This window comes from Allobosea sp. NPDC003192, assembly GCF_050275675.1.
Lineage (GTDB): Bacteria > Pseudomonadota > Alphaproteobacteria > Rhizobiales > Beijerinckiaceae > Allobosea.
Genome location: NZ_JBNNPK010000011.1, coordinates 1 through 56797, shown reverse-complemented (window position 1 = coordinate 56797; position 56797 = coordinate 1). Strand labels below are relative to the sequence as shown.

Here is a 56797-nt window from a genome sequence, read left to right as displayed (position 1 = left end):
CGATCTCCGCCGCAGCCTTGTCGAGTGCGGCCTGGGAGCGGCCAGCGATCACCACCTGCGCCCCCTCTTCGACGAACATCCTGGCGATCGCCAGGCCGATGCCGGTGCCGCCGCCGGTGATGATCGCGACCTTGCCGGAGAGGACTGGAGCACGGGACGATTGCGATGCCATGGTGCAGCCTTCTCCTCATTATGTCGACGAGCTAATGTTTGACCTACAATAACTCGTTTTGCATATCAACATACCGCTTTTGATCGCAAACCGGCTCCGAGCCGATTTTAGCCACCGAAAGCCTCCGGGACCGCGACGCCAAGACGACGAGCCTGGTTGCGCAGAGCCTGGAGCGTCTCCGCCGCCAATGCGCAGTTCCCGTCGAAACGCTTTCGGGCTTCGGCGGCGCGGTCGCCGGGCATACGGATCGGAGCTGCGCCGGGAGCCGGCTTCGACTGGCGGATGCGGCCGGCGAAGCGAGCGGCGACGGCCTCATAGTCTGCGATGGGCCGCAGTCCCTCGATCTCGATCGCTATGACCAGATTGGCGCTGCCATAGGGCCGGGAGAGATCGCCATAGAGCGGCTGCACCTCGCTGCCGACGCCGCCTGCCGACAGGCCGCCGGCGAGCAGATCGACCATCACGGCGAGGCCAAAACCCTTCGCTCCCGCGGCCGGCAGGAGCACGCCCTTGATCGCCTCGGCGGCGTCTCGGGTCGGCACCCCCTCGGCGGTCTGGGCCCAGCCCTCGGGAATGGGCTCGGCCTTGCTCGCCGCCAACCGGACCTTGCCCATCGCGCCGGCGCTCATGGCGAGGTCGAGGACGATGGGCTCGCCGCCGGCCGGCACGGCGATCGCGAGCGGGTTGTTGCCGACCACCGCCTCGGCCCCGCCCGGCGCCGGCAGCATCGGGCGGGTATTGGCCATGACGATGCCGATCTTGCCGGCGAGCGCGATCTTGCAGGCGAAGCGCCCGGCCGCGCCGAAATGGAAGGCGTTGCGGACGGCGACGATGGCGACGCCATGCTCGGCGGCGCGGGCGATCGCGATCTCGCAGGCGCGCTCGGCCGTGACCTGGCCGAGCCCATTGCCGGCGTCGATCGTCAGGCGCGAGCCCTTGTCGACGACGATCTCGCCCTCGGCCGCAGGGTCGACGGAGCCTTGCGCGATCCGCTCCAGATACATCGGCAGCTGCATCAGGCCGTGCGAGGCCAAGCCCCCGATATCGGCGTCGACGAGCGCCTCGGCAGTCAGGGCGGCATTGCCGGATGGGGCGCCGGCAGCCTCCAGCAGCGCGCTCGCGAAGCGCTCAAGCAGATCCGCCGGATAGGAATTGGCCGCAGACATTGTTTCTCCCGAAGATGGCGGAGTGTCGTTCTCACGGCCCATAGCATGAGGCGGAGCGCGATCACGCTCCACCCGCACGTCCACTCCAGCGCTCAGCGCACCGGCGGGGCGTATTGCAGGCCGCCCTTGGTCCAGAGCTTGTTGAGGCCGCGCTCGATGCCGAGCTTCGAGCCCGAGCCGACATTGCGCTCATAGACCTCGCCGTAATTGCCGACCTGCTTGATGATCTGCAGCGCCCAATCCGGCTTCAGTCCCATCGACTCGCCAAGATTACCCGTAGTGCCCAGCAGGCGCTGGACTTCGGGCGAGCCGCTGCGCTTCTGCTCCTCGGCATTGGCAGCGGTGACGCCGAGTTCCTCGGCGACGAGCATGGCATAGAGCGACCAGCGCACGATGCTGCTCCAGGTCTCGTCGCCTTGGCGCACGACCGGGCCGAGCGGCTCCTTCGAGATCAGCTCGGGCAGGATCACGTATTCGGTCGGGTTGACCAGCTTCAGCCGATAGGCCGAGAGCGCCGAGACGTCGTTGCTGAAGACATCGCAACGGCCGGACTCGAAGGCCTTGGCTACCTGGTCACCGGCCTCGAAGGCGACGCCCTCGTACTTCATGTTGTTGGCGCGGAAATAGTCGGCGATGTTGAGTTCGGTCGTGGTGCCGGTCGGCACGCAGACCGAAGCGCCGTTCAGTTCCTTCGCCGTTTTGATGTTCAGCGACTTGCGGACCATGAAGCCCTGGCCATCGTAATAGCCGATGCCGACATAGCGCAGACCCATCTGCGTGTCGCGCGACAGCGTCCAGGTCGCCTGGCGCGAGAGCATGTCGATCTCGCTGCTCTGCAGGCTGACGAAACGGTCCTTCGGGCTGAGCGGGGTATAGCGGACCTTGTTGGCATCGCCGAAGACGGCGGCGGCGACAGCCCGGCAGATATCGACGTCGAAGCCACCCCAGCGTCCGGCCTCGTCGGGCACCGAGAAGCCGGCGACGCCCGGGCTGACGCCGCAGATCATCTCACCGCGGCTCCGCACGGTTTCGAGCGTGCCGGCGGCCGCCGGCATGACACAGGCGGCCATCAGGCCGGCGATGAGCAACAGGCGCGTCTTCATTCGGATACCCTTCCCCCCGAGTGTCGTATCCGACGTTTCCTCGCCGGACCCACGATGATCCTGACGGCTTTCTGACGCAGAAGGCGCGCGCCTCCCGCGATTTCGAGGTGTGAAACGCAGGGACTTCCAGCCATATCCGAGAGCGAGAGTGCCATCATCCGATCATCGACATCGGCACGGCAGACCATGCAGACATCCGCCCAGTCCAGTTTCCGTCAGCGCCTCGTCAGCGGCGCCTTCCTGGCGGGGAGCTTCGTCAAGACGCCGAGCCCGCACGCGACCGAGATCCTCGGCAATAGCGGCTTCGACTTCATCGTCGTCGACCAGGAGCACGCGCCCTTCGACCGCGGCACGACCGACCTTGTGCTGCTCGCGGCGCGAGCCGCAGGCATCGCCGGCGTCGTGCGCGTGCCGACGCTGACCAGCGACGCGATCCAGGCTTCGCTCGATTGCGGCGCCCTCGGTATCCTCGCCCCGCATGTCGCGAGCGTCACGGACGCTGAGGCGCTGGTCGCCGCCTGCCGCTATCGCGGCGGCAAGCGCGGCTTCTCCGGCGTCACCCGCGCCGGCCGCTATGGCGGCAGCAAGATGTGGGACCTCGTCGATGCGGCCGACGCGGCGGTGGCGACGATCGCGATGATCGAGGACCCGTCAGCACTCAACCAGATCGACGCGATCCTCGCCGTCGAGGGGCTCGATGCCGTCTTCATCGGCCGCGGCGACCTCACTGTCGCCTTCGGCGCCCCGACCCGCGATGCGCCTGAGGTCCGCAACGCGGTCGATACGATCCTTGCCGCCGCGAAGAAGGCCGGCAAGCCGGTCTGCGTGATGACCGATAATGGCGAGGAATCCGCCGGGTTCGCAGAGCGCGGCGCCAGCGCCTTCATCCTCTCCTCCGACCAGGGTTTTTTGCGCAAGGCGGCGAGTGAAAGCCTGGCGCAGATGCAGACAGCCAGGAGCCGGGTCGAGAACCCCGGCGCGCGATAGGAGACATCGACCCGTGAGCTATCCCTCCAGCGATCCGCGCTCGAAATTGTCAGCGCCGGCGGCAGCAAAAGCCCCCCCGGTCAAGGCCTATGCCGGCGCCGACTACGCCCGCTTCTACGCCGAAGAACCGCAGCAGGCGAACGAGAGCGAGCGCACCTGGCTGGCGCGTGGCCAGAATTTCATCGTCGCTTATTCGGATGTAAAACCGGGCGCCGCCCTGACGCGCACCTCGCAGCCGGACGAATACTGCCTGATCCTGCCGGATAAGGAACTTGGCGCGACGGTCACGGCCGGAACCGAGACGGTCGAAGTCGCCGGTAACTCGATCGCCTTCGTGCCGCCGGGCGCCTCGCGCATCACGCTCAAAGGGGCCGGGCGCGTCATCCGCATCTTCTCCAGCGTCGCGGCCGATCTGGCGGCTGCCTGCTCGAACGCCGCCTCCTATGCGCAGCCGCATGCCAATGTCGCGCTGCTGACGCCTTGGCCTGAGCCGCGAGGCGGCTTCTGGATTCGCGCCTACAGCCTCGATGCGGGCGGCGGCGAAGGCCGCTTCGGCCGCATCTTCCGCTGCACCACGCTGATGGTGAACATGCTTGATCCGCGCTTCGGGCTGCGCGACGTCAGCGCGCTCTCTCCGCACCACCATGATGATTTCGAGCAGGGCTCCCTCGTGATCGATGGCGGCTATATCCACGATATCCGCTGGCCGTGGACGCCGGACATGCGGATCTGGCGCGAGGACGAGCATGAGTTGATGGCGGCGCCGTCGCTGACGGTGATCCCGCCGCCCTCGGTCCACACCTCGCGCTCGGTCCTGCCCGGGCTGAACCAGATGATCGACATCTTCTCGCCGCCCCGCCTCGACTTCTCGCAGAAGCCCGGCTGGGTCATCAACGCCGCGGATTATCCGATGCCCGGCGAAACCGCTTGAGGGCTCCCGACATGACCGCCACCACCCAGACCACCGACGCGCGCAGCCGGCAGATCGCCGATCTCCTGGTCGGCGCCGTCGACCTGCATTGCCATAGCGGCCCGGCCGCGATGCCGCGCATCCTCGACCATCACGAGGCGATGCTGGACGCCGCCGCGGCGAAATTCCGCGCCGTCGTCTACAAGGACCATTTCTATCTCGGCACCGCCCATTCGATCCTGCTCGAGAAGCTGGTGCCGGACACCGGCGTCAGATTGTTCTCCGGCATCGCGCTCAACAACGCCTCGGGCGGCTTCAACCCGCATGCGGTCGACCACGCGATCAAGCTCGGCGGCAGGATTGTGTGGATGCCGACGCTCTCGGCCAAGAACCATATCGACGTGCTCGCTTCCGGCGCTGTGAAGACCTTCCCGAAGACCGCGCAGAAGATGCTCGATCCGATCCCGCTGACGCCGTTCGGCGCCGACGGCAAGCTCACCGACGACGTCAAGCTGATCCTCGACCTGATCGCGGCCGGCGACATCATCCTCGCCGGCGGGCATCTCTCGACTCCCGAGCTCTTCGCGGTGTTCGAGGAGGCGAAGGCGCGCGGCGTCCGGAAGCTCCTGGTCAACCACCCGACCTACATGGTCAACAATTGCAGCGATGCGGAAATCCGCCACCTCGTCTCGCTCGGCGCGGTGATGGAGCATTCGATCTGCATGTTCGTCGAGGGCAAGTCGAAGAAGTTCGAGCCGCCGGAGCTGCGCCGGGTGATCGACGTCGCCGGCGTCGAGAACACCGTGCTGTGTTCCGATCTCGGCCTCACCGGCTCGCCGCGCCCGATCGACGGCTACCGCGAGATCGTCGGCCATCTGCTCGACCTGCAGTTCACCGAGGCCGAGATCAAGCGCCTGACCGGCGGGCATGCTGCGGAGCTGCTGGGGTTGGGGGCGGCCGCCTGATACAAAAAAGACCCGCGGGACAGTCCGCTCGCGCCCCGTTGCGGACCTTGGCAAATTCAAGGTTTCACGCGATTCTGTGCCGGATAATCGCGGCAGGCCGGAACTGTGAGATTAGGTATCAACCTTCGTGGCGATCTCGCCAAGCTTAGCGCCGAAGCGCTGACTTCCCAGCTTGAGAAGAGCATTTCCGACCGCGAAGGACTTGCACCGCACGTCGGTGATACGTTGAGCCGAAATTTTTATGAAAGCGGCCTCTCGATGCCATTCGGTAGAGGACCATTTCATGCTCGTGTCTTCTATAGGGCGATTGCTAGAATTTATTTCATGCCTTTGAACGGCTACTCACTCGGTGATCTTTACCTACTGGATTGTGAGATCAAGGACATAATGGGCGAGATGCAGCGTCGAGAGCGTATCGCGCGACGGAGACGTTTGCGGCGTTGATCAACGGCAGCACCCGACCCAATCGCGACATTTGTCACGTCAGGCGACTGGATCAGTCATAGCCGAATGGAGAGCGGGAGCCTGGCCCGGGCGAACCTCAGGCCAGACTCTTGGTTCGTAACCTTCAGCTCAATCCAGCGAGATTTGTGCAGCGCGGACGACATCCGCCCATTTCGCCACTTCCTGCGTCTGCGCATTGCGCACCGCAGCGGCATCGCCGCTGAGCGAGCGCACGCCGATCGTCGCGAGCTTCTCGCGGCCCTCGGCGCTCTCGACATAGGCCCGCGTGATCGCCGCGATCCGCGTCACGATCGGCTCGGGCAGTCCCTTCGGCCCGACCAGAGCGAACCAGCCGGTCGCGTTGACGCCCGGCAGGCCAGCCTCGGACAAGGTCGGCACGTCAGGTAATTGCGGGGCGCGCTGGTCGCTGGTGACAGCGAGCGCACGGATCGCACCGCTTTTGACATGCGGGATATAGGCCGGGATGAAGTCGATCGCGACATTGACCGTTCCCGCCAGCAGATCGGTCGAGAGCGGAGCCGAGCCGCGATAGGGCACATGCGTCATCTGGAAGCCGGCCTTGTGCTGGATCAGCTCGCCGGTGACATGCCCCATCAGCCCGAAACCGGGGCTGCCGAAGGTCAGCTTGCCGGGATTGGCCTTGCCGTAGGCGACGAGCTCGGCAAAGGACTTGACCGGCAGCGAGGGATGCACCGCGACGATGCCCTGGACGTCGCCGAGCAGCGCAACCGGCGCGAAATCGGCGAGCGGATCGAAGGCCAGCTTCTTGTAGAGCAGCTTGTTGGTCGCGAGCGGCCCGGACGAGGAGAACAGCAGGGTGTAGCCGTCCGCAGCCGCCCGGACGACGCCGGTCGCAGCGATATTGCCGCCGGCGCCGGTCTTGTTCTCGACGACGAAGCCCTGGCCGAGCTCGCTGCGCAGGCGCTCCGCCAGCAGGCGGGCGACCACGTCGGTCGAGGCCCCCGCCGGGAACGGCACAACGATTGTGACGGGGCGGCTCGGCCAGGTGTCGGCAAAGGCTCGGCCCTGAGCGGCCAGCGCACCGGCGCCCGCCATGGACGCCATGAAGCCACGACGTGAGATCGGCCGCATCATTGGGGTTTCCTCCGGACAAAGTCGCTTTGAAGCTGTTGTCCGGACACTAGGCACGGGCCTCACGCCTCCCTCTGGGAAAGCGCCGCTATTTCTCGCCTTGAAACGCAACGCCCATGGATTGCGAGAGCGCCTCCAGCTGCGCCTCGATATTGGCTGCCGCCTTCTTCAGCGGATGGATGATCCTGGCCTTGTCCTCGGGATTGGGAGCCGCAGCGCGGAAGAAGGTGACGCCGAAGGTAGCGAGCACGCGCTCGCCGAGCTTGATCGGCACCGCGATCGTTGCGGAATTCCTCGGTTCGGCAGCGGGATCGCGCTCGGTATAGCCGCGCCTGCGTGCCTGCTCGATCATGCCTTCGACATCCTCGTCGCTGAGGCTGTTGTTCTCAGGCTCGGCCGAGGCGCGCATGGCGGCGCGCAATACTTCGCGCTCCTCATCGGGGCAGAAGGCGAGATAGGCGCGACCGAGCGCCCGACCGCCGAGGTTGAGCCGGTAGCCGAGCGTCGCATGGAAGGGCGAGATCGGGCTGTCGGGGATGGTCGAGAAGCGCACGACCACGGCGTCATAATCGAGCAGGCAGACGGCGCAGGGCCATTTGATCTGGCGCGTCAGCGCCGTCGCCCAGGGCCGCGCCGCCTCGATCACCATCGGCGCGCCGTGGAAGCCCGAGCTCAGATGCGCCACCTGCGAGGTCACGAGATAGCCGCGCATGCGCTCGTCGCGGACGACATAGCCGGCTTCGATCAGGGTCTCGAGCAGGCGCACGATCGTCGGCTTCGGCATGCCGGTGCGGCGATGCAGTTCGCCGACGGTCGCGACACTGCAGCGATTGACCTCGGTCAGCAGCCGCAGCGCCTTGAGAACGGACTGGACGGGCGCAAAGGAGAACACGCGGCGGATCCGGCTAAGCGAGCACGAACCGCTGTTCTAGATGAGAATTCTCCCAAGCGGATAGTTATTCGCGCAGTCCCGCCGGACTATTCCGGCATGGTCAGGACGACCTTGCCGACCTGATCGCCGGCATCCATCAGCGCATGTGCATCCCGGACATCGCGCCAGTCGAAGCTGGCGCAGACATGGCTGCGGATCGCGCCGCTCTCCAAGAGCGGCCAGACCTTCTCGACCAGCTTGGCGGCGATCCGGCCCTTATAGGCGGCATCGCGCGGCCGCAGCGTCGATCCCGTCAGGGTCAGCCGGCGGCGGACGATGTTACGGACATTGACCTCGGCCATCTGGCCGAGATGGCTGGCGATCAGCACGACGCGGCCATCCGGGGCGAGCAACTGCAGCTGCTTTTCGGTATAGGGGCCGGCCTGCGCGTCGAGGACGACATCGACCTTCTCCTTGCCGATCGCCGCCTCGATCTCCGTCACCCAGTCGGCGCGGTAGTCGACGGCGAGATCGGCGCCGATCTCCAGGCAGACCGCGCGCTTCTCAGGCGTGCCGGCGGTCGCGATCACGCGAGCGCCACGCAATTGCTTGGCGATCTGGATCGCGGCCATGCCGACGCCGCTGGTGCCGCCCTGAACCAGCAAGGTCTCGCCGTCAGCCAGCCGGCCGAGCCAGACGACATTGTTCCAGGCGGTGAAGAACACCTCCGGCAGCGCCGCCGCCTGCGCGAAGGAGAAGCCCTTCGGCAACGGCATGCATTGCAGGGCCGGCACGGCGCAGAACTCGGCATAGCCGCCGCCATTGGCGAGCGCGCAGACGGCATCGCCGACCTTCGGCCAGTCGACTTCAGCGCCGACAGCCTCGACCACGCCGGAGACGTCGAGGCCGGGCAGGTCGGTCGCGCCGGGCGGCGGCGGATAAAGCCCGCGCCGCTGCTGGATGTCGGGCCGGTTCACGCCGGCCGCACGCACGCGGATCAGCACGTCACCGGGGCCGAGCGTCGGCAGCGGGCGGTTGCAGAAGGCGAGGACTTCGGGGCCGCCCGGCCTGGTGATCTCGATCGCTTGCATCAGTCTGTCTCGTTGTTCTGTGAAGGGCGGAGCGAGCGCATGATTTCCGGCATTCGCTCGCGGGCCGAAGACATCAGGCGCTCATAGATCGAGTTGCCATGGGCATCGATCGCGACGATCACCGGTCCGAAACCGTTCAGCCTCAGCCGGTTCAGGCGGAACTGCATGATCAGGTCGCGCCAGGCGCAGTCGGTTACCGCCTCGACGCCCTCGCTCAGCAGAGCCGAGGCACCGCCGACGAAGGAGAAATAGACGCAGCCGACCTCGCGCATGGCATCGACGCTGTCCTGCGAGAGCCCGCCCTTGCCGCCGGTCGCGGTCAGGCCAAGGCCCCGGATCAGCGTCGGCATCAGATGGTTGAAGCGGCTGGAGGTCGTCGGGTTGACGTAATGGACCGCACCCGGCCGGCCGCCATCGTCCTCATAGCTAACGCCCATATGGAAGAAGGTGCCGTCGCGCAGCGAGAGCGGCAATTCGCGCCCGGCCTCGACCTCCGCGACCATGCGCTTCTGAGTGGGCATGCCGACGGTCGCGACGGCGTCACCGTCGAGCAGCACGACGTCACCGACCTTGAGCGCGCGCGCCGCCTCAGGCGTCAATGGCAGGGTCAGGCGGATAGGAGACGGGCTCGTCATTCGATCCGCTCCACCACGCCGGAATTGTAGATCCGCGCCCGCGTGCGCCGGTTGATCCAGCAATTGAACGACACTGCCACCGGGGTGAAGCCGTGACCGGAGGCGTATTCGACGTGGACGCCGAAGGTCGTGGTCGAGCCGCCGACACCCATCGGGCCGAAGCCCATCTGGTTGACCGCGCGGGTCAGGCGCTCCTCCATCTCAGCGACCATCGCCTCGGGATTGCGCTCGCCGAAGGGGCGGAGTGTCGCGTCCTTGGAAAGCTTGGCGGCATGATCGAAAGTGCCGCCAATGCCGACGCCGATCACCACCGGCGGGCAATGCTGGCCGCCGGCCCTGAGCACGATCTCCAGGATGCAGCGCTCGATCTCGTCGAGGCTCGGGCTGACCAATATCTCGACCGCGGCCCAGCGCCCGCCGCCGAGCGCCTTGGGCGCGCAGGTGATGTCGAGATAGTCGCCCTCGCCGACAAGGTCCCAGGAGACCAGCGGCATGTCCTTGCCGTGAAAGCTGCGCTCATTGGTCAGAGGATTGGTGACGAAGCGCAGCAGCGGCGGCTGGATCGTGCGGGTCAGCTCGGCGAGGCCGTCGACGATTGCCTGGCGGATATCGCCTTCCATGCGCGCGCCGGAGCCGATCTTGATCGAGTAGCTCGGCACGCCGGCATCCGAGCACAGGAACTTGCCGGTGGTCTCCGCCCGCTCGGCGCTGTCCAGCATGAAGGCGAGCGTCTGGCGGGCCTGTGGCTCCGTTTCCGTCGCCAGCGCCTTGCGGAACTCGGCCTTGGAGGTCTCAGGGATACGGCGCAGCGACCAATCATAGAGATTGGCCGTGACTTCCTTGACCAGCTCGTAGGTGATTGCCATGCGCCCCGTCCGTTCGACGGCCTGAAACTAGTCGAATGACAGAGGCCGGCCGGGCGCCCGCGCCACGTTTCGCGAGGTGAAATCAAGGCGGCGCGCCTGCGCCCCTCCAAGCTTCGCTTTATTGACGGGATCAGCGAGAAACGCGCCGACGAACAGGACGAGCGATCATGAGCCATGTCGACATCACCGGCTTCGACCTGACGATCGACGAGATCGTCCGCGTCGCCAGGGAGAAGGCACCGGTCGCCGTCACGCCGGAGGCGGTCGAGCGGATGAAGGCCGCCCGCGCCATCGTCGACGAAGCCGTGGCACGCGGCGAGAAGGTCTATGGCGTCACCACCAGCGTCGGCGCCAAGACCGGCGTGCCGCTCGCGCCCGAGCGCATCGGCGAGTTCAATCGCCGCCTGCTGCTGACCCACAACGTCGCGCATGGCCCGCTCGCCTCGCCCGAAGCCATCCGGGCGATGATGCTCGTGCTGCTCAACTCGATGGCGAGCGGACGCCTCGGCGTGCGCCCGCTGCTGGCCGAGCGGCTGACCGACGCACTCAACAGCGATAAGCGGATCGAGGTCCATGTCTGGGGATCGATGGGCCAGAGCGACATGGCGCCGATCACCGACCTCGCATTGTCACTCTATGGCGACCTCGAGCTGCAGGCTGGCGAAGCACTGGCGATGCTGAACTCCAGCGCCCTCGCCCTCGGCATTTCGGCGCTGGCCATGGCCGATCTGCGGCACAGCCTCGACCTCTGGAGCCTGATCGCCGCGCTCAGCATGGAGGGCTTTGCCGCCAATCCCTCGATCGTCTCGGAAGCCGCGCTGCGCTCGCGCCCCTTCGCCGGACTGGAACGGCATGGCCGCCGGATCCGCGGCTATCTCGGTGGCAGCTACCTCTTCGCGAAAGGCGGGCCGCGCCATCTGCAGGACCCGCTTAGCTTCCGCTCGCTACCCTTGCTGCACGGTACAGCGGCAGACAGCCTGGATTTCGCCTGGCGCCAGATCGAGACCGAGTTCCGGTCGAGCCAGAACAATCCGATCGTCTCGCTGGAGGAGCGCTCGCTGGTCTCGGTCGCCAATTTCGACACGGTCTCGCTGTCGATGGCGCTCGACATCGCCCGCCTCGCCTTCGCGCCGGTGGTGACGGCGTCAGCCGAACGCGTCGCCAAACAGGTCGATTCCTTCTGGTCGGGCCTGACGGTCGGGCTGATCGAGGAGGACGGCGTCGGCCTGCCCGGCTTCAACGGAATGGCCCAGTTCCACAAGGCGATCACCTCGGAGGCGCGACTCGCGACGGCTCCCGTCGTTCAGGAACTCGCCAGCTCCAGCCATTCGAACGGCAATCTCGACCGCGCCGGCATGGCGACCTTCGCGGCGCGCAAGACGATGGAGGTAGCGGGCCTGTGCCGGTCGATCGCCGGGGTGGAGCTGATGGTCGCGGCGCAGGCCGTCGGGTCTCGCAAGGCGACGCCGCTCGGTGTTGTCACCGGCAAGCTCTTCTCCCTGGTGCGCGAGGCGATTCCGTTCGCCGCGGCCGGCGATCGCGTGCCGCATCTCGATCCGCTGCTGCGGCATGTCGAGGAGAGGCGCAGCGAGATCGACGCCCTGGTCGGCGCGGAGAGCTAGGGCGAACTTCAATCCGCCTCATCCGTCATTGCGAGCGCAGCGAAGCAATCCAGGGGGACGTAGAGTTCCGTGGCCCCTGGATTGCTTCGTCGCTCCGCTCCTCGCAATGACGGATGCGCGCTTCAATCAGGCCAAAATCTGATCGAGGCTTCACGCCCCCGCAACGTAACTCACGCGGTCGAGCGCATTGACCGCGCGGACTTCGCCCGATGGCTCGCCGCTCGTGCCCGGGCGTCGGTGCAAGCGAACCCGGCGCGGCTCGCCCGGCGCGAGATGGAACCAGCTCCGCTCCGGCCGCCAGCCGGCATCGACGATCTCGACCGATTGCGCGAAACGCTGGGTCGAGAGCACGAGGCTCCAGCCGTCGCCTTCGCGCTCCAGCTGCGCAGCGAGCCCGCAATGATGGCGCTCATGACCGCGCCGGAGCGGGAAGTGGAAGGCTTCGGCCAGCACCACGCCGCTCGCGGTATCGCGCAGCACGGCCGAGGTCACATCATGGCCGGGTGGCCCGAAGCGATAGGCATAGGCGATGTCGAAGAAGCGGCCGATCAGGTCGAAGGCCGACAGCGTGGTCGCCGAACGTGGAGCAAGCGCGATCTCGCGCTTCGCCTGGACGACGGCGACCTCGCCGGCCCGCCAGCAGGTCAATTCGACAGTGGCGGCCAGCGACTCCGGCCGCTCGTTCAGGACATGCAGGCCGAGCCCGTTGACGCCCTCGTCGGTCAGCGCGAGCTGGACCGGACGGAAGGCACGGGCGAGCCCATGCCAGGCCGATTTCGGTTCGCCATCAACCGCGATCACGCCCCAGCCGGCGCCGGCTTGCAGATCCTGCAGCAGCCAGACCAGCGCGCCTGATGTCAGCGAGCCCGGCCGGCGCCATTCGGCAAAGGTCTCTTCCATCACCTCGGCGACGACCGCGCGCGACAGGGCGAAATAGCGCTCGGGGTCCTCGCGCCGCAAACGCGCCGGTTCGAGCCCGTAGAGCCGTTCGAGATAATGATCGCGCACATCCTCGAAATCCCAGGAGGCGCTGGCATCGCGCGGCACAGCGCGCTTCCAGTCGGGATGATGGGTGATCGCCGGCGGTTTGCCCGATCGCAGCGAGACCTCCTCCGGCATATTGGCGAAGGCGAGGCTCTCGGCGGCGAAGCGGACATTGGCGCGGCGGGCATCGTCGAGGCCGCGCATATAGGCGCCAACACCGTAATAATGCGTCACGCCCTTGTCGGCGACGAAGGGCAGCGGCCCGCCGGAGGGCGAGTTCGGGACATAGGCGATATCCGGGCGAAGGCGGGCGACGGCCTCAGGCAGCACCTCGTCGAAGACCGGGCCGGACCAGGCCTCGGGCGGGGCGCCCAGCATCGCCGATTGCTGGAAGACCTCACTGCCGCCGCAGAGCACGGCAAGGCTCGGCGAGCCTTGCGTCCGACCAAGTAGCGCTTCGACCTCCGTCGCGATGGCCGCGCGGAAGCCGGCATCGCCCTGCGGATAGTCGAAATTGGCCAGCATCATCTCCTGCCAGACCAGGATGCCGAGCTCGTCGCAGAGCGCGAAGAAGGCGTCATCCTCATAGGTCATCACGCCGGGCAGGCGGATCATGTTCATGCCGGCCTCGCGCGCCAGCCGGAGCCAGGGCTCGTAAGCCGCGCGGCCGCCGGCCAGCGTGGTGACGTCGGCATTGCTCCAGCAAGCGCCGCGGCAGAACACCGGCACACCGTTGACGATCAGGCCGAAGCCCGCGCCGTCCTCGCCGCGATCGACCTCCAGCGAGCGGAAGCCGATACGGCCGAGATCGATGGTCTCGCCGTCCAACGTCAGTGTGAGATCGTGCAGTGCCGGCTCGCCATGGGTATGCGGGAACCAGGGCGCGATACCAGACAGGGATAATGTGCCGGCTAATCGACCCTGAGCATCCGAGCGCAAGGTTGCCTCACCGCCAGCACAACGCATGATAGCGCGACCTGGTAGCGACGCGTTCGAGGCGAACCTCACGCTAAGCACAACAGTACCGGCCTGCCCGTCATAGCTCGTGCGCAGATCGACGGCTTCGATCTGCGCAGCACCCGCCTCGCTCTCGATCCGCAGCACCGGACGATACGGCCCGGTCGGCAGGCCGGGCGGGCACCAGCCCGGCATCGAGCCGAGCGCGCTGGTGCGGAACCAGCGCAGACCGTTGGGCTGGATCATCGCCGGCCGCCAGCGGGAGCGGCGTGGCGCGGCGGCAAGCTTCGGCGCCAAGGCGCGGAAACACAGCGCGATCTCGGTTCCGGCCGGGCAGTTCACGGCAAGCTCGACGACCGCGAACATCGAGACGCTGTCGGTCTGCTTGACGCCGCCGACCCAGATCTCGGTGACAGTCGCCAGCCCTTCGAAGCGCAGGCGCCCATTCAAAGGCTCGGTGAGCCTCGTGCGGTACCAGTGATCCTGCTGACCGATCGCGTTGGCGCTGATGTCATCGAGCCGACCGAGGGAGCGTAGCGTCCCGGCGATCGTGCCCGGTACCGCAGCTTCTTGCCAGCCACCGCCTTCCGGCAGATCGGCTGGCGTCGCGGCAGCATCGGCCGCAGTCGCGAGCCAGCTCCAGCCCGTGAGCGGCAGGGCCCGTTCCCCGCTACGCGCGACGATGCGGGCCATGGCTCAGCCGGGGAAGCGCTGCCCGAGCGCCTCGCTGACCTGGTCGTGCTCGGTGACGAGCCCGGCGAGCGTCGCGTCGAAGCGCTCGAAACGCTTCTGCTTCATCGCCCTGGCAAGATGGAACTGCGCCACCTTGGCGCCCTCGGCGATGCGCAGGGAGCCGTCGCGGGCAGCATCCAGTCCGTCGACGCTCTGGCCGAGCCAGGTCAGATGGCTGGCGAGCAGCTCGAAATTGGCGCCGAGCTGGCGCAGCGTGTTGAAGGCGTAGTGGTGGAAGGCGGCACCCGGCCGCTCCGCCAGCGCCTCGGCCTGCGCGGTTGCGACCGCCCGGAAGGCCGCGACCGGATTGTCGGTCGGCCGGCGCGCGACGTGGCGGGCGAGCAGCTTTAGCGCGGTGGCGCGCAGGGTCGCCTCGTCCGGCCGGCGCTGCGGCAGGCGTACCATCTCGGCATAGGGGAAGAGCGTGTCCTCGCGCATCTGCCCCGGCAGCAACCGGAACAAGCCGTCGAAGTCCTCGCCTTCGGCGCGATGCAGGCCATCATTATGGAAATAGTCGAGCTCGCGCGCGGCCCGGTCGAGCCGGTTCACCGCGATCGTCGTCTTGCCGTGGCTGTCGCGATAGGAGACGCCGCGGGTATCGGGCATGTAGAAGGAATCGAGTTCGAGCAGGACCAGCCGGCCGAGTCCGATCTGGTGCTCGATATGACCGATGAGCTCGTCATAAAGCGCGAGCTCCGTCACCTTCAGGCCGTAGAGCGCTTCGAGATCATCGAGCGGCGGCTTGAAGAAGGTGAACTGGTCGCCCTCGAAATCCTGGGTGATCGTGAAGCCGAAGGCCGCCGCCGGCTCCAGGCCGAGCGCATGCAGGATCTCGATCCATAGATCGGCATAGCAATTGGTCTGCGGCCAATGCCGCTCGCCGGCATGCATGGCATGCCTGTCATAGGCGAGCGGATCGACCGGCAGGAGCCGGCCCACCATGGCGGCGGGCGCGGCGATCTTTTGCTGAGCCGTCATCGTGCTCACGGCCAGAGCACGTTGCGGACCGAGGCCGGCCAGCGCGCGACATCGTAGCCATGGTGCTTGAACAGAGCGAGCGCCACGCGCTCCATGCCGAAGCCGACGCAGGCGGTGTGCGCGGTCTCGCCGGCAGCGGTCTGAATGCCCCAGGTCGTGCCGAAATGGTCCTGATGGTAGTTGAAGGAGAGGCAAGCGGTCGGCTTCTCCTCGCTCTCGATCGGGATCAGGAGCTCGAACTTCAGGCGCTGGTCGCGCTGGTTGTTGGCGAGCATGCGCCCGGCCCGGCCGAAGAACGGGTCGTTGGCGACGTCGAGATTCAGGGGCACGCCGAGCGAGGCCATCATCTCCTGGCCGCGTTCGAGCCAGAGCGCCCGGAACTCCGTGACCTGCTCAGGCGTGCCGAAGCGGACATATTCGCGCATCCGGAAGAGCTGCATCCGGGCCGGGTCCTTCGAGGGCTCGTGCCGGAAGCAGTAGGATTGCAGGTCGAACAGCGCGCCGTCGCTCTTGAGCGGGCCGCGCTTGGCAACGACCGGATAGAGCGGGTAGCAGGCGGCCGGGGTCAGCACGACCTCGGTCGAGATCTGTCCGTCGGTCCAGTCGACCCCATCGGCCACCTTGTGCAGCAGTTCGGCATGGGCGCGCTCGTCGCCGGCAAAGGAATGCACGGTGCCGGCGAGCTGGGGAAAGCTCTTGAGATAGCCGCTCTTCTCGAAATGCTTGCGGCTCATCGCCGGCGGGAAGCGGACGATCTCGGCGCCGTCCTGGCCACCATGGCGGGTGATCAGATCGTCGAAGCGGGCGATGACCTCCTCGAACAGGCCGCTACGGCCATAAAGGCCGTCGACACCGGTGTCGATCAGCAGACCGCTATCGATCAGTTCCGCGAGGAAGCCCTGCGGCTGGGGGCAATTCTGGCACATGCGATCACCGGGAGAGGCTGGCGTCGTGCTTGTAGACGGCCAGCAGGTTGGAGGTGTTGCCGAGGATCCGGTCGTTGTTGATCATGATCGGCGCCGAGAGCGCATCGCGCATCAGGCGCGCCAGGCTCGCCGGGCTGTCATTGCGATAGCCCTGGATGCCGCAGATCAGGAAGGCCTGCATCACGATCTCGCCGACGCTCTGCGAGGCCACGACCTTGATGCTGTTCATCGCCACGACGAAGCCCATCGAGGAGAGCTCGTCGGCATCGCCGCGGGCACGCTCATAGCGGTCGAGCCCGGCGACGACCAGCGCCTTGAACTGCTGCAGGCGGGCGAGCAGTTCGGCCAGGCGCAGCGCGCTCGGCGGGGTCGAGCCCGGGCGCTTGCGCGCCTCGCTGCGCACGAAGCCCTCGGCGCGGGCGACGGCCTCGGCCGCGATGCCGTACCAGACCGAGGCCCAGAGCAGATGCGCGTTGGGCAGCATCGACTGCGCCGCGATCTCGGCGAAGGGCACCGGGATGATCTGCTCGGCCGGAGCGCGGCCCGCGAAGGTGAAATTGTCGGAACACGTGCCGCGCATGCCCATCGTGTCCCAGGCGGCGCTGCGCTCCAGCGTGTACTGGTCCTTGGTCAGGACGGACATGACCTGGTCGGAGGGCGGCGCCTCGGGTGTGCGCCTGGAGGTGATCAGGATGGCATCGGCCTGCGCCCCGTAGGAGATCAGGCAGCCTTCCTTGTCCAGGGTGAAGTCGTCGCCCTCGCGCACCACGCCGCAGATCGACGAGCGCAGATCGCCGCCGACGCCGCCGCCCTCGGTCGTAGCCGAGGCGAGCAATAGCTGCTCGCGGGCGATGCGCGCCATGAAGGAGGCGTGCCAGGGATCGTCGCCGCAATGCACGACCAGGCTCGACGCCTTGATCTGGTGCATCGCGTAGATCATGCCGGTCGAGGCGCAGGCCTGGGCCAGCACCGAGCAGATCTCGGCGATTGTCGCATGGCTCGCTTCCTCGCCGCCATGGGCCGCCGGGATCATGATCCCGAGCAGGCGCTCGCGCTTCAGCGCCTCGAAGGCCTCGTGCGGGAAGCGCGACTTGGCATCGACGTCGCCGGCGTGCTCGGCCGCGACTTTCGCGATCTTGCGCGCCGTCGCGATCATCACCTTCTGCGCCTCGGCACTGGCGCCGGGCATCTGCGAGGTAAGCTGGTAGCCGGCTTCTGCGAGGCGAGCGAGCGTCGTCATCAGACGTGCTCGCTCTGGATGGTGCGGATCGCGCTCTCGATCGCGGCGATCGAGGCGAAGTTGCGCCGGTTCATCATATTGTCGGGGAATTCGACCTCGAAGGCCTCCTCGAGCGCCATCATCAATTCGACCGTGCCGAAGGAGGTCAGGCCGGCATTGTAGAGGTCGGCCTCGTCGGCGAGGGTGGCGACATCGACCGGCAGCTTGCCGGTGGTCTTGAGGATTTCGCGGATCCTGGTCTTCATCTCTCGTCCTGCCCTGTCGCGGCTGGACCTCGGCATGCGGCGGCATGCGTTCGCGCTGGGGGCGCTCGCGGCATCCGTCGTGAGGCTTCGGTCGGTTGGTTGGTTTGACGCCGTGTTCTTCGTTGCGTCAGAGCTAACGCATAAAATTTAAAGTTACCTTGCAGGCACCACAGAAAGGCTGGTGGATACACTCCGCGGATAGACGCCTGATGCTGTGGTAAACAGCTTATTGCCTCGAATACTCGATTTTCCGAGGATTCAACCCGCCGGCGCCGCGGAATAGTTCGCGGCCATGCTGCGCTGGTCGGCCGGTGCGGGCTCGGCGCCCGGATCTCCGTCGCTCGTCCCGGTCATGAACCAGAGCAGTGCCGCCGTCTTGATCGAATAGACGGAGTCGCTGACGATCATCAGCAGGCAGATATAGGTCGCGACGCAGACCTTGAAGCGCCAGGCCCGGGGCGAGCGCTCCGGCGCGAAGATGAACAGGCTCCAGAAGCCGATCACGCCCAGAAGGCCGATCTGGTTCAGTGAATAGGCATAGCCGGAATCCGACAGGAAGGGCTTGTCCGGCGACAGGCCGAAGACCGCGGCCGGCGAGAGCGAGGTGATGAGGCGCGCCGTCCAGAGCATGCGGCCGGCGAAGTTGTTCTCCCAGTTCACCTCGGCGCTGATGAAGCCGTAGAAGGCGAAGCCGATCAGCAGGACGAAGGGAGCGGCCAGCCAGACGAAACGCGGCGTGATCGGCGCCACGAGGTAGGCAAACGTCGCGACGATGCAGACATTGGCGCCGAAGCGAGAGTCGCTGAGCACGATCGCGGTCATGCCCGCAGCCATGGTCAGCCAGCGCTTCGCCATCGCCGGGCGGTTGAGAGCCCAGATATAGAGGATCGCGCCGAAATTGCCGGTCGAGATCGGCTCGAGGAAGACCGAGGAGGCGCGGTGCGGCCCGAGGAAGGGCAGCAAGGTGCGCGAATCCGGACGCAGGCCGCTGGCGAAGAGCGCACCGGTCTGGCTGCTGACGTCGCTCGGCGCCACGGTGCCGCGCGCGACATAGTATTTGATGATGTTGAAATAGGTCACGTAGAGGTCGAGCGCGAGGAACTCGAACAGGCCGAAGACGACGACGATGATCCCGCAGAGCAAGGCGGCGCGATCGGCCAGACGCGGGTCGTTGCAGCTCTTGCCGAGCAGATAGAAGGCGACCGGAATCAGGAAGTCGCGCACTGCCTTGGGGTCGATCAGCGGCCGCATCGCCATCAGCATGGCGGCATAGGAGAAGAAGATCGCCAGCAGCAGATAGGGCGCGGCATTGCGGCCGAGACCGAGATAGAGCGCGGTCGCGACCAGCACGACTTCGCAGCCCATCACCATGGTGTCGTTGATGCCCATCACATTGGTGTTGATGAAGCACAGCGCCATGTTGAAGGTGAGCGCGCCGATCAGCAGCGCGATCGGCAGTATCGGCATCGGGCGGGCCGGCTCGAAGCCACCCGCCATCGCCGGCGGCGCGTTCACGCGGCAGCCTGCGACGGGCGGCGCAGCCAGCGCGACGCCAGGCCGCGCGGACCGGCTCCCGCATCCTCGGGAACGACGAGCGCGACGATGTGCTCGCCGACCGGATCGATTGCAGCCGCCTGATCCACGAGGCTGCGCGGAGTTTCACCGGTCAGAGACGAGGCGAGCACGATCGCGTCCGGGCGCGCTCCCGCCTTGCCGTCCGTTGGGGAGGTACGCCGCATGATGATGAAGTTGCGCCGCCGGCCGGGCCGGGCCGTGGCCGTGGCGGGCGGCTCGATGCGGCGGATGTTCATGTCGCGGCCGGAGCCGTCCTGGCAGAGCAGCACGCTCTCGCCATGCGCCGCCAGACTGTTGGCGAGATGCTCGGCCAAAGCTTTCTGCGTGGCGTCGTCGACCGAACCGGCGATCATCACCGAAGCGGGCAGATGTGGGCCAAGCGTCTTCTGCAGCAGGCGCGTGACCGGCACGAGCGCGTCCTCGCGATGGGCGGAAACCGCGGGCAGCGAGACCACAGTGCCGACGCCGATCGCCTGGCCGGCCGCCTCCGGCGTCAACGGCTTCAGCCGTTCGGGGACGATCCGGGATTTGGGTAACCATTCCAGCAGATAGGCGATGCCTAACCCGGCGAAGGCGCCGAACATCAGGGCTGCGGCCAGCACGAGCGGAGCCGGCGGCTTGGTCGGGTTCGCCGGCGCCACCGCCTCGGAGAGCATGCGCGAATTGTTGGTCTCGATCCGCTTCTGCTGCTCCAGTTCCTTGGCGCGCTGGAGCGAGGCGTTGTAGACCACCCGCACCGCATCGGCCTCGCTTTCGAGCTGGCGCAGGCGAATCTGGGCGGCACCGCTCACCTCTTGCGACCTGGTCAACTCGGTGGCGCGCTTGCGGAGATTGGCGAGGTTGGCCTCGGCCTGGCGATAGCCCTCCTGCACCGTGGCACGCAGGCGGGCGAGCTCACCCGTCAGCAGCCGGCGCGTCTCGGCAAGCTCGGCCCGGATCTCGATCAGGCGCGGATGCTGCGGCGCGAGCGTCTGGGCAAGGCTCGCCGCCTCGCGCGCGCTCTGGGCATATTGCGCCCGCAGCGAGGTCACCACCGACGAGGTCAACGCCTCCGGCAACGTATCGGACAGCGGATCACGGTTGCTGTAGCGGGCGAGCTGGTCGCGCCGCGCCTGCTGGCGCGCGAGCTCGGCCTCGGCCAGGCTGATTTGGCCGTAGAGATCGCGCAATTGCTGGGACACGATCGGGCCTTCACTGGTGCTGACCAGGCTGTGCTGGCTGCGGAAGGCCTGGACGGCGCGCTCCGCCGTGTCGAGCTGCGATCTGAGGCCCGCGATCTGTTCGATCAGCGTGCTGTTGGCACGCTCGACCACGGCGCGGCGTCCGTCATTGCCCTGCCGGAAATAGACCTGGGCCAGCGCATTGGCGATATCGGCGGCCTTTTGCGCCTGCGGATGCGAGACGGTGATGCGGAAGACCAGCGAGTTGTCGACGCGCTGGATCACGATCGCTTTCTTCAGCGCGTCCACCGCCTGAGCCAGCCGCTGCTCCGCCGTCGGCTGCACGAGCCGGCCGAGCAAGCGCGAGACCAGCCCCGGAGGCCGGACGAAGGCAGGATCGTTCTCGAGGTCGAGCTCGTCGATCACCTGGCGCAGCACGCCGGTGGACGTCATCACCAGCGACTGGCTGTCGACATTGGCGAAGTCGATCGAGGCCGAGGTGTCGGTGCGAACGATGTCCTTGCCGACGACCTGCAACGCCTGCGGATCGACCAGCAGCTCGGCGGTGGCGCGATAGACGGGGGCCTGAACCGAGAGATAGGCGAGTGCAAAGAGCAGGCAGACGCCAGCGCTCGCGATCACCAGCTTGCGGCGGCGTTGGAGCAACTGGAGCAGTTCGGACAGACTGAAAGCGGCGGAGGCGCGGCTTTGCACCAACGCGTCCTCCCGTCCCCCTGCCCCCAACGCAGCCGACACCGCAAGCCTCCTCGATCCGGCCGGCACAGCGCGTCCGCAGCCGGCCGCGCCGACGGACTCGGCTGGAATTCCACCGCGCATCTTGCCGATGCGTGGTTAACATTTCGGTAACGGAATAATTACGATTTGTTACAAGTATTCGACCAATCACGTTTACGAAAATTAACCACCCAACCAAAGCACCGCGAAAGAACATTTCGCCTCAAGGTCGCTGGTGATAGTTCAATATTTACGACAATTGACGTGATCGGAACCGTTTTCCGCTGACCGCGCCCCAGCGCAGGCGATCCCGTTCATGCCTCGTTTACAACAGGAAGAAATCCCCCGGTCACGCCAACCTTTGCTTAGCTCGCGCCAGCTATTCCTACCCTAGGGACAGGCCGGCTCAGCAACCACGCCGTGACGAGGACAGGTCCAGACAGCATGCGTATCCTGATGGCCTGTGCAGCGTTCCCGCCCTTCATCGACGGCGGCGGGCCGATCTCGGCGATGATCGTCGCCAAGCTGCTGCTCGCGGCCGGCCATGATCTGACCGTGGTCAACGTCTCCGGCGAGGACCGGCACGAGGTCTTCGACGGCGTGCCGGTGCATCGCCTGCGCTCGCTCAATATCGACTGGAACTACCGGCTGCCGCGCCCGGGCTGGAAGAAGGCAATCTGGCACGCGCTGGAGAACTTCAATCCGCGCGCCTTCCTGGCCATGCGCCGCGAGATCAAGCGGCTCCAGCCCGACATCGTGCTGACCGACTCGATCGAGAACATCAATGTCGCGACCTGGGCGGCGGCAAAGAGCTGCGGCGTGCCGGTCGCACATATCCTGCGGAGCACCTTCCTGCTGTGCTGGAAGGGCAGCATGTGGCGCGGCGGCGACAATTGCGGGCGCGCCTGCGCGTCCTGCCAGGCGACGTCATATGGCAAGAAAGTCAATTCGCGCTTCGTCGACGCGGTGATCGGCGAGACCGGCTTCATCATCGGCCGCCACACCGAGCACGGCTATTTCCCGAACGCCACCACCCACATCATTCCCGGCGCGATCGCACCCGTTCCCGGCGCCCTGCCCCGCACCGCGCCATCTGCCGAGCGTCCGCTGCGCGTCGGCTTCATCGGCGTCCACGATCCGGTCAAGGGCCTCGACACGCTTGCCGCGGCGGCGCATCGCCTCGCGGGCGAGCCGGTCGAGTTCCTGATCGCCGGCACCGGCCAGAGCGACTACGCCAAGGCGCTGCCCGAACGTTTCCCGGCGCAGAACACCCGCTTCCTCGGCTGGACCAAGCCGGAAGAGTTCCTGCCGCAGATCGATGTCCTCGCCGTGCCCTCACTGTTCCGCGAGCCTTTCGGCCGCGTCGTGATCGAAGCCTTCGCGCAAGGCGTGCCGGTGATCGGCGCGAAATCCGGCGGCATTCCCGAGACGATCCAGCCGGACAAGAACGGTGCCCTGTTCGAACCAGGCGACGATGCCGCGCTGGTGGAGCGCATCACCGCTTTCGCCCGGGATCGTACGCTCGTCGCCGCGCAATCGGCCGGCGCGCTCGCCGCGGCGGCCCGCTATGCCCCGGACCGCATCGCCGCCGCCTATGGCGCCGTCTTCGAGCGCCTCGCCGGCAAGCCGGCCGAGGGCGCTCTCCTGCAGCCGCGGGAGGCGCGGTCATGAAGGCGCTGCTGGAACTGGCCTGGACCGGGGCTGGCCGCTTCCTGCCGGCCTTCTCCTCGCGCTTCAGCAGCACGCTGCTGAGCTTCTTCGTGCTCCTGGTCGCCAGCCATTTCCTGCCGACCCAGGAATACGGGCTCTATGTCTTCCTGTTCTCGATCGGCAGCGCGCTCGGGCTGATCGCCGTGCTCGGCCAGCAGATCCTCGTGGTGAAGCATTACCGGCGGACCGAGGCGACCAGCCACCCGCTCAACCAGGCGCTCGTCGGGGTGAATGCGCGTTGGCTCGCGCTCGGCTGCTTCTCGCTGCTGGCGGCGGCGCTACCGCTCTGGCTCTTCGCCGGAGAACTGCCGCCGACCTATCACTATCTCTGGCTGGCCTTCGTCTTCGCCGCGATCTTCGCACTCAGCGAGTACCTGCAGAACTATTTCCGGATCCACCACCGCATCAACCTGTCGCTGGTGCCGCGCGAGATCGTCTGGCGCGGCGCCTCGATCCTGTGCATCGGCGCAGCCGGCCTCGCCGGCGTGCTGATGGGCGGCGCCGGCGCCATGGCGATCGTGACAGGCCTGCTCGCCGCCACCACGCTCTACCAGAGCGCCGCCTTCCTCGGGGGCGAAGGGGTGAGCTGGTTGCGGGCGGGGCATCACGTGCCTGCCGAGACGCATGCCGAATGGCGTCGCGAAAGCGGCTATTTCATCGCCAACAACGTCCTGAACTCGGCTTCGGCCTATCTTGAGACCATTCTGATCGGTGCCCTGCTCGGCCTCAACGAAGCCGGCTTCTATTTCGTGGCGTTGCGCATCGCCATGCTGCTCACCCTGCCTGTCGCGGCGATCGACACGGTCGGCATCCCGATGATCGCCGCCCGCTTCCAGAAGTCCGACACCGAAGGCGCCCAGTTGCTGATCGGGCGCCTCTCCTTCGCAAGCTTCGGCATCTCGTTGTTGGGAGCGCTAGCGCTCGCGGTCGTCGCCCCCTTCATCCTGCATCTCTTCAACCCCGAATTCGTCCGTCACGCCGACGTGCTGACCGCGCTCTGCGTGCTCGCCGTTTCGCAGGCCTTCTTCGGGCCGGGCTCATGGCTGCTGATGATCGGTGGCGGCGAACGCTTCTTCCTGATCGCGCGTGCGGTGATGTTCGTGCTTTATCTTGGCCTGCTCTATGGGCTGGCCCGGATCGGCGGCCTGATGGGCATCGCCATCGCCGGCCTCGTCTTCAGTACCGCCTCGAACCTCGCGGCCTGGTACTGGATCAAGCGGAAATGGCGGATCGACAACATGGCGACCGCCTTCATCCGGCCCTTCCTCTTCGGCGGCACACCCGAGGCTGGAACAGCATCGCTTCCCGGCGACCGCGTTACCGAGGGAGCCAGCCGATGACACCGGCAGCCGCCTACCACACGGAGCTTGCCGATGAGACGCCGCTTGCGCCGCCCTCGCCCTTCGGCACGCCGGTGACCTTCGGCCGCAGCATGGGCATGCTCCATGCCGGCCATGCCCCGGTCGCAGTGCTGATGCTCGGCGCCGTCGGCTACGAGGAACTCTGCCTGCGCGCGACCTGGCGCAGCCTGGCGCAGGCACTTTCGGACAGGAGCATCGCGTGCCTGCGCTTCGACTATCCCGGCCAGGGCGACGCACATGAAGCTGCCGACCCGCAAGGGCTGGACGACTGGCTCGAGACGATCCGCGCCGCCGTGCAACTGCTGCGCCGGGCCAGTGGCTGCGAACGCCTCGTCCTGCTCGGTCAGGGATTGGGCGGGACGCTGGCGCTCAAGCTCGCCGAGGAGCTCGCCCCGATCGCGGCAACCGTGCTGATGGCACCGGTCGGCAACGGCAAGCGCTATCTGCGCGAGCTCTCGGCCTGGTCCCGCATCGTCTCGGACCGGATCGGCATCGGCACGGACCCTGATGACGACACGCGCTGCGCCGTTGCCGGCTTGCGCATCGCGCCCGGCCGCCTGCCCGCGATCGCGACGCTCGGAACGGCAGCGCTCCGGCATGCCCCATCCGAGCAGGCCCTGCTGCTGTCGCGGCCGGGCCATGGCGGCGACGCGGCCCTTGCCGAAGTGCTCGCCAGCCTTGGCGTCGCCGTGACGCAGCGCGACTACGAGGGCTACGAGACCCTGACCACCGACCCGACCGCGGCGCGCCCGCCCAAGACGACAATCGCAGGGATCGTCGACTGGATCTCGGAGCGGGCGGCGGCTGCCGGCACTGTTCCCGCCGACATCAGGACGCCTCAACCGCCCGGCCCAACCGAGGGGCTGCTCGGCGAAGGCTTCGTCGAGCGCCCGATCCGCTTCGGCCCGGATGGCCGCCTCTTCGGTGTGCTCTGCGAGCCGCTCGGGCCGGTGGCGCGCGATCCGATCGTCTTCGTCAATGCCGGGCGCGACTATCATATCGGCTGGGCCCGGGTCAGCGTCAGCCAGGCCCGCGCCTTCGCCGCGCGCGGCGTCGCCTCGCTGCGCTTCGACGCCAGCAGCGTCGGCGACAGCGGAACCGCTGCCGACGGGCCGGAGGAGATCCTGTATTCGCAGGCGCAGATCGACGATGTCCGCCTCGCCATCGATGCCATGCAGGCGCGCGGCTTCGACGCTCCCATCCTGATCGGCCGCTGCAGCGGCGCCTATGCCGCCTTCCATGCCGCCGTCCTGGACGACCGCATCCGCCGCCTCGTCATCGTCAACAATGAGCGCTTCGTCTGGGACCCGGACGAGAGCGTCGAGGATGCGATCCGCTATGCCCATCGCAGCGCCGGCGATCTCGGCGCGACGCTCGCCCGCAAGGACGGCTTGCGCCGCCTGCTCACCGGCAAGCTCCGGGTCGGGCCGGCCGGGCGTTATCTGATCTACCGCTACCGCAAGCGTCTCTCGGTCAAGCTCGCGCCCGTGCTCGGGCGTCTGACCAAGCATGGCCGGCTCCACCATCAATGCCATCGTCATTTTGCCACGCTCGCGGCGCGCAATGTCGAATTGTCGCTGCTCTATGCCGATGGCGATGTCGGTTTGGCCGAGCTGCAGACCTATTTCGGCGAAGCCGGCAAGGGGCTCGCCGCTTATCCGAATGCCTCGCTGACCATGCTCGCCGACGCCGACCACAACTTCACACATCTCGCCGCCGGGCGCCGGCTGCTCGATGCGCTCATCCGGATCGTCGCGCCATGAGGGCGGCTCTGCTCGCCCTGGCGCTGCTAGCCGCCTTGCCGGCGGGAGCGGAGACCTGCCTGCGCGGCGTCAATCTGTCGGGCGCCGAGTTCGGCGATACGCCCGGCAAGGTCGACACCGACTACACCTATCCGGGCGAACAGGCGATCCAGCGGCTCGGCAAGCTCGGCGCGAGCGCCATCCGCCTGCCCTTCCGCTGGGAGCGCATCCAGCCTGAGCTCAACGGCGGGCTCGACATCATGGAGCTGGCCTATCTAGACCAGACGGTCCGGCGGATCAACGAGGCCGGACTGATCGCCATCATCGACCTGCATAATTACGGCTATTACGCCAAGAAGCAGCTCGGCTCGAAGGAACTCCCGGCCGAGGCGCTTGCCGATGTCTGGAGCCGCCTCGCCGAGCACTATCGCGACCGACCCAGGCTCGTCTTCTCGCTGATGAACGAGCCCCACGACATCCACAGCGCCAGCTGGGCGAAGATCCAGAACGTCGCCATCGCCGCGATCCGCAAGGCGGGCGCCAAGCAGCTCCTGCTGGTCACCGGCACGGCCTTCGGCGGTGCCCATAGCTGGACCTCCGACCTACCGGTCGGCAACAATGGCCGCGACCTCCTCGGCGTCGTCGACCCGCTCGACCGCTACGCCTACGACTTCCATCAGTATCTCGATGCCGACTACTCCGGCCGCGCCCCGGAATGCTCGGCGGCCGCCAATGCGCTCAAGGCGATCGACGACGTCACCGCCTGGCTCAAGGCCAATGGCCGGCGCGGCTTCCTTGGCGAGTTCGCCGCCTCGAACAGACCGGAATGCTTGACTGCGCTGCGGCAGATGGCAGCGAAAGTCGATGCCAACCCGCAGCAGTGGCTCGGCTGGAGCGCCTGGGGCGCCGGCGCCTGGTGGCCGGCGGACTACGTCTTCAATCTCGAGCCGACCAAGGCCGGCGAGCGCCCGCAAATGAAGGTGCTTGTCGAACGCTTCAAGGCTAAGCGGCCGAGTGCCGTCTGCGGCCGGGAGGCCAGATCGTGACCGCCCCGTTCTCCCATCGTGCCGCCCCCGCCCTGCCGGCGGGCACGCGCATCGTCCATGTCGTGCGTCAGTTCCTGCCCAACCGCGGCGGGCTCGAGGACGTCGTCGCCAATCTCTGCCGTGCACAGCTGGCGCTCGGCCTGAAGCCTTCCGTGGTGACGCTCGATCGCCTGTTCTCGCAGCCGGAGCTCGTCCTGCCGGCGAGCGAGGCGATCGACGACATCCCCATCACCCGTATCCCCTTTCGCGGCTCGGCGCGCTATCCGCTCGCGCCTGACGTCTTCGCCCATCTGCGCGAGGCCGATCTCGTCCATGTTCATGCGATCGACTTCTTCTTCGACGCACTCGCGCTCGGCTGGCTCCTGCATCGCAAGCCGCTGGTCGCGACCACCCATGGCGGCTTCTTCCACACCGCCGATTTCGCCGGCCTGAAGAAGCTCTGGTTCAACGGCCCGACCCGGCTCTCGGCGCAGGTCTATCGCGGTATCGCCGGCTGCAGCATGAACGATGCCCGCATGTTCGAGCGTCTCGCGCCCGGCAAGGTCCGGGTGATCGAGAACGGCGTCGATCTCGACAAGTTCGCCGGCGCCTCGAGCCCCGAGCCACAGCGGCGCCTGGTCAGCATCGGCCGCTTCTCCAAGAACAAGCGGCCGGACCGGCTGATCGCGATGATGGCGACGCTGGCACGGCGCGAACCTTCCTGGCATCTCGACATGCTCGGGGTCGCCTCGGACTGGACGGAAGAGGCGCTGCGCAAGGCGGTAGCCGATGCCGGCATGGAGCAGAACGTGACGCTGCATCTCGGCCTCGACGATGCGTCCGCGCGAGCGGTAATGAGCCTGGCCTCGCTCTTCGTCTCCGCCTCCGAGTTCGAGGGTTTCGGCCTGGCCCTGGTCGAGGCAATGAGCGCCGGGCTGGTGCCGATCGTCCAGCCCAACGCCGCCTTCGCCAGCCTGGCCGGCAAGTTCCCGGTCGTCCGCACGGTCGACTTCGCCAATCCGGAGGAAGCAGCATCGGCCGTCGAGCAGGCTCATGCCGACCTCGTCCACTATCCCGGCAATACGCGCCCGCGCCTCTCCGACCTCGCATCCTATTCCTGGCACGAGGTCACCCGCCGCTATCTCGAATTCTACGCTGCGGCGCTCTGACACCACCACGATCGCCTGCCGCCGACGCAAGGCCCCTTGCGCGCAGCCGACTTCTGGCTTTGTAATAGTGGATACACTCATACAGAATAGCTGACCGAGCGCCGGAAGCGCGCAGGGGAAACGGGATGAGCTTCGCTTCGAAGGGAATGGCCGCGACGGCGCAGGACGAGGCCTATCGCGCCATTCTTCAGGATATCCGCAGCGGGCGCTATCAGCCCGGCGAGCGCCTCATCCCGGAGACGATCGCGCGCGAGCTCGCCATGAGCCGCATGCCGGTGCGCGAAGCGTTCCAGCGCCTCGCCAATGAAGGCCTCGTCCTGATCCGCCCCAATCGCGGCTGCGTCGTCTCCGGCCTGACCGTCGATGAGATCTACGAGCTCTTCGAGATCCGCTCCGTGCTGGAAGGGCTCGCCGTCCGCCTCGCCATGCCGCGCTTCGACGCCGCGGCGCTGGCTGAGCTCGACGACCATGTCGCCCGCATGCACCGCGCCGGTGCGGCCGGCGGCGGCGACTGGCTGAGCAGGCACCAGGAGTTCCACGCCTATATCTGCAGCCTGAGCCGGCGACCGAAGCTCATCGCCCAGATCGCGGCGCTGCACATCGCCGTCGAGCCCTATATGCGCGTCTGGCTCCACCATGTCGCCCAACCGGCCCATGCCACCGAGCGCCAGGACGAGGTCGTGGAAGCGATCAGGACCGGCGATGCCGAGCATGCCGAAGCGGTGATGCGCGACCATGTCCTGCGCACCGCGCCGCGCCTCGCCGAGTTCCTGCGCAAACGCGGTCAGGCTGCCGGAGCGTCTTCGACCTTACCGGCGGGCGCACAACCCTGAACGGAACGACGCAGCGGCTCATCAGAAGGCCGCGCTGCCGAGGACGCCCGAGGGCCAGCCAGAACAATGAGGGGATCAACGATGGATCGACGCCAGTTCCTGAAAGCCTCGGCCGCGGCCGCCTTCCTGCCGGCCGCGCCGCATCTCGCCAATGCGCAGGATGCCAAGACCCTGCGCTTCGTGCCCTATTCCGATGTCGCGATCATCGACCCGATCTGGACCAACGGCTATTCGACCCGCACCCATGCGCTGCTGGTCTGGGATACGCTCTACGGGCTCGACGACCAGTTCCAGCCGCAGCCGCAAATGGTCGAGGGCCATGTCGTCGAGGATGACGGCAAGCGCTGGACGCTGACATTGCGGCCCGGCCTCGTCTTCCACGATGGCAGCAAGGTGCTGGCGCGCGACGCCGTCGCCTCGATCAAGCGCTGGGGCGCCCGCGACACCTTCGGCCAGGCGCTGATGGCGGCGACCGACGAGATCTCGGCGCCTGATGACCGCACCATCGTCTTCCGGCTGAAGGCGCCCTTCCCACAGCTGCCAGCAGCGCTTGCCCGCCCGAGCGCGCTCGTCGCCGCGATCATGCCGGAGCGCCTGGCCCAGACCGACCCGTTCAAGCAGATCCCCGAGGCGATCGGCAGCGGCCCCTATCGCTATCTCACCGCCGAGCGCATCGCCGGCGCCCGCCATGTCTATGCCAGGCATGAGGGTTACGCCCCGCGCCCCAGCGGCACGCCGAGCTTCACCGCCGGCCCGCGCACGCCCTATCTCGACCGCATCGAGTTCACCGTGATGCCGGACGCCGCGACCGCGGTCGCGGCCCTACAGACCGGCGCGGTCGACTGGGTCGAGCAGCCGATCATCGACCTGCTGCCGCTGCTGCGGAAGGACCCGAACATCGTCGTCGAGGTCAAGGACCGGACCGGCATGGCCGGGCAGCTCCGCCTCAACCACCTGCAGCCACCCTTCAACAATCCGGCGATCCGCCGCGTCATCCTCCAGGCGATCGATCAGGAGGAGTGCATGAACGCCGTCTGCGGCGGCGATCCACAGGTCGAGCGCGGCAGCATCGGCTTCTTCCCGAACAACTCGCCGATGGCCTCCGACGTCGCCGCCAAGGCGCTGAAGGGGCCGAAGGATTTCGGCAAGCTCAAACAGGAGCTCGCCGCCGCCGGCTACAAGGGCGAGCGCGCCGTCTTCCTCGCGGCGCAGGACGTGCCGCGCATCGCTCTGGTCTGCGATGTCGCCGCCGATGCGCTGCGCAAGATCGGCGTCAATGTCGACTTCGTCGCCGCCGACTGGGGCACCGTCCTGCAACGCATCAGCAACCGCAACCCGGTCGAGCAAGGTGGCTGGAGCTGTTACGTCACCTATTGGGCGGGGCTCGATCTCGGCTCGCCGGCGACGAGCTCGCCCTTGCGCGGGAACGGCGCCAAGGGCAGCCCCGGCTGGCCCGACAGCCCGCAGATCGAGGCGCTGCGCGCTCGCTTCCTGACCGCGGGCGACGCCACCGAGCAGAAGGCGATTGCCCACGAGATCGAGCTGCAGGCGATGCAGGACGTGCCTTATGTCCCGGCCGGCCAGTATCTCCAGCCCGTCGCCTATCGCAAGAACCTGACCGGCATGCTCAACGGCGTCCCGGTCTTCACCAATCTGCGCAAGGGCTGAGCGCCCCTCGCTTCCTTCCCCAGAAGGGCCGGCGATCAACGCCGGCCCTGTTCCACGAAAGCCTCTTCGATGCGTGATCTCGAGCTTCCTGGCCGCTCCCTCGCCATCAGCCGCAATGCGATGGCGGCGACGTCGCATCCCGCCTCGACGCTCGCCGCGCTCGACATCATGAAGGCCGGCGGCAACGCGATCGATGCGGCGATTGCCGCCTGCGCCGTGCAATGCGTCGTCGAGGCAGGGTCGACCGGCGTCGGCGGCGACTGCTTCGTGCTCTATTCGCGCGGCGGCTCGACCGACATCCTCGCCTATAACGGCTCGGGTCGGACACCCGCCGCCGCGACGCTGGACTGGTACGCAAAGGCCGGCATCACCACTCTGGCGCGGCATTCGCCGCATGTCGTCACCGTGCCGGGCGCGATCGATGCCTGGACGCGGCTCAACAAGGATCATGGCCGCCTGCCGCTGGCGGAAGTCCTTGCGCCCGCCATCGCCTATGCCCGCGACGGCTATGCGCTGACGCCGCGCGTCGCCTATGACCTCGCCGCCCAGCACGAGACCCTGATCAAGGACGCCAACGCGACCGCGACCTTCCTGGTCGGCGGCAAGGCCCCGGCCGCCGGCACCGTCCAGCACCAGCCGGCGCTCGCCGATACGCTCGAAGCGATCGGTCGCGAGGGGCGCGACGCCTTCTATCGCGGCGAAATCGCGAAGGAGATGGTCGAGTACCTCCAGGCCGCCGGCGGCCTGCACACGGCTGACGACTTTGCTGCCGCCGAGGGCGAATACGTCACCCCGATCAGCGCAACCTTCCGCGGCCGCACCGTCTATGAGTGCCCGCCGAATGGCCAAGGCGTCATCGCGCTGCTGATCATGAAGATCCTCGAGCGCTTCCAGCCGAAGGGCGGCCCGCTCGCGGTCGAGAACCTGCATATCGAACTGGAAGCGACCCGCCTCGCCTATGCCGCCCGCGACCGCTTCCTCGCCGACCCCGTCAAGGCCGAGGTGCCGGTCGAGCATCTGCTTTCGGACGCGCTCGCCGACGAACTCGCCGGGATGATCGATCCGCAGCGCGCGCTCGATCCGCTGCCGGTCATCCCCGGCGGAGCCGAGCACAAGGACACGGTCTATATCAGCGTCGTCGACAAGGACCGCAACGCCGTCTCCTTCATCAACTCGATCTTCTCGCCCTATGGCAGCGGGCTGATGACGAAGAAGTCGGGCGTGCTCTTCCACAATCGCGGCCAGAGCTTCGTGCTGAAAGAGGGGCATCCCAACGCGATCGCCCCGCGCAAGCGCCCGATGCACACCATCATCCCCGGCATGCTCGCCGAGGGCGGCCGTGTCGTCATGCCCTTCGGCGTGATGGGCGGACACTACCAGGCGATGGGCCATGCCCATTTCCTGGCGAAGCTGTTCGACCACGGCCTCGATCTGCAGGAGGCGATCGACCTGCCGCGCCTGTTCCCGTTGCCGGGCACGAATACCGTCGAGACTGAAAGCCGCCTGCGTGAGAGCGTCGGCGCGGCCCTGACCGCACGCGGCTTCAAGGTCGAGGTCCCCAAATCGCCGATGGGCGGCGCCCAGGCGATCTGGATCGACTGGGAGAAGGGCACGCTGACCGGCGGCTCCGACCCACGCAAGGACGGCTGCGCCCTCGGCTATTGAGCCGGGCGCGAGGCCGCCCTGCATAAGGCGGCCTCGACAGCACCGGCGATCCCGGCAAGCTTCTCCTCAGAACAGATCTAGGGAGAAGCGGGCATGGCGGGCGAGGAACCGAAGGGGCGCGGCATCGCCGGCGGGCTGACCAATTATGGCGACCCCGACTTCGCCGCTTATCTGCGCCGCTCCTTCGCCCGCTCGATGGGCTATTCCGACGAGGCGCTGGCCCGGCCGATCGTCGGCATCGCCAACACCTATAGCGGCTTCAACAACTGCCACCGCCATTTCCCGGAACTGCTGGAGGCGGTGAAGCGCGGCGTGCTGATGGCTGGCGGCCTGCCCGTCGAGTTCCCGACCATCTCGCTCGGCGAGGTCTTCCTCAACCCGACCAGCCTGAAATTCCGCAACCTGATGGCAATGGGCACGGAGGAGATGATCCGGGCCCAGCCGATCGACGCCGTCGTACTGATGGGCGGCTGCGACAAGACCGTGCCGGCACAGTTGATGGCGGCGCTTTCGGCCAATGTCCCGACGGTCCAACTCGTCGCCGGCCCGATGTCGACCGGCCGCCACAAGGGCGAGCGCCTCGGCGCCTGCACCGATTGCCGCCGCTTCTGGGCCCGCTTCCGCGCCGGCGATGTCGACCAGGCCGAGATCGACGTGGTCGAGGGCCGGCTCGCCACCACCGCAGGCACCTGCGCGGTGATGGGCACGGCCTCGACCATGGCCTGCATTGCCGAGACGCTGGGCCTGTCGCTGCCGCGCTCGGCCGCGATCCCCGCCGTCCATGCCGACCGCCTGCGCTGTGCCGAGGAGAGCGGCAAGCGCGCCGTCGCGCTGATCGGCACGCAAACCCTGCTGCCACGCCAGATCGTCACCGAGCAGGCGATCGAGAACGCCTGGCGCGTGCTGCTGGCGATCTCGGGCTCGACCAATGCGGTCGTGCATCTGACCGCCATAGCCCGCCGCGCCGGCATCAGGGTCGACCTCAATCGCCTCAACCAGCTCTCCGACGAGACGCCGGTGCTGGTGAACCTCAAGCCGGTCGGCGACAACTACATGGAAGACTTCTTCGCTGGCGGCGGCGTACCCGCCGTGCTCAGGGAATTGCGCGATCTCCTGCATCTCGACTGCCTGACGATCACCGGCCAGACGCTGGGCGAGTTGATCGACTTACCCCTCGTCGATCAGGTCGACCGCACGATCATCCGGCCGCGCCAGGACCCGGTCGACCCCGATGGCGGGCTCGTCGCCGTGTTCGGCTCGCTCGCTCCGCGCGGCGCCATCGTCAAGCGCGCCGCGGCCGAGAAGCGCCTGCTGGAGCACGAAGGCCGTGCCGTCGTGTTCTCCTCGCTCGAAGACCTCTCGGCCCGCATCGACGATCCCGATCTCGATGTTGGACCTGACGATATCCTCGTGCTGCAAAATGCCGGCCCGAAGAGCGCCGCCGCCATGCCGGAAGCCGGCTACCTGCCGATCCCGCGCAAGCTCGCGGCCAAGGGCGTCAAGGACATGGTCCGCATCTCCGATGCCCGCATGTCCGGCACCGCCTATGGCGCGATCGTGCTGCATGTCGCGCCGGAAGCGGCGGTCGGCGGCCCGCTCGCGCTCGTGCGGAATGGCGACCGCATCCGTCTCAGCGTCGCCGAACGAAAGCTCGATCTGCTGGTCGACGCGGCCGAGCTCGACGCGCGCCGGGCCGCCCTGCCGCAGCCGCAGGCCCAGGAGCGCCGCGGCTATGACCGGCTCTATGACGAACACGTGCTCCAGGCCGACGAAGGCGTCGATTTCGACTTCTGCTGACCAGCCTCAGGCGAGGTGGCAGGCGATCTCCAGCTCGCCCTGGCGCCGCAGCGCCGGCGCCTCGACGCGGCAGCGCTCGACCGCCTGTACGCAGCGCGGATGGAAGGCGCAGCCCGGCGGCGGCGCGATCGGGCTCGGCACCTCGCCCGACATCGGCCGGCGCTCGCGGTTCGGCTTCTCGACATCGGGGATCGTGTCGAGCAACAGCCGCGTATAGGGGTGGCGCGGCCGGCCGAACACCTCTTCCGCCGGCCCGCTTTCGACGAAGCGGCCGAGATACATGATGGCGAGCTGGTCCGACATGTGACGGACCACCGAGAGATTATGGCTGATGAAGAGATAGGTCAGCCCGAACTCCTTCTGCAGGCGGACCATCAGATTGAGGATCTGCGCCTGGACGGAGACGTCGAGCGCCGAGGTCGGCTCGTCGCAGACCAGGAAGTCCGCCTCGGTCGCCAGCGCCCTCGCGATCGAGATGCGCTGGCGCTGGCCGCCGGAGAATTCATGCGGGAAGCGGCTCGCATCGGCCCGCGACAGGCCGACGATCTCCAGCAGGTCCCCGACGCGGGTCGCCGTCTCGGCCTCGTCCTTGCGCAGCTTCAATTCGCGGATCGGCTCGGCGATGATGTCGCCGACGCGCCAGCGCGGATTGAGCGAGGCGTAAGGGTCCTGGAAGATCATCTGCACGCGCGGCGGCCCGAACGAGCCGTCGGCGCGCTTGATGTCCTTGAAATCGAGCATGCCCTGCGTCGGTCGTTGCAGCCCGACGACCATGCGCGCCAGCGTCGACTTCCCGCAGCCGGATTCGCCGACGATGCTGAAGGTGGTGCCGCGCTGGACGCTGAACGAGACGTTTTCGACCGCGCGCAGCACACGGCGCGGCTCGTGCGAGAACAGCCGCGACAGCGCCGGCGCCGAGACATCGAAGCGGCAGGAAGCCGCAGTGACCTCGAGAATGGTGTTCGCCTCAGCCATGGGCCGCCTCCTGGAGCGGGAAATGGCAGGCGGCGGCATGGCCCGATGGCGGCAGGCCGGGCTTGGTTTGACGGCAGAGATCGGTGGCGAAGCCGCAGCGCGGATTGAAGGCGCAGCCCTTGGGAATCGCGTTCAGCCGCGGCATCGCCCCGTCGATCTGGTTGAGATGGGCGTTGCGACGATGGACGCTTGGGATCGAGGCCATCAGCCCGGCGGTGTAGGGATGGCGCGGCCGGCGCGTCACCTCCTCGACCGGGCCGATCTCGACGACGCGCCCGGCATACATCACCGCGACCCGGTCGGCGGTCTCGGCGATCACGCCCATATCGTGGGTCACCAGCATGATCGCGGTGCCGTGCTCGCGGCAGAGCCGCTTCAGCAGCGTGGTTATCTGCGCCTGGATGGAGACGTCGAGCGCCGTCGTCGGCTCGTCCGCGATGATCAGTGTCGGCTCGGCGCAGAGCGCCAGCGCGATGACGACGCGCTGGCGCATGCCGCCGGAGAACTGGTGCGGGAAATGGTCGATCCGCGTCTCCGCCGCGGGGATGCCGACCTCCTTGAGCAGATCGAGCGCACGCTTGCGCGCCTCAGCTTTGCTCACCGGCAGATGCGTGGTGATGGTCTCGACCAGCTGCTCGCCGACGGTCAGCAGCGGATGCAGCGAGGTCAGCGGGTCCTGGAAGATCGCGCCAATCCGGCGGCCGCGCAGCTTGCGCATCGCCTCAGCCGACAGGTTGTCGATGCGCTGGCCGGAGAGCTTGATCTCGCCGCCGGCCAGGCGCCCCGGCGGATCGAGCAGGCCGATCACCGCCGTGCCTGTCAGCGACTTGCCGGCGCCGGACTCGCCGACGACGCCGAGGATTTCCCCTGGTGCGATCTCGAAGGAGACGCCGTCGAGCGCCGTCAGCGGGCCGCGCCGCCCGTCGAAGACGATGCGCAGATCCTGCACCGAAAGCAGCGCTGGCTGGGCGTTCACGCGGCGTCCTCCTTGCGTTCGATCGGGTAGCTCGACGAGAAGATCTCGCTCATCGGCGGATGACCCAAAGTGCGCTGCGGATAGCGCGCCATCACGCCCTCGAACTGTGTCTGGGCGCGGATGTTGTCGGCGGCCTCGTCCTGGCCCGGAATGGCGCGGTCCTCCATGACGAAGCGCCCGTCGATCACCACCGCCACGAAGTCGCGGCCATGGCCGGTCAGCATCATCGTCTGGATGGGATCGATGACCTGCCCGCTATGCGGCCGGTCGAATGCGAAGACGGTGATGTCGGCGCGGCAGCCCGGCTGGAGCCGGCCGAGATCGGGCCGCCGTAGCGCATTCGCGCCGCCGATGGTGGCGGCATCGTAATAATCCTCGGAGCGCACCGCGCCGACATTGCCGGCCATGGTGCGGGAGAGGATCATGCCAACCTGCAGGTTCATCACCATATCCGGCGGGGCAGTGTCCGTGCCCATGGCGATGTTGAGGCCCATGGCGCGGTAGCTGCCGAAATGGTTGATGGCGTTGCCGTGCCGGCCCGAGACCAACGGGCAATGCACGATGCTGGCACCCGAATCCCGGATGATCTCGAGGTCGCGGCCGGGACGGTCGACCAGGCGGCTGCCGGAGACCACGGTGCCATGCGGCAGCAGGCAGCGCTCGTCGAGGAAGCCGAGGCTCTCAAGCCATTCCGGCGGGCTCATGCCATGCTGGGCGAGGACGAGGTCGTATTCGATCTTCGACTGGCAGCAGTGGAGCCTGACGGGGATGTCGAGCTCGCGTGCAGCGGCGGCGGTGCGGCGCAGCAGCTCGGCTGTCGAGGTCTCGATGCGATCGGGCGCAAACATCGCGCGGATCAGGCCACCGGCCGCACCTTCGTGACGCCGGGCGAAATCGATGGCGGCGTCGAGCTCGGCGAGGCCGCGGGGCTCGTCGTAATGGGTGACGATGCGCCCGTCGGCCTCGACCAATTGATTGCCGGTGCGATAGGCCGGGCCGAGATAGGCGCGCAGGCCGAGATCGGCGGCTGCCTCCGCCGCATCCTCGAACTCCTGCACCGTCTCGCCCCAGGCGCGGTAGAACAGCGAGGCGATCGGCAGCGCCGTGGTGATGCCGTTGCGGATCAGCTGGGAGAAGGCATAGCGCTTCTGGAAGGCGAGTTCCTCGCGCGTATACATCTCGTAGGGGCCGGCATCGAGATAGCTGCGCGGCCAGACGCGCCCCTTCTTCCAGGCCGGCTGGTTGTCATAGCCGAGAATGGTGGTGTCGAGGTCCGAGAGCGCGTCGCAATCGATGAAGCCCGGCCCGATCAGGGCGTGGCCGTAATCGAGACGCCGGGCGACCTCGCCCGGAAAACCGTGGCCGACGAAGACGACCTCGCCATTCTCGAACACGACCTCGCCGTTCTCATAGAGGCGATGGCGGCCGTCCTTGTGGCCGACCACCCAGCGCGCGGTCATCAGGATGCGGCCCTCAGGCCGCTTCTTGGCTTGCAAGGTCACGGCGCGGTCCTGATCGAGACGCCGTCGCGGGCGACGACCTTGCCGCGCTTGATGACGCGGCGCTGTGCCGGGCGGGTGGCGACGGCCTCGGCGATCGACTCGGTCGGCAGCAGGACGAGGTCGGCGACGCAGCCGACAGCGAGCCCGTAGCCCTCGATCTCCATCACCTTGGCGCCCTCGATGGTGCAGACATCGAGCGCCAGACGGACCTCGTCGTCACGGCGGAAATTGTTGCGCAAGCCGACGAACATCGCCCGCTCCAACATGTCGCCATTGCCATAGGGGCTCCAGGTGTCGCGGATGCCGTCGGAGCCGGAGCAGACCCGCACGCCCGCCTGCAGCAGCTTCTTCACCGGCGGGGCCGGGCGGCTCGCCGGCGCCGTCGTCATGATCGCGATGTCGAGCGCGGCGAGCTGCTCGATCAGTGGGTCGATCAGCGCCGGGTCGGGCGTGCCCAGGCAGAAGGCATGGCTGACCGTGACCTTGCCGGTCATCCCGAGCGCACGGGTGCGCTCGATGATCAGGTCGAGCGAGAAGGCGCCGACCTCGCCGGGCTCGTGCAGATGGATGTCGAGCGGCTTGCCATAGCGCTGGCAGAGTCCGAACACCGCATCGAGATGCCCCTTAGGATCGCGGTCGATCGTGCAGGGGTCGAGCCCGCCGACGATCTCGCAGCCGGCCTTCATCGCCTGATCCATCAGTTCGAGCGTGCCCGGCCGACGCAGCAGGCCCGATTGCGGGAAGGCGACGAGCTCGATGTCGACGATGTCGCGATAGGCATCGCGCGTCTTCATCACGCCCTCGACGCCCCATAGGCCGTGCTCGGTGTCGACATCGACATGACTGCGGATATGCGTCGAGCCCTTGAGCGAGGAGAGGATGCTCTGGCGGGCGGACTGGCGCTCGGGATCAATATCGAGCCGCTTCTTGTTCTCCCGCTCATTGTCGATCTTGTCGAGCAGCTTGGGGCCGACCTCGTTGGTGTACCAGGGCAGGCCGAGCAGGCTCTTGTCGAGATGGGTGTGGGCCTCGACCAGCCCGGGGATGACGATCTCGCCTTTGCCGTCCTCGATCGCGACGCCGGCGGGCGCGGAAAGGTTCGCTCCGACTTGGCGGATCTTGCCGTTCTCGATCAGCAGGTCGACGGCCTTGCCGGCATAGGGGCGGACATTGCGGAGCAGCAGTGAGGCGGTCATCGCAGGCGTATCCTCGTTTGGTTTCTTGTCGTCAGCGCAGCTTCGGGTTCAGCGCGTCGCGCAGCCAGTCGCCGAGCAGGTTGACCGAGAGCACGATCAGACCGAGCTGCAGCGAGGGGAAGACGACGAGCCACCAGGAGCCGGAGAACAGATACTGGTTGCCGATGCGGATCAGCGTGCCGAGCGAAGGCTGGGTGATCGGCATGCCGACGCCGAGGAAGGACAGGGTCGCTTCCGAGAGGATGGCGAGGCCGAGATTGAGCGTCGCCGCGACCATCACCGGGGTCAGCGTGTTCGGCAGGATGTGCCGGCGCATGATCCGCCCGGCCGGCACCTTGATGATCCGCGCCGCCAGCACATACTCCTTGCGCCGCTCGACCATGGTCGAGGCACGCACCGTGCGGGCGTATTGCACCCAGCTGGTCAGGGCGATCGAGACGACCAGCACCGCTGCGGCGAAGGGATCGCGCAGGCTGGGCGGCAGCAATTCACGGAAGATCGCCGAGACCAGGATCGCCATCAGCAGCGTCGGGATCGACAAAACGGTGTCGCCGAGCCGCATCAGGAGGTTGTCGATCCGCCCGCCATAGAAGCCCGCGGTCAACCCGATGGTGACACCGATCGCCATCGAGACCAGCACGGCCGAAAAGCCGATGATCAGCGAGACCCGCGTGCCGTAGAGGATGGCGGAGAAGACATCGCGCCCCTGCGGGTCGGTGCCGAGCAGGAAGGGCCACTCGCCGTCCGCCGACCAGATCGGCGGGATCTCGGCCTTGTCGATGAAGATCTGGGCGAGGTCGTGCGGATTCTGCGGCGCGATCAGCGGGCAGAACAGCGCCGTCAGGATCAGCAGCGCCAGCACCAGCGTCGAGAGCCAGGCGGCCGGCGTGCGCCGGAAGCTCCAGCCGATGTCGCTGTCGAGGAAGCGGCGGATGCGCCCCGGCCTGGCGGCGGCTTCAGCGGGCATTGGCCCCTCCGGTGAGCGCATCCTCGCGCAGGCGCGGATCGACCCAGGCATAGGTCAGGTCGACCAGCGTGTTGAGCGAGACGAAGATGAAGGAGACGACGATCAGATAGGCCGCCATCACCGGGATATCGACGAAGGTGACGGCCTGGACGAAGAGCATGCCCATGCCCGGCCACTGGAACACCGTCTCGGTGACCAGCGCGAAGGCTATGAGGTTGCCGATCTGCAGGCCGGTCACCGTGATCACCGGCATCAGGCAGTTGCGCAGCGCGTGGCGGAAGTTCACGGCCCGCGCCGGCAGGCCGCGCGCCCGGGCGAAGCGGATGAAATCGGTCCGCATCGTCTCCAGCATCTCGGCGCGCACCAGCCGCATCACCAGCGTGATCTGGAACAGCGACAGCGTGATGCCGGGCAGGATCAGCGCCTTGCGGCCCGACGCGGTCAGCAGCCCGGTGCTCCACCAGCCGATCTGCACGACCTCGCCACGGCCGAAGGCCGGCAGCCATTGCAGGTTCACCGAGAACACCAGGATGAACAGGATGCCGAGCGCGAAGCTCGGCAGCGAGACGCCGAGCACCGAGACGAATTGCAGCGCCTTGGCGAGGAGGCTGTCTCGCTTGATCGCGGTGTAGACCCCGAGCGGAATACCGACCGCCAGCGACAGGAAAGTCGCGACCAGCACCAGCTCGAAGGTCGCCGGGAAACGCTCGGCGATCAGCGTGAACACCTCCTGCTGGTTGCGGTAGGAGATGCCGAAATCGCCGCGCACGGCGTTGCCGACAAAGGTCGCGAACTGCAGCACGAAGCCCTTGTCGAGCCCGAGCCTCGTCCGCAATTCGTCGCGCTGCTGCTGGCTCGCCTGCTCGTTCAGCATCAGTTCGACGGGATCGCCGACGAAGCGGAAGGTCAGGAAGGCGAGGAAGGCCACCGCCAGCATGACCCCGGCGGCATTGACGAAGCGCTTGAAGAGGAAGGCGGGCATCGTCGTTCGACTCCCTTGGGCTGCGCGAACCCGGCCTGTCATTCTGGGACTTCGCGCAGCGAAGAACCCGGAACCCATGACTGGGTGACATGAGTCAGAGCGGCGGTCGCGGGCACTCGCCCGGTCGTGGGTTCCGGGTTCGCGCCTGCGGCGCGCCCCGGAATGACAGGGAGATCACTTCATCATGGTCAGCCACAGGCGCGGCTTGTTGTCCGAGGCCTGCACGGTCGAGGCGACGGTGTTGCGCATCGCCCAGGCCATCGGCTGCTGATGCAGCGGGATGAAGAGCTGCTCTGCCTTGGCGATCTTCAGCGCCTCCTTCATCAGCTCGATGCGCTTGGGCGTATCGAGTTCGACGCCGGCCTTGTCGATCAGAGCGTCGATGCGCGGATCGCCCCAATTGCCCCAGTTGAACACGCCGCCCGTGCCGCTCTTGGAACGCAGCACCTGCACCAGGATCGAGTAGGCGTCGATCATCGGCTCATTGGCCCAGCCGAAGGAGATCACGTCGAAATCGCCCTTCACGCGCTTGGGCGCCTGCTGGCTGCGCGGCGCGAGGCTGAGGTTCGGCTTGAGGCCGGCGCGCGACCACATCGCCGCCACCGCCTGGCAGAACTCTTCCTCGTTGACGAGCGAGTCGCTCTGGCAGTTCATCAGGAAGGAGAAGCCGTTCGGATAACCGGCATCGGCGAGCAGCTTCTTGGCGCCGGCGAGGTCGAAAGGCAGGCGCTGGTCCTGCGACGGCTCGTAGCCGGGGATCGCCGGGGCGACGAGCGCGCCGGTATTGCGCGAAAGGCCGCGCATCGCCCGCTTCTGCACGGCGTCGATGTCGATGGCGCGGTAGAGCGCCTCGCGCACCTTGATGTCCTTGAAGGGGTTCTTCTCCTTGACGTCGCTCTCGACCAGCTTGTCGGTCAGGTTGAAGGCGAAGAAGACCGAGCGCAGCTCGTTGGTCTGCAGCACCTTGACCTCGGTCGAGGCCGTGAGGCGCGGCAGGTCCTGCAGCGGCGCGACATTGGTGTAATCGATCTCGCCGGAGAGCAGCGCCGCGACGCGGGTCGAAGACGAGGTGATCGGCGTGAACTCGATCACGTCGATATTGTGCTGCGGCTTGTCCCACCAGTCCGCGTTCTTGGCGAAGACCGTCTTGGCGTCGGCGCGGCGGCTCTCGACCTTGAACGGGCCGGTGCCGTTGGCGTTGTCGGTGGCGTAGCCCTTCACGCCCTTGCCGGAATCGGTGGGGAGCAACGAGTTGTTGGCCTCCATCCACTCCTTGTCGAAGATGAAGATGTTGGTGAGGTCGTTGAGCAGCAGCGGATAGGGGCCGTTGACCTCGAGCTCGACCGTGTAGTCGTCGATCTTCTTCGAGCTCTTATAGGCCGGCAGGTTGCCCTTGAGCGGCGAGGTATCGTGAGTGACCCGCGCCAGCGAGGCGATGACGTCATCGGCGGTGAACGGGTTGCCATTGTGGAACTTGACGTTCCTGCGCAGCTTGAAGCGCCAGGTCGTGGGATTCACCGTCTCCCAGGATTCCGCCAGCGCCGGCTCGATCTTGAGATCGCCGGTATAGCGCACCAGCCCCTCATAGACATGGTTCAGCACGGCAAGCGTGAAGGTCTCGCCGTAGGAATACGGGTCGAGCGAGGCGATCTCGCGCGACGCTCCCCATTTCAGCGTCTTGGCTTCGACCGCGCCGTTCAGCGCGAAGGCGGCGACCGCCGCCAGCAACCAGGCCTTCTTCATCGAACTCTCTCCCCTTCTCGTTGCTCGCCGGCCCGCCTTGCGCACCGGGGAATGCCGTTCAGTTGCCGCCTCTGCAATCATCGTGGCGCTTTGCGCGCCATCTCGTGTGCGATCCTTGAGCAAACTTGCATACGATGCAAGAACCGTATTGTATGCGATTATTGAAGACAAGCGGAAACTCGATTCATGCCGCACCCCGCCCGCCCGCTCGCAACGACCAAGTCCCGATCCAACGGCAAGATGGCCGAGCGGCATGCGCCCGGCTCCCGGGCCCAGGCCGTCTACAAGGCGCTACGGCGCGCCATCATCGAGCAGGCACTGAAGCCGGGCGTGAAGCTGCCGGAAGATTCGATCGGCGAGCAGCTCGGCGTCAGCCGCACTCTGGTGCGCGAGGCCTTCGGGCGGCTCGCCATCGAGGGGCTGGTCGAGCTCAAGCCCAATCGCGGCGCCAATGTCGCCTATCCGACGCTGGAAGAAGCGCGCGACGTCTTCGAGGTCCGCCGCGGACTGGAGCGCCTCGTCGCCGAGAACCTCGCCGGCCGCCTGACGGCGGCGCAATCGGCCGAACTCGAAGCGCATGTCCGGCTGGAAGAGAAGGCGCACGAGCAGGACGGGCCGGAATCGATCCGCCTCTCAGGCGAGTTCCACATCAAGCTCGCCGAGATGACCGGCAACGCCTTGCTGCTGCGCTATGTCCAGGAGGCGTCGTCGCGCTGCTCGCTGATCCTGGCGATCTATGGCCGCCCGCACTCCTCCGAATGCGCCGTCTCCGAGCATCGCCAGCTGATCGAGGCCCTGCGCGCCGGCGACGCCGCCCGCGCCGCCGCGTTGATGGACCACCACCTGCAATCCGTCGTCACCCGCGCCTTGCTGGCGCCGCGCGGCGAACGCGACCTCCGCGACGTGCTCGCACCCTATGCCCTGAGTGAAGGATTGACCCCATCGTGACCCAGACGCTGACGCAGGACCGGTCGGCCGCCGCCGAGATCGTCACCTTCGACTTCGCCGCCCTAACGCCGCGCGAGCGCTACAAGCTGCTGATCGGCGCCGTTGTGCCGCGCCCGATCGCACTGGTGACCACGATCGACGCCAACGGCGTGGTCAACGCCGCCCCGTTCTCGTTCTTCAACTGCCTCTCGGCCGATCCGGCGATCCTGGCGCTCGGCGTCGAATACCGCCAGACCGGCGGGCAGAAGGACACCGGCCGCAATGTCCGCGAAACGCTGGCCTTCACCGTCAACATCGTCTCCGACGCGCTGCTCGACGGCATGAACGCCTGCGCGGTGCCGTTCGAGCCGGGCACGAACGAACTCGCCGAAGCCGGCCTTTCCGCCATGCCCGGCGTCAAGGTGCCCTGCCCCTGGATCGGCCAGGCACCTGCCGCCTTCGAATGCCGCCACCACACCACGCTCGGCATCGGCAATTCGCGCGAGATCATCCTCGGCGAGGTGGTCTATGCCCATTTCCGTGCCGACACGGTCGATCGGGTGAAGCACTATGTCGACCCGGTCGCGCTCGATGCGATCGGCCGCATGGGCGGGCATGGCTACGCCACGACGCGCGACTATTTCGACCTGCCGACCATGTCCGTCGCCGATTGGCGCGGCGACCGCTCCAAGGCGCGGCGCACCCGGCCCGGCAAGCGCTGAGCGAATGCGTCGTCTGCTCAGGAGCGGTTGACCCGGACAGGATTTCCGCCAGCAATGCGGCCTCGAAAAATCAGCTCGACGAGGCCCCCAATGAACAAGCACGTCTCCGGCATCGATGCCAACAAGCTCGACCGGCTGGCTGAGGTCGCGGTCAAGGTCGGCCTCAACCTGCAGCCGGGACAGGACCTGTTCCTGACCGCTCCCGTCGCGGCACTGCCGCTGGTCAGGCGTATCGCCGAGCACGCCTACAAGGCCGGCGCCGGCCTGGTCACGCCGATCCTTTCCGACGAGGCGCTGACGCTGGCGCGCTACCGCTTCGGCCAGGACGCCAGCTTCGACCGCGCTCCGTCCTGGCTCTATGAGGGCGTCGGCAAGGCCTTCGCGGCCAACACCGCTCGCCTCGCCATCGTCGGCGACAATCCGATGCTGCTCGCCGAGCAGGATCCGGCCAAGGTCGCCCGCGCCAACAAGGCGAACTCGATCGCCTACCAGCCGGCGCTGGAGAAGATCGCCAATTTCGACATCAACTGGAACATCGTGTCCTATCCCGGCGCGGCCTGGGCTCAGCAGGTTTTCCCGGGAGATGCCGAGGAAGTCGCAGTGGCCCGCCTGGCCGAGGCGATCTTCGCGGCCTCGCGGGTCGACCGCGACGATCCGATTGCGGCCTGGGCGCAGCACAACGCCGCATTGGCGCAGCGCACCAAATGGCTGAACGGCCAGCGCTTTTCCGCGCTGCATTTCACCGGGCCGGGCACGAACCTCACCATCGGCCTCGCCGACGGCCACGAATGGGAAGGCGGCGCCTCGACCGCGAAGAACGGCGTCACCTGCAACGCCAATATCCCCACCGAGGAGGTCTTCACCACCCCGCATGCGCGCCGCGTCGAGGGCCATGTCTCCTCGACCAAGCCGCTCTCCTATCAGGGCACGCTGATCGACAATATCCAGGTGCGCTTCGAGGAAGGCCGGATCGTCGAGGCCAAGGCGAGCCGCGGCGAAGAGGTGCTGAACAAGGTGCTCGACACCGATGAGGGCGCGCGCCGGCTCGGCGAGGTCGCGCTGGTGCCGCATTCCTCGCCGATCTCGCAGAGCGGCATCCTGTTCTACAACACGCTCTTCGACGAGAACGCCTCCTGCCACATCGCGCTCGGCCAGTGCTATTCGAAGTGCTTCATCGACGGCACCAAGCTGACGCCGGAACAAATCGCGGCGCAGGGCGGCAACCGCAGCCTGATCCATATCGACTGGATGATCGGCTCCGGCGAGGTCGACATCGACGGCGTCAAGCCCGACGGCAGCCGCGTGGCGGTCTTCCGCAAGGGCGAGTGGGCTTGAGTTAGGCGATCCGTCCCAGCGCCCGCTCGATCGCGGCGAAGATTTCCTCGATCTCGGCGGGCGCAATCACCAGCGGCGGCGACAGCACCAGCGTGTCGCCGGCATTGCGGATCAGCACGCCGGCATCGAGGCAGAGCGTGTTCGCCTCCCCGCCCCTGGCGCCATCGGCGCCGGGGCGCGGCGCCAGATCGATCGCGCAGAGCAAACCGGCAGTGCGGATGTCGACGACATGGGCTGCGCCCTTCAGCCGGTGCGCCCGCTCCTCCCAGAGCGGCAACACCTTGGCGAGTCCGCCCAGAATGTCCTGCTCGGCGAAGACGTCGAGCGTCGCCATTCCGGCCGCGCAGGCAAGCGGATGGGCCGAATAAGTATAGCCGTGGAGGAGTTCGATCGCCTCGGGCGGGCCGGCCATGAAGGCATCGTAGACATGGCCAGCGACGAGGACGCCCCCCATCGGCACCGCGCCATTGGTCATGCCCTTGGCGCAGCTCATCAGATCGGGCCTGACGCCAAAGGCCTGCGCCGCGAAGGGACTGCCCAGCCGGCCGAAGCCGGTGATGACCTCGTCGAAGATCAGCAGAATGCCGTGCTTGTCGCAGATCGCGCGCAGGCGTTCGAGATAGCCTTTCGGCGGCGGATAGACCCCGCCCGAGCCGGTCACCGGCTCGACGATAACGGCCGCGACCGTCGCGGGATCATGGATCTGCAGCAGGGTTTCCAACGCCTCGGCCGCGGCGAGCCCGCCTTCCGGCCGGCCGCGTGAGAAGGCCATGCTGGCGCGGTCATAGGGCAAGGGCAGATGCGCGACATCCGGCAAGAGCGGCCCGAAGGCGGCCTTGTGCCGGCCGATCCCGGAGACCGAGAGCCCGCCCCAGCCCATGCCGTGATAGCCCTTGGCCCGGCCGATCAGCTTGGTGCGCGAGGCCTGGCCACGCGCCTGATGGTAGGCACGGGCGATCTTGAGGGCAGTATCGACCGCTTCCGAGCCAGAATTGACGAAGAAGACATGCTCGATCCCCTCCGGCGCAAAGTCAGTGAGCCGGGCTGCATAGGCCTGCGCACCGGGATGGCTCATCTTGAAGGAGGAGACGAAGTCGAGCCGACCGGCGGCTTCACGGATCGCCTCGGTGATCTTTGCCTGGCCATGTCCGGCATTGACGCACCAGAGCCCCGCCATGCCGTCGAGCACCCGTCGCCCGTCCGGCTTGACGTAGTGCATGCCTTCCGCCCGCTCGAACAGCAGCGGCGCCTGCCGGAAGGCGCGCATCGGCGTGAACGGCATCCAGAACGCATCGGGAGCGTTGTCGCGGCGGCTTTCGGCGGCAAATGCATGCGCGGTCATCGGCAGGTCCTCGCTATGAACAGTCGCATGATGTCTTTCTTATATTTAAAAGACAATAGCGAGAACGCCAATCTCGCGTGACCAGCGCTTCAGAGTCTCTTCAGCCCTCATCCTGAGGAGCGCTCCGCAGGAGCGCGTCTCGAAGGATGCTTCGGTAGGCTCCAGAACCAACTGGAGCATCCTTCGAGACGCAAGCTGCGCTTGCTCCTCAGGATGAGGGCTCGGATCAGTCCAGCCCGTCCGGCCTGCGCAATTGCATGGCGCGTTGGAGATGGCTCCGCATCAGGGCGCTGGCGAGCTGGAGGTCGCCGGCCTCGATCGTCGAAAGCATCTGCAGATGCTCGCGACTGTTCACCACGACGCGCTCATAGCCATAGGTCCAGTCGTAGTTGGAGAGGCGGCGCATCTGGTTCTGCCGGCGGACGGCCGAATGGATGAAGCGGTTGCCCGAGGCCGCCGCCAGCCCCTCGTGGAAATCGGCGTTCATCTCGTAGAAGCCGATCGCCGAGCTTTCCTTCCACGGCTGCGACAGCGTCAGCTCGTGCCGGGTCCGCATCTCGTCGATCCAGCCTTGGTCGAGCGCAAAGCCGGGCTCCAGAAAGACCATCGGCTCGATCATCAAACGGAAGCGGTAGCGCTCGTCATGTGCCGACTGGTCGCGCGGCTCGTGCAGGAAGCGCCAACCATAACCGCGCTTGCGCTCGACCATGTCGAGATCGGCGAGCCGCGCCATCAGGCGCTGCACCTCCGGCCGGCCGAGTGCGTAGCGCCGCATCAGTTCGAGCTCGGAGATCTCGTCGGGCAAGCGCCCGCCATGCCGGTCCTGCGCCACCTTGACCATGGCAAGCTCGGTCACATCGGCGCCGGCGCCGGGATCGGTGGACGCCTCGGGCGCGCTCAGCAGCTCGACGCCCTTGTTCGGATGCCGGCGCAGCAGCCCCTGCCGGGCGAGATGGTCGATCGCGGCCCGCACCGGCGTGCGCGAGACGTTGAGGCGGCGCGCCGCGCTGTTCTCGTTCAGCCAGGCGCCGGCTTCGAGCCCGTCCTCCCGGACCATGCGGAGGATCCGCTCGGCGATCTCCTGCTGCAATCGTGTCGGCGTCGTCATCAAAAGGCTCTTGATTGTCTTAGTTTGAAATGAAATACATTAGAACCAGACACTGCACCAGCGCGAACCCGCGGAGATCCGGCCATGGTCGAGCCCTTTCCCTTCGTCGATGTCTCCGGCACGCCCTATGAGCGCGGCCGCCAGCATGGTGCGGCGGTGCCGGGGCGCGTCAAGTGCTCGATCGAACTCTATGGCGGACAGCTCGGCGATCTCGGCTATGACGCTGCCGCCAAGTCGCGCCTGATCGGTGAATTCGCCCGCGAGATCGAAGCCTTCGGCAAGCACTATGTCGAGGAGATGCGCGGTATCGCCGATGGTGCCGGCGTCGCCCTCGAAGACGTCATCATGATCAACGCCCGCACCGAGGTGATCGCCAAGGCGAAGCTCGAAAAGAGCAAGCCGGTCGGGGCTGAGGAGGAGCTGGACGACGGCTGCACCGGCGCGATCATCCTGCCCGAGCGCAGCGCTACGGGCGAGCTGATCCACGGCCAGAACTGGGACTGGAAGGCCGAATGCGCGGAGACGGCGATCGTATTGCGCGTGCGCCGCGATGACGGCCCGGATTTCCTCACCTTCGTCGAGGCCGGCGGCCTTGCCCGCTGCGGCATGAATGCGGCCGGCATCTCGATCACCGCCAACTACCTCGAGAGTGAGCGGGATTTCACCCAAGCCGGCGTACCGCTCGCTCTGATCCGCCGCAAGGTGCTGGAGCAGGAGCATCTCGCCTACGCGATCAAGGCCGTCGCGACGACGCCGAAAGCCTGCTCGAACAACATGATGCTCTCGACCGTCGCGGGCTTCGGCATCGACTTCGAATGCGCACCCGATGCCGCCTTCCCCCTCTATCCGGAAGACGGGCTGATCGTGCACGCCAATCACTGGGTCGGCCAGGTCGCGCTGACCAAGATCACCGATACCGGCACGCCGCGCGTACCCGAGAGCTTCTACCGCGACTGGCGCGTCAAGAAGCTGCTCAACGAAGCTGGCCGCAAGCTCACGGTCGATGATCTGAAGCAAGCCTTCTTCGACGATTTCCTGACGCCGCATTCGGTCTGCCGGCCGCCGCGCCTCAACGACACCGGCAATCTCTCGGCCACCGTCTCGATGGTGATCATGCAGCCGGCCAAAGGCACGATGGAGGTCGCGCCGCTGCCGGCCCTCAACCGCATTTTCACCCGCTACAGCCTCACCGATGAACCAATGACGCTGGCGCAAGCCGCCGAATAAGGCGGCACCGACAGCGTCCAAGCCAAAACCATAAGACAAGGGGAACCCGCCGATGCACAGCCGACGCCGCCTTTCCCTCGCCCTCGCCGGATTGGGCCTCGCGACCGCTGCCGCCTTGCCGGCCGCGGCAGCTACGCTGCGGGTGCACCTCAATGCCGACATCCGCAGCATCAATCCCGGCGTCAACCGCGACGACAACACCGACTCGGTCGTCCTGCATGTCGTCGAGGGCCTCGTCGCCTATGGCGAGGATTCGGCGGTGAAACCGCTGCTGGCCGAGACAATCGCGGTCTCGCCGGACGGCAAGAGCTACACTTTCACGCTGCGCAAGGGCGTGAAGTTCCACAACGGCGCCGAGCTGACCTCGGCCGACGTGGTCTGGAGCTGGAACCGCTATATGGCCCCGAAAACCGACTGGCGCTGCCTGTCGGAATTCGACGGCCGCGGCCGCGCCAAGGTCGAGGCGGTCACGGCGCCCGATCCGGCGACCGTCGTCTTCAAGCTCGACCAGCCGAGCTCGCTCTTCCTTGCCAATATCGCCCGCACCGACTGTGCGATGACCGCGATCCTGCACAAGGATTCGCTCAAGGCCGACGGCTCCTTCGACAAGCCGATCGGCACCGGCCCCTACAAGTTCACCGAGTGGAAGCGCGGCGAGTTCATCCGCCTTTCCCGCAACGAGACCTATGCCAGCCTGCCGGGCGCGCCCGACGGCTATACTGGCGGCAAGCGCCCGCTCGTCGACGAAGTCCGCTTCATGGTGATCCCGGACGGCGCTACCGCCAAGGCAGCGCTGCTGCGCGGCGACATCGACATCGTCCCCGACGTCGCCAATGCCGAGGTCAAGGAGCTCAAGCAGGACAAGCGCGTCGAGTTGTCGATCACCCAGAATATGGGGCTGGTCGGCATCCTCTTGCAGACCCGCGATCCGCTGCTCGGCAACGTCAAGCTGCGCCAGGCGATCGCGGCGGCGATCGACACCGAGGAGCTGGTCGCGCAGGTCACCGACGGGCTCGGCAAGCGCAACAACTCGATCGTTCCGGCGATGTCGTCCTATTACGGGTCGGTCCAGGCCAAGGGCTACAAGCACGACCTCGCCGCCGCCAAGAAGCTGCTCCAGGAAGCCGGCTACAAGGGCGAGCCCTTGGTGATGCTGGCCAACAAGCGCTACCCGCAGAGCTTCGACTCCGCTGTGGTCTCGCAGCAGATGCTGCAGGCCGCCGGCATCAACGTCCAGATCGAGGTGCTGGAATGGGCGACACAGCTCGACCGCTACAGCAAGGGCAATTACCAGCTCCAGGCCTTCCCTTATTCGGCGAGGCTCGACCCGGCCCTCTCCTTTGAATCGGTGACCGGCCCGAAGGCGACGCAGCCGCGCAAGGTCTGGGACAACCCGGAGGCGCAGGCGCTGCTCGACAAGTCGATGGTCGTCTCGGACAAGGCCGAGCGCCAGAAACTGTTCGACGAACTGCACCAGCGCTTCATCGCCGATGTGCCGATGGTGATGCTCTATAACGGCATCGACGCCGGTGCCTATGGCAAGAAGATCAAGGGCTACAAGTCCTCGATCCTGTCGAAGCCGCGGCTCTGGGAAGTGACGGTCGCCGACTAGGCTGCCCCGGAAACCTCGATCAGGTCCTTGATGATGTGGTGGCTGGTAAGCGCGGCCAGGCGCTCGCCATCCCCGGCCCGGATCGCCGCGACCATCGCATGATGATCGGCATCACTGGCGAGCAGGGCCTGATGCGAGGCCCAGACCGTGACCGCCGAGCCGCGCGAGCGGTCGCGCAGGCTCCAGATCGTCTCTGCCAGCACCGGATTGCCGCAATGGGCATAGATCAAGCTATGGAAGGCGCGGTTGATCTCGCTCTGCTCGACGCGCGTGCCGCTCTGCACGGCCTGGCTGAACTCCCGAGCGAGCGCTTCGAGCTTCGCCAGTGCCGCGTCATCCATCTTGCCGATGACGAGCCGGGCGGCGGCACTCTCCAGGATGATGCGGGTGTCGCGGATGGCGAGAGAGGTCGGCAGGTCGATCTCGGTGACCCGGTAGCCGCGATTGGGCACATGCTCGATCGTCTTGCGCACGGCGAGCTCGTCGAGCGCGGCACGGACGTCGAAACGCGTCGCCTGGAAGGCCTCCTCCAGGTCGATCTGGCGCAGCCATTCACCCGGCCGATAGGCGCGGACATGGATCGCCCGGGCGATCTCGTTGGCGAGTTCGCCCTTGGCGCGCTGGGTTTTTGGACGGGTGGCCATAACGGGTCTCTAGAGCATCGGAGCGGCGCTTGCGAGCCGGCTCGTCTGCGTCGCGCACAGCCGGCGCAACATCTGTCGAATCCCGCTTGCGATACCAATCGTATCATGCAACAAAATTGGCGCCAATCTTATAACCAATCAGGAAACGCCGCATGACCGCTCCCGCTGCAAAGCCCGCCAAGCAGGACGACGCGGCGGCGATCGCCCGCGCACTCTACGATCTCGGCCCGACCCCGGTGATCGCCTGTAAGGCCGATCCGCGCTTCAGCTATTGCCTCTATGTGCCGAAGACACTGGGCAAGGGCGGCCAGCCTCCCGAGCTCGTCGTCACCATGCACGGCACCGGCCGCGGCTTCACCGGCTATCGCGATGCCTTCGAGGCCTTCGGTCGCTGGAACAACTGCATCATCCTCGCCCCGCTCTTCCCGATCGGCGTGATGGGCGACGGCAACCGCAACGGCTTCAAATACATGCGCGAGGGCGCGGTCCGCTACGACCACATCCTGCTCGCCATGGTCGAGGAGGTCGCCCAGCATTACGGCCTGCGCTTCGACCGCTTCGCCCTGTTCGGCTATTCCGGCGGCGGCCATTTCACCCATCGCTTCCTGATGCTGCAGCCAAACAAGCTCTGGGCCGCCTCGATCGGCGCGCCGGGCTCGGTGACGCTGCTCGATCCGACGCGCGACTGGTGGGTCGGCACGCGCAACATGGCCGAGCTCTTCGGCAGCGCGCCCGACATCGAGGCGATGCGCAAGGTCGCGGTCCAGATGATCGTCGGCGCCGCCGATCTCGAGACCTGGGAGATCACCCATCAGCCCGGCAACGCCAGCTGGATGCCGGATGCCAACCATGCCGGCACCAACCGCCCGGAACGGCTCGACACCCTGCGCCGCAATTTCGAGGAGCACGGAATCGACGTGCGCTTCGACCTCGTGCCGAACATGCCGCATGACGGGCTGAAGGCGGTCTCGCGGGTCGAGGACTTCTTCGCCGACGCGCTCGCCAAGCGCCGATCCGGCGCGGCCAAGGCGGCCTGAGCCGGCCCGGACCGCGAACAGCGAGGGGAACGACAATGAACCGCCGGCTCATCTCCGCCTTCGCTCTCCTTGCCCTCGCGAGCCCTGCAACAGCGCAGACGATCAATGTCGCGCTCAATGCCGACATCCGCTCGACCAATCCGGGCGTCAACCGTGACGACAATACCGACGCCGTCGTCCTGCACATGGTCGAGGGCCTGGTCGGCTATCGCGAGAACGGCGCGGTCGCGCCTCTGCTGGCGGAGAAGATCGCCGTATCCGCGGACGGGCTGACCTACACCTTCAGCCTGCGCAAGGGCGTCAAGTTCCACAACGGCGCCGAGCTGACCTCGGCCGACGTCCTCTGGAACTGGACCCGCTACATGGATCCGAAGACCGACTGGCGCGCCGGTCGGAATTCGACGGGCGCATCGGCATGAAGGTGACCGGCGTCACCGCGCCCGATCCTTCGACCGTCGTCATGAGGCTGGAGAAGCCGAGCGCGCTCTTCCTCGACACCATGGCGCGGACCGATTGCGCCATGGTCGCGATCATCCACAAGGACTCGCTGAAGCCCGACGGCAGCTGGGATAGGCCGATCGGCACCGGCCCGTTCGTGCTTGGCGACTGGCGCCGCAGCGAATTCGTCTCGCTGAAGCGTTTCGATGGATACGTGTCTCCGCCCGGCGACAAGCGCGACGGCTATGTCGGCCGCAAGAACGCGCTGGTGCCGGAGGTCAAGTTCCTCGCCATCGCCGATGGCGCGACCGTCAAGGCCGGCCTGATCTCGGGGGCGCTGCATGTCGCGGATATCCCGGATTCCGACCTGCCGGAGATGCAGAAGAGCAATAGCGTTCAGGTCATGACCGCGCCGAGCGCGACCAAGCACGCTTTGCTCCTGCAAAGCCGCGATCCGCTGCTATCGGATGTCCGGATGCGCCGGGCGATCGCGGCGGCGCTCGATCTCGACGAGCTCGTCGCCCAGGCCTCGAACGAGCTCGGCAAGGTCAACAACTCAGCCGTCCTCATGGCCTCGCCCTATTACAGCGAGGTCCAGCGCCAGCGTTACAATCACGATCCGGCGCGTGTGAAGAAGCTGCTCGCGGAGGCCGGCTACAAGGGCCAGACGATCAAGCTGATCGCCAACAAGCGCGCGACCGTGCCGAGCTTCCCGGTCGCGGTGGTGGCGCAGGCGATGCTGCAGGCCGCCGGTATCACCAGCGAGATCGAAGTGCTGGAATGGGCGACACAGCTCGACCGCTACAGCAAGGGCAACTATCAGATGATGTCCTTCAGCTATTCCGCCCGCATCGATCCGGCCCAGAGCTACAACCAGTTCAGCGGCCCCAAGGACACTTACCCGTCCAAGACCTGGGACAGCCGCCGCGCCGACGAGCTGATCGAGAAGGCGACGATCACCGCCGATGAGGGCGAGCGCCGAAAGCTGTTCGACGAGCTGCACAAGCTCATGCTCGCCGATGCGCCGCTGATCTTCCTCTACAACCAGGTCGACACCGCCGTGGTCTCGAAGCGCCTGCAGGGCTTTGCCCCCTGGGTCGCCTCGAAGCCGCGGCTCTGGGAGGTCGGCCTCGCCAACTGAGCCGCCGCGGACGCGACGGCTGATGATCACAACGACAAACCAAAAACGACAGGGGACCGAGATGAAGTATCTGTTTGCGCCGGCCGCCGCCCTCATCGCTGCAGCCGCCTTCGCCGCACCGGCTGCGGCGCAGTCCATCACGGTGGCGGTCGCCGCCGACATCCGCAGCAACAATCCCGGCGTCAATCGCGACGACAACACCGACGATTTCGCGCTGCAGCTGGTCGAAGGCCTCGTCGGCTACAATGAGGGCGGCGTCGCGACGCCGCTGCTCGCCGAAAAGGTCGATCTCTCGGCCGACGGCAAGACCTACACCTTCACGCTGCGCCAGGGCGTCAAGTTCCATAACGGCGCCGAGCTCTCCTCGGCCGACGTGCTGTGGAGCTGGAACCGCTACATGGACCCGAAGACCGACTGGCGCTGCACCATCGAGTTCGATGGCCGCTCGGGCCTGAAGGTCGAGGAGGCGACGGCGCCGGATCCGCGCACCTTCGTCATGAAGATCGACAAGCCGAATGCGCTCTTCCTCGATACCCTCGCCCGCACCGACTGCGCGATGACCGCGATCCTGCACAAGGATTCGGTCAAGGCCGACGGTTCCTGGGACAAGCCGATCGGGACCGGTCCCTACAAGTTCGGCGAGTGGAAGCGCGGCGAGTATTTCACGATGACCGCCTTCGAGGGCTACAAGTCGCCGAAGGACGGCGGCAAGGCCGACGGCTATGTCGGCTCCAAGCGTCCGCTGCTCAAGGATGTCAAATTCCTGATCGTCAAGGACCCGGCGACGGTGAAGGCCGGCCTGCTTTCCGGCGCGCTCGATCTCGCCGAGATCCTGCCGAGCGACGCGGCCGAATTGAAGAAGAACCCCAAGCTCTCGGTCGCAGCCGAGCCCAATGCCGTCCGCCACGTCTTCCTGATCCAGGTCAAGGACGCGGTGATGGGCAACCAGAAGCTACGCCAAGCGGTCGCCGCCGCGCTCGACATGGATGAGATCGTCGCCGCCTTCTACAACGATCTCGGCAAGCCCAACACCTCGCCGATCTATTCCGGCTCGAGCTATTTCGGCGACGTCGAGAAGAAGGGCCATGTCTACGATGCCGCCCGCGCCAAGAAGCTGCTGCAGGAGGCCGGCTACAAGGGCGAGAAGATCGTGATCCTCGCCAACAAGCGCCCGATCGTGCCGAGCTTCCCGGCCGCGGTCGTTGCGCAGCAGATGCTACAGGCCGTCGGCATCAACGCCGAGATCGAGGTGCTGGACTGGGCTACCCAGCTCGATCGCTACAACAAGGGCAACTACCAGATGCAGTCCTTCTCATTCTCGGCCCGCTTCGATCCCGCAATCGCCTTCGAGCAGTTCTCGGGGCCGAAGGACAAGCAGCCGCGCAAGACCTGGGACAACCCGGAAGCACAGAAGCAGATCGACAAGCTCTACGTCACCTCCGATCGGGCCGAGCGGCAGAAGCTCGTCGACGAATTGCACAAGCGCGTCATCGACGAAGTGCCGATGATCTTCGCCTTCAACGGCCTCGACATCATCGCCCATGCCAAGCGCGTCCAGGGCTTCAAGCCGTGGCAGTCCAAGCTGCGCATGTGGGAAGTGACGCTAGCGAACTGACGTCATCCGCATCGACAGCACGCCGGGAGGAAACCGATGCTGCGCTTTGCGCTGACGCGCATCCTCATGTCCGTGCCGACGCTGCTGATCGTGTCGGTTTCGGTCTTTGCCTTGATCCGGCTGATTCCGGGCGATCCAGCCTCGCTGATGCTGGGGGATCTCGCGACGCCGGCCTCGATCGCCGACCTGCAGGCCAGGCTCGGGCTCGACAAGAGCGTGCCGGTCCAGTTCGGCATCTGGTTCGGCAACCTGCTCAAGGGCGATCTCGGCCAGTCGATCTCGTCGCAGCAGGCGGTGCTGCCGCTGATCCTGCAGCGCTTCTGGATCTCGGCCCAGATCGTGCTGGTCGCGGTCGCGCTCGCCAGCCTGGTCGCCGTGCCGGCCGGCGTGCTCGCCGCCTGGAAGCAGGACACCTCGCTCGATCTCAGCCTCGTCGCCGTCGCGACATTGCTGCTCTCGATCCCGACCTTCTGGCTCGGCCTGCTCTTGCTGCTGTTCTTCGGGCTCAAGCTCGAATGGCTGCCGGTGGTCGGCTATGTCTCGATCGCCGAGAACCCCGTCGCCGGCATCCTCTATCTGATCATGCCGATCATGACGCTGTTCCTGCACGAGATCGGCGTGATCCTGCGCATGGCCCGCGCCTCGACGCTGGAGGTGCTGCGGCTCGACTACATCACTCATGCGAGAGCCAAGGGCCTGACCGAGAGCGCGGTGCTCTGGAACCACGCCTTCAAGAACGCCTTCGGCCCGACCTGGACGCTGATCGGCCTCGTCCTCGGCAATCTCCTGGGCGGCATCGCAGTCGTCGAGACGGTGTTCACCATCCCCGGATTGGGCCGCCTGCTGGTCGATTCGATCTTC

Annotated in this window: 48 protein-coding genes (1 of these 48 cut by a window edge); 23 read left to right on the top strand and 25 right to left on the bottom strand. The window is 66.9% G+C overall.

Going from position 1 to position 56797, the window contains the following annotated elements; genetic code table 11:
- From ACQKLX_RS16210 to ACQKLX_RS16200, 3 genes are all read right to left on the bottom strand, one after another.
- Positions 1-172, bottom strand: partial view of an SDR family NAD(P)-dependent oxidoreductase gene (locus ACQKLX_RS16210; RefSeq protein WP_427362603.1) — the start only. 614 nt of this gene lie to the left of the window's left edge; 172 of the gene's 786 nt are visible here — the first part of the coding sequence; it begins with the start codon at positions 170-172; the stop codon falls past the left edge of the window.
- A 107-nt stretch (positions 173-279) separates the two neighbouring features.
- A complete protein-coding gene (locus ACQKLX_RS16205; RefSeq protein ID WP_427362602.1) occupies positions 280-1338 on the bottom strand; it encodes an Ldh family oxidoreductase in 1059 nt (352 codons plus the stop codon).
- Between the two features lie 92 nt (positions 1339-1430).
- Positions 1431-2441, bottom strand: coding sequence for an amino acid ABC transporter substrate-binding protein (locus ACQKLX_RS16200; protein ID WP_427362601.1), 1011 nt, complete (start codon positions 2439-2441; stop codon positions 1431-1433).
- A 186-nt stretch (positions 2442-2627) separates the two neighbouring features.
- On the opposite strand from ACQKLX_RS16200, the gene ACQKLX_RS16195 reads away from it, so the two are divergent.
- Genes ACQKLX_RS16195 through ACQKLX_RS16185 form a run of 3 tightly spaced genes read left to right on the top strand, consistent with a single transcriptional unit; the run spans position 2628 to position 5303 of the window.
- The gene (locus tag ACQKLX_RS16195; RefSeq protein ID WP_427362600.1) at positions 2628-3428 is read left to right on the top strand and encodes an HpcH/HpaI aldolase family protein; all 801 of its coding nucleotides are present in this window, start codon (positions 2628-2630) and stop codon (positions 3426-3428) included.
- Positions 3429-3441: 13 nt separating this feature from the next.
- A complete protein-coding gene (locus tag ACQKLX_RS16190; RefSeq protein ID WP_427362599.1) occupies positions 3442-4359 on the top strand; it encodes a cupin domain-containing protein in 918 nt (305 codons plus the stop codon).
- An 11-nt stretch (positions 4360-4370) separates the two neighbouring features.
- Positions 4371-5303 (top strand): DUF6282 family protein, encoded by a 933-nt coding sequence (locus ACQKLX_RS16185; RefSeq protein WP_427362598.1) that lies wholly within the window; start codon positions 4371-4373, stop codon positions 5301-5303.
- A gap of 573 nt (positions 5304-5876) precedes the next feature.
- Here ACQKLX_RS16185 and ACQKLX_RS16180 read toward each other — a convergent pair.
- The 5 genes from ACQKLX_RS16180 to ACQKLX_RS16160 form a co-directional block, all read right to left on the bottom strand.
- A complete protein-coding gene (locus ACQKLX_RS16180) occupies positions 5877-6863 on the bottom strand; it encodes a Bug family tripartite tricarboxylate transporter substrate binding protein (RefSeq protein WP_427362597.1) in 987 nt (328 codons plus the stop codon).
- An 85-nt stretch (positions 6864-6948) separates the two neighbouring features.
- Positions 6949-7752 (bottom strand): DNA-binding transcriptional regulator, encoded by an 804-nt coding sequence (locus ACQKLX_RS16175; protein WP_427362596.1) that lies wholly within the window; start codon positions 7750-7752, stop codon positions 6949-6951.
- 86 nt (positions 7753-7838) lie between these two features.
- The gene (locus ACQKLX_RS16170) at positions 7839-8822 is read right to left on the bottom strand and encodes an NAD(P)H-quinone oxidoreductase (RefSeq protein WP_427362595.1); all 984 of its coding nucleotides are present in this window, start codon (positions 8820-8822) and stop codon (positions 7839-7841) included.
- On the bottom strand, positions 8822-9457 hold the full coding sequence (locus ACQKLX_RS16165) for a fumarate hydratase C-terminal domain-containing protein (RefSeq protein ID WP_427362594.1): 636 nt from the start codon (positions 9455-9457) through the stop codon (positions 8822-8824). The genes ACQKLX_RS16170 and ACQKLX_RS16165 overlap by 1 nt, the downstream gene beginning before the upstream one ends.
- The gene (locus tag ACQKLX_RS16160; RefSeq protein ID WP_427362593.1) at positions 9454-10323 is read right to left on the bottom strand and encodes a fumarate hydratase; all 870 of its coding nucleotides are present in this window, start codon (positions 10321-10323) and stop codon (positions 9454-9456) included. Before ACQKLX_RS16160 ends, ACQKLX_RS16165 begins: the two co-directional genes overlap by 4 nt.
- A gap of 167 nt (positions 10324-10490) precedes the next feature.
- Here ACQKLX_RS16160 and ACQKLX_RS16155 point away from each other — a divergent pair, with 167 nt between their 5' ends.
- Positions 10491-11945 carry an aromatic amino acid lyase gene (locus tag ACQKLX_RS16155; protein WP_427362592.1) on the top strand — a complete coding sequence of 485 codons (1455 nt, stop codon included), beginning with the start codon at positions 10491-10493 and terminating at the stop codon, positions 11943-11945.
- Between the two features lie 150 nt (positions 11946-12095).
- On the opposite strand, the gene ACQKLX_RS16150 is transcribed toward ACQKLX_RS16155, so the two are convergent.
- From ACQKLX_RS16150 to ACQKLX_RS16120, 7 genes are all read right to left on the bottom strand, one after another.
- A complete protein-coding gene (locus ACQKLX_RS16150; protein WP_427362591.1) occupies positions 12096-14579 on the bottom strand; it encodes a glycoside hydrolase family 2 protein in 2484 nt (827 codons plus the stop codon).
- A 3-nt stretch (positions 14580-14582) separates the two neighbouring features.
- A complete protein-coding gene (locus tag ACQKLX_RS16145) occupies positions 14583-15596 on the bottom strand; it encodes a DUF1839 family protein (RefSeq protein WP_427362590.1) in 1014 nt (337 codons plus the stop codon).
- Between the two features lie 5 nt (positions 15597-15601).
- A complete protein-coding gene (locus tag ACQKLX_RS16140; protein WP_427362589.1) occupies positions 15602-16522 on the bottom strand; it encodes an amino acid--[acyl-carrier-protein] ligase in 921 nt (306 codons plus the stop codon).
- 4 nt (positions 16523-16526) lie between these two features.
- Positions 16527-17711, bottom strand: a complete 1185-nt coding sequence (locus ACQKLX_RS16135) for an acyl-CoA dehydrogenase family protein (protein WP_427362709.1) — start codon at positions 17709-17711, stop codon at positions 16527-16529.
- 50 nt (positions 17712-17761) lie between these two features.
- Complete coding sequence (locus tag ACQKLX_RS16130; RefSeq protein ID WP_091833139.1) at positions 17762-18007, bottom strand: acyl carrier protein; 246 nt, start codon at positions 18005-18007, stop codon at positions 17762-17764.
- Positions 18008-18265: 258 nt separating this feature from the next.
- Complete coding sequence (locus ACQKLX_RS16125; protein ID WP_427362588.1) at positions 18266-19522, bottom strand: UDP-phosphate alpha N-acetylglucosaminyltransferase; 1257 nt, start codon at positions 19520-19522, stop codon at positions 18266-18268.
- The gene (locus ACQKLX_RS16120; protein WP_427362587.1) at positions 19519-21456 is read right to left on the bottom strand and encodes a GumC family protein; all 1938 of its coding nucleotides are present in this window, start codon (positions 21454-21456) and stop codon (positions 19519-19521) included. The genes ACQKLX_RS16125 and ACQKLX_RS16120 overlap by 4 nt, the downstream gene beginning before the upstream one ends.
- 465 nt (positions 21457-21921) lie before the next feature.
- Between ACQKLX_RS16120 and ACQKLX_RS16115 the strand changes: the two genes are divergently transcribed.
- The 9 genes from ACQKLX_RS16115 (at position 21922) to ACQKLX_RS16075 (ending at position 34447) form a co-directional block, all read left to right on the top strand.
- Positions 21922-23148: a glycosyltransferase gene (locus tag ACQKLX_RS16115; protein WP_427362586.1), complete on the top strand. Its 1227-nt coding sequence runs from the start codon at positions 21922-21924 to the stop codon at positions 23146-23148.
- Positions 23145-24527 (top strand): lipopolysaccharide biosynthesis protein, encoded by a 1383-nt coding sequence (locus ACQKLX_RS16110; protein ID WP_427362585.1) that lies wholly within the window; start codon positions 23145-23147, stop codon positions 24525-24527. Before ACQKLX_RS16115 ends, ACQKLX_RS16110 begins: the two co-directional genes overlap by 4 nt.
- Positions 24524-26311, top strand: coding sequence for an alpha/beta fold hydrolase (locus ACQKLX_RS16105; protein WP_427362584.1), 1788 nt, complete (start codon positions 24524-24526; stop codon positions 26309-26311). The genes ACQKLX_RS16110 and ACQKLX_RS16105 overlap by 4 nt, the downstream gene beginning before the upstream one ends.
- Complete coding sequence (locus ACQKLX_RS16100) at positions 26308-27336, top strand: glycoside hydrolase family 5 protein (protein WP_427362583.1); 1029 nt, start codon at positions 26308-26310, stop codon at positions 27334-27336. Before ACQKLX_RS16105 ends, ACQKLX_RS16100 begins: the two co-directional genes overlap by 4 nt.
- Positions 27333-28484: a glycosyltransferase family 4 protein gene (locus ACQKLX_RS16095; RefSeq protein WP_427362582.1), complete on the top strand. Its 1152-nt coding sequence runs from the start codon at positions 27333-27335 to the stop codon at positions 28482-28484. The genes ACQKLX_RS16100 and ACQKLX_RS16095 overlap by 4 nt, the downstream gene beginning before the upstream one ends.
- Before the next feature lie 125 nt (positions 28485-28609).
- Complete coding sequence (locus ACQKLX_RS16090; protein WP_427362581.1) at positions 28610-29317, top strand: GntR family transcriptional regulator; 708 nt, start codon at positions 28610-28612, stop codon at positions 29315-29317.
- Positions 29318-29398: 81 nt separating this feature from the next.
- Positions 29399-30985 (top strand): ABC transporter substrate-binding protein, encoded by a 1587-nt coding sequence (locus ACQKLX_RS16085; RefSeq protein WP_427362580.1) that lies wholly within the window; start codon positions 29399-29401, stop codon positions 30983-30985.
- Positions 30986-31054: 69 nt separating this feature from the next.
- Complete coding sequence (gene ggt, locus ACQKLX_RS16080; protein ID WP_427362579.1) at positions 31055-32650, top strand: gamma-glutamyltransferase; 1596 nt, start codon at positions 31055-31057, stop codon at positions 32648-32650.
- Between the two features lie 93 nt (positions 32651-32743).
- Positions 32744-34447: an IlvD/Edd family dehydratase gene (locus ACQKLX_RS16075; protein ID WP_427362578.1), complete on the top strand. Its 1704-nt coding sequence runs from the start codon at positions 32744-32746 to the stop codon at positions 34445-34447.
- Between the two features lie 6 nt (positions 34448-34453).
- Here the strand turns inward: ACQKLX_RS16075 and ACQKLX_RS16070 are convergent, their stop codons facing one another.
- The 7 genes from ACQKLX_RS16070 to ACQKLX_RS16040 all read right to left on the bottom strand — a co-directional run bounded on the left by ACQKLX_RS16070 (position 34454) and on the right by ACQKLX_RS16040 (position 42788).
- Positions 34454-35422, bottom strand: a complete 969-nt coding sequence (locus tag ACQKLX_RS16070) for an ABC transporter ATP-binding protein (RefSeq protein WP_427362577.1) — start codon at positions 35420-35422, stop codon at positions 34454-34456.
- Positions 35415-36398: an ABC transporter ATP-binding protein gene (locus ACQKLX_RS16065; protein ID WP_427362576.1), complete on the bottom strand. Its 984-nt coding sequence runs from the start codon at positions 36396-36398 to the stop codon at positions 35415-35417. The genes ACQKLX_RS16070 and ACQKLX_RS16065 overlap by 8 nt, the downstream gene beginning before the upstream one ends.
- The gene (locus ACQKLX_RS16060) at positions 36395-37858 is read right to left on the bottom strand and encodes an amidohydrolase family protein (RefSeq protein WP_427362708.1); all 1464 of its coding nucleotides are present in this window, start codon (positions 37856-37858) and stop codon (positions 36395-36397) included. The genes ACQKLX_RS16065 and ACQKLX_RS16060 overlap by 4 nt, the downstream gene beginning before the upstream one ends.
- Before the next feature lie 38 nt (positions 37859-37896).
- Positions 37897-39096, bottom strand: coding sequence for an amidohydrolase family protein (locus tag ACQKLX_RS16055; RefSeq protein ID WP_427362575.1), 1200 nt, complete (start codon positions 39094-39096; stop codon positions 37897-37899).
- A 31-nt stretch (positions 39097-39127) separates the two neighbouring features.
- Positions 39128-40063, bottom strand: coding sequence for an ABC transporter permease (locus ACQKLX_RS16050; protein ID WP_427362574.1), 936 nt, complete (start codon positions 40061-40063; stop codon positions 39128-39130).
- Positions 40053-41045 (bottom strand): ABC transporter permease, encoded by a 993-nt coding sequence (locus ACQKLX_RS16045; protein ID WP_427362573.1) that lies wholly within the window; start codon positions 41043-41045, stop codon positions 40053-40055. Before ACQKLX_RS16045 ends, ACQKLX_RS16050 begins: the two co-directional genes overlap by 11 nt.
- Positions 41046-41219: 174 nt before the next feature.
- A complete protein-coding gene (locus ACQKLX_RS16040) occupies positions 41220-42788 on the bottom strand; it encodes an ABC transporter substrate-binding protein (RefSeq protein WP_427362572.1) in 1569 nt (522 codons plus the stop codon).
- Positions 42789-43028: 240 nt separating this feature from the next.
- Here ACQKLX_RS16040 and ACQKLX_RS16035 point away from each other — a divergent pair, with 240 nt between their 5' ends.
- The 3 genes from ACQKLX_RS16035 to ACQKLX_RS16025 all read left to right on the top strand — a co-directional run bounded on the left by ACQKLX_RS16035 (position 43029) and on the right by ACQKLX_RS16025 (position 45772).
- A complete protein-coding gene (locus tag ACQKLX_RS16035) occupies positions 43029-43736 on the top strand; it encodes a GntR family transcriptional regulator (RefSeq protein ID WP_427362707.1) in 708 nt (235 codons plus the stop codon).
- On the top strand, positions 43733-44437 hold the full coding sequence (locus tag ACQKLX_RS16030; protein WP_427362571.1) for a flavin reductase family protein: 705 nt from the start codon (positions 43733-43735) through the stop codon (positions 44435-44437). Before ACQKLX_RS16035 ends, ACQKLX_RS16030 begins: the two co-directional genes overlap by 4 nt.
- A gap of 90 nt (positions 44438-44527) precedes the next feature.
- Positions 44528-45772 (top strand): aminopeptidase, encoded by a 1245-nt coding sequence (locus ACQKLX_RS16025; RefSeq protein ID WP_427362570.1) that lies wholly within the window; start codon positions 44528-44530, stop codon positions 45770-45772.
- 1 nt (position 45773) lies between these two features.
- On the opposite strand, the gene aptA is transcribed toward ACQKLX_RS16025, so the two are convergent.
- Complete coding sequence (gene aptA, locus ACQKLX_RS16020; RefSeq protein ID WP_427362569.1) at positions 45774-47114, bottom strand: omega-aminotransferase AptA; 1341 nt, start codon at positions 47112-47114, stop codon at positions 45774-45776.
- A 226-nt stretch (positions 47115-47340) separates the two neighbouring features.
- A complete protein-coding gene (locus tag ACQKLX_RS16015) occupies positions 47341-48222 on the bottom strand; it encodes a GntR family transcriptional regulator (protein ID WP_427362568.1) in 882 nt (293 codons plus the stop codon).
- Between the two features lie 84 nt (positions 48223-48306).
- On the opposite strand from ACQKLX_RS16015, the gene ACQKLX_RS16010 reads away from it, so the two are divergent.
- Positions 48307-49449: a C45 family autoproteolytic acyltransferase/hydolase gene (locus ACQKLX_RS16010; RefSeq protein WP_427362567.1), complete on the top strand. Its 1143-nt coding sequence runs from the start codon at positions 48307-48309 to the stop codon at positions 49447-49449.
- Between the two features lie 52 nt (positions 49450-49501).
- Complete coding sequence (locus ACQKLX_RS16005; protein WP_427362566.1) at positions 49502-51061, top strand: ABC transporter substrate-binding protein; 1560 nt, start codon at positions 49502-49504, stop codon at positions 51059-51061.
- On the opposite strand, the gene ACQKLX_RS16000 is transcribed toward ACQKLX_RS16005, so the two are convergent.
- Positions 51058-51705, bottom strand: coding sequence for a GntR family transcriptional regulator (locus tag ACQKLX_RS16000; protein ID WP_427362565.1), 648 nt, complete (start codon positions 51703-51705; stop codon positions 51058-51060). The genes ACQKLX_RS16005 and ACQKLX_RS16000 overlap by 4 nt on opposite strands.
- A gap of 152 nt (positions 51706-51857) precedes the next feature.
- Between ACQKLX_RS16000 and ACQKLX_RS15995 the strand changes: the two genes are divergently transcribed.
- The 5 genes from ACQKLX_RS15995 to ACQKLX_RS15975 all read left to right on the top strand — a co-directional run.
- Complete coding sequence (locus tag ACQKLX_RS15995) at positions 51858-52742, top strand: alpha/beta hydrolase family protein (protein ID WP_427362564.1); 885 nt, start codon at positions 51858-51860, stop codon at positions 52740-52742.
- A 35-nt stretch (positions 52743-52777) separates the two neighbouring features.
- Positions 52778-53161 (top strand): ABC transporter substrate-binding protein, encoded by a 384-nt coding sequence (locus ACQKLX_RS15990; protein ID WP_427362563.1) that lies wholly within the window; start codon positions 52778-52780, stop codon positions 53159-53161.
- Complete coding sequence (locus ACQKLX_RS15985) at positions 53158-54321, top strand: ABC transporter substrate-binding protein (RefSeq protein WP_427362562.1); 1164 nt, start codon at positions 53158-53160, stop codon at positions 54319-54321. Before ACQKLX_RS15990 ends, ACQKLX_RS15985 begins: the two co-directional genes overlap by 4 nt.
- Positions 54322-54382: 61 nt before the next feature.
- On the top strand, positions 54383-55936 hold the full coding sequence (locus ACQKLX_RS15980) for an ABC transporter substrate-binding protein (RefSeq protein ID WP_427362561.1): 1554 nt from the start codon (positions 54383-54385) through the stop codon (positions 55934-55936).
- A 36-nt stretch (positions 55937-55972) separates the two neighbouring features.
- A partial coding sequence (locus ACQKLX_RS15975) for an ABC transporter permease (protein WP_427362560.1) occupies positions 55973-56797 on the top strand: 825 nt, incomplete at its 3' end.

What these genes read in the sequence shown, in the direction of transcription:
- ACQKLX_RS16050 (WP_427362574.1), bottom strand. Translation starts at nt 40,063, where the DNA reads ATGCCCGCTGAAGCCGCCGCCAGGCCGGGGCGCATCCGCCGCTTCCTC.
- ACQKLX_RS16200 (WP_427362601.1), bottom strand. Translation starts at nt 2,441, where the DNA reads ATGAAGACGCGCCTGTTGCTCATCGCCGGCCTGATGGCCGCCTGTGTC.
- ACQKLX_RS16005 (WP_427362566.1), top strand. Translation starts at nt 49,502, where the DNA reads ATGCACAGCCGACGCCGCCTTTCCCTCGCCCTCGCCGGATTGGGCCTC.
- ACQKLX_RS16000 (WP_427362565.1), bottom strand. Translation starts at nt 51,705, where the DNA reads ATGGCCACCCGTCCAAAAACCCAGCGCGCCAAGGGCGAACTCGCCAAC.
- ACQKLX_RS16090 (WP_427362581.1), top strand. Translation starts at nt 28,610, where the DNA reads ATGAGCTTCGCTTCGAAGGGAATGGCCGCGACGGCGCAGGACGAGGCC.
- ACQKLX_RS16070 (WP_427362577.1), bottom strand. Translation starts at nt 35,422, where the DNA reads ATGGCTGAGGCGAACACCATTCTCGAGGTCACTGCGGCTTCCTGCCGC.
- ACQKLX_RS16145 (WP_427362590.1), bottom strand. Translation starts at nt 15,596, where the DNA reads ATGACGGCTCAGCAAAAGATCGCCGCGCCCGCCGCCATGGTGGGCCGG.
- aptA (WP_427362569.1), bottom strand. Translation starts at nt 47,114, where the DNA reads ATGACCGCGCATGCATTTGCCGCCGAAAGCCGCCGCGACAACGCTCCC.
- ACQKLX_RS16185 (WP_427362598.1), top strand. Translation starts at nt 4,371, where the DNA reads ATGACCGCCACCACCCAGACCACCGACGCGCGCAGCCGGCAGATCGCC.
- ACQKLX_RS16110 (WP_427362585.1), top strand. Translation starts at nt 23,145, where the DNA reads ATGAAGGCGCTGCTGGAACTGGCCTGGACCGGGGCTGGCCGCTTCCTG.
- ACQKLX_RS16155 (WP_427362592.1), top strand. Translation starts at nt 10,491, where the DNA reads ATGAGCCATGTCGACATCACCGGCTTCGACCTGACGATCGACGAGATC.
- ACQKLX_RS16140 (WP_427362589.1), bottom strand. Translation starts at nt 16,522, where the DNA reads ATGTGCCAGAATTGCCCCCAGCCGCAGGGCTTCCTCGCGGAACTGATC.
- ACQKLX_RS16055 (WP_427362575.1), bottom strand. Translation starts at nt 39,096, where the DNA reads ATGACCGCCTCACTGCTGCTCCGCAATGTCCGCCCCTATGCCGGCAAG.
- ACQKLX_RS16105 (WP_427362584.1), top strand. Translation starts at nt 24,524, where the DNA reads ATGACACCGGCAGCCGCCTACCACACGGAGCTTGCCGATGAGACGCCG.
- ACQKLX_RS16085 (WP_427362580.1), top strand. Translation starts at nt 29,399, where the DNA reads ATGGATCGACGCCAGTTCCTGAAAGCCTCGGCCGCGGCCGCCTTCCTG.
- ACQKLX_RS16045 (WP_427362573.1), bottom strand. Translation starts at nt 41,045, where the DNA reads ATGCCCGCCTTCCTCTTCAAGCGCTTCGTCAATGCCGCCGGGGTCATG.
- ACQKLX_RS15985 (WP_427362562.1), top strand. Translation starts at nt 53,158, where the DNA reads ATGAAGGTGACCGGCGTCACCGCGCCCGATCCTTCGACCGTCGTCATG.
- ACQKLX_RS16035 (WP_427362707.1), top strand. Translation starts at nt 43,029, where the DNA reads ATGGCCGAGCGGCATGCGCCCGGCTCCCGGGCCCAGGCCGTCTACAAG.
- ACQKLX_RS16160 (WP_427362593.1), bottom strand. Translation starts at nt 10,323, where the DNA reads ATGGCAATCACCTACGAGCTGGTCAAGGAAGTCACGGCCAATCTCTAT.
- ACQKLX_RS16040 (WP_427362572.1), bottom strand. Translation starts at nt 42,788, where the DNA reads ATGAAGAAGGCCTGGTTGCTGGCGGCGGTCGCCGCCTTCGCGCTGAAC.
- ACQKLX_RS16100 (WP_427362583.1), top strand. Translation starts at nt 26,308, where the DNA reads ATGAGGGCGGCTCTGCTCGCCCTGGCGCTGCTAGCCGCCTTGCCGGCG.
- ACQKLX_RS16150 (WP_427362591.1), bottom strand. Translation starts at nt 14,579, where the DNA reads ATGGCCCGCATCGTCGCGCGTAGCGGGGAACGGGCCCTGCCGCTCACG.
- ACQKLX_RS16130 (WP_091833139.1), bottom strand. Translation starts at nt 18,007, where the DNA reads ATGAAGACCAGGATCCGCGAAATCCTCAAGACCACCGGCAAGCTGCCG.
- ACQKLX_RS16075 (WP_427362578.1), top strand. Translation starts at nt 32,744, where the DNA reads ATGGCGGGCGAGGAACCGAAGGGGCGCGGCATCGCCGGCGGGCTGACC.
- ACQKLX_RS16115 (WP_427362586.1), top strand. Translation starts at nt 21,922, where the DNA reads ATGCGTATCCTGATGGCCTGTGCAGCGTTCCCGCCCTTCATCGACGGC.
- ACQKLX_RS16025 (WP_427362570.1), top strand. Translation starts at nt 44,528, where the DNA reads ATGAACAAGCACGTCTCCGGCATCGATGCCAACAAGCTCGACCGGCTG.
- ACQKLX_RS16060 (WP_427362708.1), bottom strand. Translation starts at nt 37,858, where the DNA reads ATGACCGCGCGCTGGGTGGTCGGCCACAAGGACGGCCGCCATCGCCTC.
- ACQKLX_RS15995 (WP_427362564.1), top strand. Translation starts at nt 51,858, where the DNA reads ATGACCGCTCCCGCTGCAAAGCCCGCCAAGCAGGACGACGCGGCGGCG.
- ACQKLX_RS15990 (WP_427362563.1), top strand. Translation starts at nt 52,778, where the DNA reads ATGAACCGCCGGCTCATCTCCGCCTTCGCTCTCCTTGCCCTCGCGAGC.
- ACQKLX_RS16010 (WP_427362567.1), top strand. Translation starts at nt 48,307, where the DNA reads ATGGTCGAGCCCTTTCCCTTCGTCGATGTCTCCGGCACGCCCTATGAG.
- ACQKLX_RS16205 (WP_427362602.1), bottom strand. Translation starts at nt 1,338, where the DNA reads ATGTCTGCGGCCAATTCCTATCCGGCGGATCTGCTTGAGCGCTTCGCG.
- ACQKLX_RS16195 (WP_427362600.1), top strand. Translation starts at nt 2,628, where the DNA reads ATGCAGACATCCGCCCAGTCCAGTTTCCGTCAGCGCCTCGTCAGCGGC.
- ggt (WP_427362579.1), top strand. Translation starts at nt 31,055, where the DNA reads ATGCGTGATCTCGAGCTTCCTGGCCGCTCCCTCGCCATCAGCCGCAAT.
- ACQKLX_RS15980 (WP_427362561.1), top strand. Translation starts at nt 54,383, where the DNA reads ATGAAGTATCTGTTTGCGCCGGCCGCCGCCCTCATCGCTGCAGCCGCC.
- ACQKLX_RS16165 (WP_427362594.1), bottom strand. Translation starts at nt 9,457, where the DNA reads ATGACGAGCCCGTCTCCTATCCGCCTGACCCTGCCATTGACGCCTGAG.
- ACQKLX_RS16180 (WP_427362597.1), bottom strand. Translation starts at nt 6,863, where the DNA reads ATGATGCGGCCGATCTCACGTCGTGGCTTCATGGCGTCCATGGCGGGC.
- ACQKLX_RS16135 (WP_427362709.1), bottom strand. Translation starts at nt 17,711, where the DNA reads ATGCCCGGCGCCAGTGCCGAGGCGCAGAAGGTGATGATCGCGACGGCG.
- ACQKLX_RS16170 (WP_427362595.1), bottom strand. Translation starts at nt 8,822, where the DNA reads ATGCAAGCGATCGAGATCACCAGGCCGGGCGGCCCCGAAGTCCTCGCC.
- ACQKLX_RS16015 (WP_427362568.1), bottom strand. Translation starts at nt 48,222, where the DNA reads ATGACGACGCCGACACGATTGCAGCAGGAGATCGCCGAGCGGATCCTC.